The sequence below is a fragment of the Mycobacterium sp. 663a-19 genome (assembly GCF_035616495.1).
Classification (GTDB): Bacteria; Actinomycetota; Actinomycetes; order Mycobacteriales; family Mycobacteriaceae; genus Mycobacterium.
Window position 1 is genome coordinate 1 of the sequence record NZ_JAPJAV010000009.1, and the last position, 53953, is coordinate 53953.

The following is a 53953-nucleotide window of genomic DNA, read 5'->3' on the forward strand; positions in this document are numbered from 1 at the left end:
ACCCCGGCGGCGGCGAGCCCGGCGGCCGGTGCGCCGCTGGCGGCGATGGGAGCGGCGGGCCCGGCCGCAACGGGGCCGCTGGCACCCGCCGCGACGCCGGTGGCGGCGGTGCAGCCCGAAGCTCACGCCACTACGCAGGCGACGCTCGTGCACAGCACCCAGCCCGCCGCCGCACCGGAAGCCGAAACGCAGGGCATGTCTCCCGCGTCCGCGATGCCGACACCGCTGGCGGCGTCGGCGGCGGCCACCGCGGCCGTCCCGGCGAAACGCGTCATCTCCCCGGCGGCGGGGGCAGCGGGGTCCTTCACGGGGCAGCCGGCGCACAATGCGCCGGCGTGACACACCCGGACACCGGTTTGCACGTATGACGCTCGCGGGGGGACCGCGGGCGCTAATCTGACACGGGTTCCCAGCAAGGCGAGGAGAGACGGGTGTTTGCGCGCTACCTGAAGGCCCAGTTGTTGGTTTTGCTGTGTGGCGGCCTGGTTGGGCCGATCTTCTTGATCGTCTACTTCACGCTGGGGTTCAAAGACCTACTGAGCTGGATGTTTTACGTCGGTCTGCTCATCACCGTCGCCGACGTGCTGGTGGCGCTGGCGTTGGCCAACTACGGCGCCAAATCGTCGGCCAAGAACGCCGAGCTCGAGCAGAACGGGGTGTTGGCGCTCGCCCAGATCACCGGGGTCACCGAGACGGGAATGTGGGTCAACAATCAGCAGGTCGTCAAGCTGCAGCTGCACATCTCGGGGCCCGGGTTCCTGCCGTTCGACAGCGAAGACCGGGTGACCGCCAACGTCACCCGGCTCGGCAACCTGAACGCCCGCAAAGTCGTGGTGTTGGTCAACCCGACCACCCAGGAATACCGAATCGACTGGGAGCGAAGCGCTTTGGTCAACGGGCTGGTGCCCGCGCAATTCACCCTGGCCGAAGACAACAGGACCTACGACCTGAGCGGGCAGGCCGGTCCGCTGATGGAGATCCTGCAGATCCTCAAGGCCAACAACGTGCCGCTCAACCGGATGGTCGACATCCGGTCGAACCCGGTGTTGCGCCAGCAGATCCAGGCCGTGGTGCGCCGGGCGGCCGAACAGCAGCCACAGCCCGCGGGGGCGGGCGCGCCGGCTCCTCCGCCACCGCCGCACGCTTCGATCGCCGACCGGCTCTCCGAGCTCGACAAGCTGCGGGCCACCGGCGCGCTGAACGACCAGGAGTACAACACCCGGCGGGCCCAGATCATCTCCGAAATCTGAACCCCCGGCGAGTTAGAACACGTTCCAGTTTCACTGCTAGCCTGTCCTGGTGACTGAACGGGTTGGATCACTGCAAGGCCGGGTGGCGTTCGTCACCGGCGCCGCCCGCGCCCAGGGGCGGTCGCATGCGGTGCGGCTCGCCCGCGAGGGCGCCGACATCATCGCGCTCGACATCTGCGCGCCGGCGTCGGACACCCTGACCTACACGCCGGCCACCCCCGAGGACCTGACCGAGACGGTCCGCCTGGTGGAAGCCGAGGGGCGCAAGGTGCTGGCCCGCGAGGCGGACATCCGCGACGACGCCGCGCTGCGGCAGTTGGTGGCCGACGGGGTCGAACAATTCGGCCGCCTCGACATTCTGGTCGCCAACGCCGGCGTGCTGGGCTGGGGCAGGGTCTGGGAACTCACCGATGAGCAGTGGGACACGGTCATCGGGATCAACCTGACCGGGACCTGGCGCACCCTGCGCGCCGCGATCCCGGCGATGATCGAGGCCGGCAACGGCGGTTCCATCATCGTCGTCAGCAGCTCGGCGGGCATCAAGGCGACGCCCGGCAACGGCCATTACGCGGCCAGCAAGCACGGGCTGACCGCGCTGACCAACACCCTGGCGATCGAGCTCGGCGAATACCACATCCGGGTCAACTCCATCCACCCCTACTCGGTCGACACCCCGATGATCGAGCCGGAGGCGATGACCGAAATATTCGCCAAGCATCCCCGCTTCGTGCACAGCTTCCCGCCAATGCCGTTGCAGTACAAGGGTTTCATGACGTCCGACGAGGTATCCGACGTCGTGGTGTGGCTCGCCGGCGACGGCTCGGGCACCCTGTCGGGCACCCAGATCCCCGTCGACAAGGGCGCCTTGAAGTACTGACCGCCGACCGTGGTAAGAACACCACGTGACTGAAAAGGGCTCTGAAAAGGGCATCGTGATCGTCGGCGGCGGTCTCGCCGCCGCCCGGACGGCGGAGCAACTGCGTCGATCCGAGTACTCCGGTCGCATCACCATCGTCAGCGACGAGGTGCATCTGCCCTACGATCGCCCGCCGTTGTCCAAGGAAGTGCTGCGCAAGGAGGTCGACGACGTCGCACTCAAACCGCGTGACTGGTACGACGAGAACGACATCACGCTGCGACTGGGCTCGGCCGCCACCCGTCTCGACACCGCCGCGCAGACCCTGACCCTCGACGACGGGACGAAACTCGGCTACGACGAGCTCGTCATCGCCACGGGCCTGGTGCCGCGGCGCATCCCGGCCTTCCCGGATCTCGAGGGCATCCGGGTGCTGCGGTCTTTCGACGAGAGCATGGCGCTGCGCCAGCACGCGTCGCAGGCGCGGCGGGCCGTGGTGGTCGGTGCCGGCTTCATCGGCTGCGAGGTCGCGGCCAGCCTGCGCACCCTGGGCGTCGAGGTCGTGTTGGTGGAGCCGCAGCCGACGCCGCTGGCGTCCGTGCTCGGCGAGCAGATCGGCGAGCTGGTGGCGCGGCTGCACCGCGGCGAGGGCGTCGACGTCCGTCTCGGTGTCAGCGTGGCCGAGGTCCGCGGCGACGGCCACGTCGACACCGTGGTGCTCACCGACGGCACCGAACTGCCCGCCGACCTGGTGGTGGTCGGCATCGGGTCGCGACCGGCCACCGACTGGCTCGAGGGCAGCGGCGTCGAGGTCGACAACGGGGTCATCTGCGACGAGGCCGGACGCACCAGCGCGCCCAGGGTGTGGGCGCTGGGTGACGTCGCGTCGTGGCGCGATACGACGGGACACCAAGCGCGCGTGGAACATTGGAGCAACGTCGCCGACCAGGCCCGGGTGGTGGTGCCGGCGATGCTGGGCCAGGACGTGCCGTCGGCCGTGGTCGTGCCGTACTTTTGGAGCGACCAATACGACATCAAGATCCAGTGTCTGGGCGAACCCGAGGCCACCGACATCGTGCACCTGGTCGAGGACGACGGCCGCAAGTTCCTGGCCTACTACGAGCGCGCCGGGGTGATGGTCGGCGTGGTGGGCGGCGGGATGCCCGGCAAGGTGATGAAGGTCCGCCGCAAGATCGCCGACGCCACACCCATCTCGGAGATGCTGAACCCCGCCTAAAGCTGGCCCAGGTAAAAGCGCGCGCCCTGATCGTCCGCGCATTCGGCGGAGACGCCATACGGCTGGCGCGCCGGTTCGGCCAGCACGGTGCCGCCCGCCTCGGCGACCCGGGCGACGGCCGCGTCGATGTCCGCGACGGTCCACATCGGCACCGTGGCCGGGTGCCGGCTGCCCCCGGCGGCCCCGGCCATCGGGTGTGGCCCCACCACCTGCCAGCCGTCGCCGACGCGGCCGGGTTCGAACGTCCATCCCAGCACCCGGCCGTAGAAATCGCGGAAGCTCGCGGAGTCGGGCACCTGGTAGGTGACATACGACAGCTCGCCGGGCCCGGATCCGTTGAGCGCCGGGCGCTTTTGCCGGGCCGCCGGCTCGTACACCGCGAACGCCATTCCCTGCGGGTCGGTGGCGTCCAGCACGGTGCCGTAATCGGTGTGCCGGATTTCACCCGGGACTCCGCCGGCCCCGGCTATCGCCGCACGAGCAGCCCGCACGTCGTCGACGGCATAGCAGCAGAACAGGGTGGGCGGTTCGGTGCTGGCCGAAATCCCGGTCGGCAGTTCGGCATTCGTGACCCGGTGGGTCGCCGGATCGTATGCCCAACCCAGCACGTGACCGTAGAAGGCGGCCGCGCGGTCGGCGTCGGGGACCCACACCGAGACGTAGCCGATGTCGCCGTGCCGGATGACGTCGGCCGGTGCGCCCGTCGGGCCGGACAGCATCCAGCGGTGGCCGAACGGGTCGATGACGGTGGCGTTGCGCGATCCATGGCTCTCGTAGACCTCGCGCTGCACGGTGGCGCCGTGTCCGCGCGCCTTGCGCAGCGCCGCGTCGGTGTCGTCGACGTGCAGCATCAGGCTGACCGAAACCGAGCCGGGCGCAGGCGCTTTGAGCCCGAGCTCGGGATACTCGTCGGCCAGGTACAGCACGCCGTTCGCGATCGCCAGCTCGGCGTGACCGATTCGCCCGTCGTCCATCACGATCGGTTCACCGACCACCGCCGCGCCGAAAGCGTCGGTGTACCAGGCGATCGCGGCCCGCGCATTCGCCACACTCAGGTAGGGCAGCGCGGCCGGGCGTGGATCCCGCTGGGCTGCAGGCGGTTCGGTCAACTCGGAGATGGCACTGGCGGTGCCGCTCATGACGACTCCTTCCGGTAGGGACAGCGCGGATTGCAGCCGGCGGCGCAGCCGGACCGCGAACACCGGATCGGGTTGCACCGGAAGGTCATCGGCGCGCAGCACGCTCAGTGGGTCCGATTGGTCATGCCGACTCACGAGGTGCCTCCTTCCGGATAGTGCTGTTTGAAGGCGCGCCGGGCCCGGACCAGGAGCGCTTCGGTGGCGTGGACGGTGCGGCCGATCAGCTCGGCGCACTCGGGAACCGAGCAGTCGTCCATGTACCGCAGCACGAGCACCGTGCGGTGGGGCTCGGCCAACCGGGCCAGCACGGCCTCGGCGATCATGCGATCCAGCTCGGCGTCCCAGTCGTCGGCGCCGGCGGCGTCGGGTTCCGGCGGCTCGGCGACGGGCACGGTCGCCCGGCGCGCACCGCGCCGGTAGTGGTCCGCCAGCTTGTGCCGTGCCACGCCGAGCAGCCACGGGACCGAGATCGTCGGCGTATCGCCCCTGCGGGCGGCGTCCATGGCCGCCAGGAAGGTCTCCGACGTCAGGTCCTCCGCCGCGCCGGTGTCGGCGCAGCGCCGGACGAAGTACCCGTACACCACCGGCAACGCCTCGTCGTACAGCGCCAGCAGCGGATGATCGGATCGGTCGTCCGCTGCGGCGCTCACACCCCTATCGTCGTCGCGGCGGGGCGAACTCCGACGGGGGTTGGCGATAAAAATCGACAATCTTTAGACCATCGGTCTAAACTTTAGACCACTGGTCTAAAAAGGAGCCGCCCCATGAGCACACCCGTCATCGATCGCTCGCAGCGCACCCGTTCGTTCGCGCGCGTGCTCGGACCGTTCATCGCCGTCGTTCCCGCGATCGTCGCGGTCAGGGCCGGCAGCGTCGGGAATCAGCTGTCCAGCTTCTCGAAAGATCCGATGTGGCCGTGGGTGCTGGGCGCCCTGCTGTTCTTCTGCGGCCTGTTCGTCGTCGCGTTCCACCAGTATTGGCGCAGCGCCGCCGCCGTGATCATCTCGCTGTTCGGCTGGTTCCTGCTGCTGCGCGGTTTCGCGTTGCTCGCCGCGCCGCAACTGGTCACCGATGCGGCCCAATCCGCCACCCAGACATCGGGCTCCAGCGTCGGCGTCGTGCGGGCCGGATTCGGGTTGCTCGCGCTGTGCGGTCTGTATCTGACGTACGTGGGGTGGGTGAAGAAGGCGAACTGACCCGCCATCGCGATGGCACGCGTCGTCAAACGCAAGGACGTCCGGCAGGCTGAGGTGCTCGACCTGGCGCTGTCGCTGTTCCTCGAACGCGGTTACGAGAACGTCAGCCTCAACGACCTGCTCGCCGCATCGGGCACCTCGAAAGGCGCTTTCTACCACTACTTTCCGTCCAAGGAGGCACTCGTCACCGCGCTTGCCCAACGCAGCGCCGCGCAGGCATTCGAGGCGTTGCGCCCGGTCTTCGCCGCGCCCGGCAAGAACGCGCTGGAACGCCTCAACGCCGGGCTTGCGGCGAGCTACCGGGTCAAGATGGCCATGGGTGCCCCCGAACAGATCGCGGCGATGACGGCACTGCTGAAGCCCGAAAACCAGGCCCTGTTCAGAAGAATCACCACGATCTGGGAGGACCTGTTCCGGCCGGTCCTCACCGAGGTCATCACCCAGGGGGTGAACGACGGGGTGTTCGACACCTTCGATCCCGAGGGTGTCGGCGCCATGATTCAGGGTTTCGCCGCGACCATGCAGACGAAGCTCGTCAAGGTGCTCGACGCGCCCGACGCGAAATCGCGACGCAAGGCGATCGACGACGCGGTGACGCGCCTCAAGCTGCACGGCATCGCGACGGACCGGATCCTCGGTCTCCCGGACGGGTCCATCGTCGTGCTCGACCGCAAGCAGGTCGAGGCGATGGTCGCGCATCTGCGGCCGCCGCCGGATGCGCGACGATCTACTGCCAGTTCACCGGCGGGCCGTGCGGATGGCACTCGGCCAGAACCTCCAGGTCGCCGCCGGGCCAGCGGCGGGCCCGCACGAGGAACTTGACGGGCGCGCCGGGTCCCTCGCGCGCGGGTTCCAGGGTGAGGTGGGCGAACGGTGCGGAGGCCTCGGCCCGCGCGCCGAGGGCGTCGACGCCGTCGCGAACCGCGGCGCGTTCCTCGGCGGAAAGGTACTGCCAGGTGATCGAATGCCACAGCACCGTCAGCGCGCCGTCGGCCAGCGTCAGGCCGCCGACCGCGTCGCCGGCCCGCCGGCGGTGCAGCCGCGCGGGCACCCGGCGGGCGACCTCGATGGCGCCGCGCAGCCGATCCAGCCGGGCGGCCTGGTCGGGCCAGACGTAGCTCAACACGGTCAACTCCCCGTCGGTCCCAGTGACGTCGATCGGCGCGATGTCGTATCCGTGCCGCTCCGCGATCCGCACCGCGCCCTGCGGCGGCAGCCGGCCGCGCCAGGCATCGCCGATCGTCACCGGCGAATCGTCCGGCCCCCAGCCGCCGCCGGCGTGGTGGTAGCGGTAGTGGTCGGCGCGCAGGTTCAGCCCGGCGCTGCACCCGACCTCGAAAAGCATTACCGGCAAACCGAATCCGCGATCCAGCCGCAGCAGGCCGCCGATCAGCGCGGCCGACCGGCCCACCTCGTTGGTTTGCGGTGGCCGGCCCAGCGCCTCGCGCAGCGCGTCCGCGTGCTCGGCCGCGGCCCGCACGATCTCGGGCCACGCCGAGTCGGCGTCCCAGGCGCCGCCGGCGCTGGGATACCAGCGGCGCAACCCCGGCGCCCGCCCGTCGAGCACCAGCCGGTGCAGGCCGCCCAGCAGCCGAAGCGGCACGGCCTCGCGCGACGGGGCGTCTTCGCGGCCGGACAGGATGCTCGCGAAGACCCCGCGGGCTTCGACGTCGGCGGCCACCAGCCCGCACAGCTCGTCGTACATCGGCGAGCCCGACGCTCCGCAGAATGCGCCCTGCGCCCGCAGGGTGTGCACCAGGTGCGCGGCGCCACTCACCGCCGCAGTCTCTCCAGGCCTTTGCCGACGACGTCGAAGGCGTTGCCCAGCGCGGTGGGCAAGGGCAGGGACTCGTCGCCCAGCCAGTGCTCGTAGGCCGACAGCGCGACGCCCAGCATGGTCCACGCCACGGTCTGGGGCAGCAGGTCGCTCGTCTTGGCGCCCGAGCGCCGGGCCACGAATTCGGCGATCACCTCGCGCCAGCCGGCGTACATCGTCATCGAATAGGCTTGCAGTTCGGGGGTTTGCAGGATGACCCGCATGCGCTTGCGGTGCCGCGCGGTCTCGGACTCGTCAAAAGTGTTGAACGCCAACAGCGCCGAGCGCAGCGCCGCGCCCAGTGGTACCCGCGGGTCGACGTTGTCGAGCAGCTCCCGTAGGTGCGCGAGGTGGGCGTCGAACTCGCCCCACGGGATGGCGTTCTTGGACGCGTAATAGCGAAAGAGCGTGCGGCGGGAGATGCCGGCGGCATGGGCGACGTCGTCGACGCTCACCTCGGCGAAGCCGCGCGCGGCGAACAACTCGATGGCGACGTCGGTGATGTGGTGCGGTGTCGTCGAGCGGCGCCGGCCCACCCGCGACTGCGGCAGCATCAGACCCGCCCTTCCATTTCGGCACTCGATGCCATATTCTGACGACGATTGTGACAAGATCGACCATCGTTGTCGAGACCCGACGGGAGGCAATCCATATGGACCGCGAGACCGACCGCGAAACCGAAACTGACACCGAGCTCGTTACCGAGACCCTGGTCGAAGAGGTGTCCATCGACGGAATGTGCGGGGTCTACTGACGCCCGTGCTCGACCCCGACCGTGGCTGGCGGTTGCACCCACAGGTGGCGGTTCGGCCCGAACCGTTCGGCGCGCTGCTGTATCACTTCGGCACCCGCAAGCTGTCCTTCCTGAAGAACCGCACCATCCTCGAGGTGGTGCGGTCACTGGGCGACCACCCGGACGTCGCCTCGGCGTTCCGCGCTGCCGGCGTGGACGCCGCGGGGCAGCAGCCGTATCTGCACGCGCTGGGTGTGCTCGCCGAATCCAACATGCTGGTGCCTCAGGAGGCGCAATGACAGTGCCCGTTCCGGCCAAGGTTCCGCGCCTTGTCGAGCAGTTCGAGCGCGGGCTGGACGCGCCCATCTGCCTGACCTGGGAGCTGACGTACGCATGCAACCTCGCCTGTGTGCACTGCCTGTCCTCGTCGGGCAAACGGGACCCGCGCGAGCTGTCGACCCGCCAATGCATGGACATCATCGACGAGCTGGAACGCATGCAGGTGTTCTACGTCAACATCGGCGGCGGGGAACCCACTGTGCGCCCGGACTTTTGGGAACTCGTCGATTACGCCACCGCCCACCACGTCGGCGTAAAGTTCTCGACCAACGGCGTCCGGATCACGCCCGAGGTCGCCGTGCGGTTGGCGGCCAGCGACTACGTCGATGTCCAGATTTCGCTCGACGGCGCCACCGCCGAGGTCAACGACGCGGTTCGCGGTCCGGGGTCCTTCGCCATGGCGGTGCGGGCGCTGGAGAACCTGGCCGCGGCGGGCTTCTCGCAAAACGGCGGGCCGAAGATCTCCGTCGTGGCCACCCGGCACAACGTCGGTCAGCTCGACGAATTCGCCGCATTGGCGAGCCGTTACGGTGCCACCCTGCGGATCACCCGGCTGCGCCCGTCGGGGCGGGGCGCGGACGTCTGGGACGAGCTGCATCCCACCGCCGCGCAGCAGGTTGAGCTCTACGACTGGCTGGTGGCCAAGGGGGAGCGGGTGCTCACCGGTGACTCCTTCTTCCACCTGGCGCCGCTCGGCTCCTCCGGCGCGCTGGCCGGCCTCAACATGTGCGGCGCCGGCCGGGTGGTCTGCCTGATCGACCCGGTGGGCGACGTGTACGCCTGCCCGTTCGCCATTCACGACCGTTTCCTGGCGGGAAACGTGTTGTCCGACTCAGGTTTTGGGACTGGCTTCGCCAACGTCTGGAAGAACGCCCCGCTGTTTCGCGAGCTGCGCGAGCCGCAGTCGGCCGGCGCGTGCGGCAGCTGCGGGCACTACGACAGTTGCCGTGGCGGGTGCATGGCGGCCAAATTCTTCACCGGCCTGCCGCTGGACGGCCCGGATCCCGAGTGCGTCCAGGGGCACAGCGCCTCCGCGCTGGCCAACCAACGCGAGACGCCGCGGCCCCGGGCCGACCACTCGCGCGGGCAGCGGGTCCGCCGACCGGTGCCGCTGACACTGTCCGTACGCCCGCCGCAGCAACCGCCGGCGCGCCTTTGCAATGAAAGTCCGCTGTAGACAATGGCCGATGAATGGTTTGAAACGGTCGCGATCGCGCAGCAACGCGCCAAGCGGCGATTACCAAAATCCGTTTATTCCTCGCTGATTTCAGCGAGCGAAAAAGGAATTACGGTCTCCGACAATGTTGAAGCCTTCAGCGAGCTGGGCTTTGCCCCGCACGTCATCGGTGCGCAGGAGAAGCGCGATCAGTCGACCACCGTTATGGGACAAGAGATCTCGCTGCCGGTGATCATCTCGCCGACCGGCGTGCAGGCCGTCGACCCGGACGGTGAGGTCGCCGTCGCGCGGGCGGCGGCGGCGCGGGGGACCGCGATGGGGCTGTCCTCGTTCGCCAGCAAACCGATCGAGGACGTCATCGCCGCAAATCCCAAAGTCTTCTTCCAGGTGTACTGGCTGGGTGGGCGAGACGCGATCGCCGAGCGGGTGGAACGGGCGCGTCGGGCCGGCGCGGTCGGGCTGATCGTCACCACCGACTGGACGTTCTCGCACGGCCGGGACTGGGGCAGTCCGAAGATTCCCGAGGAGATGAACCTGCGGACCTTCCTGCGGCTGTCCCCGGAGGCGATCGTGCGGCCGCGCTGGCTGTGGAAGTTCGGCAAGACGCTGCGGCCTCCGGAGCTGCGGGTGCCGAACCAGGGCCGCTGCGGCGAGCCCGGCCCACCGTTCTTCGCCGCCTACGGGGAGTGGATGTCGACCCCGCCGCCGACCTGGGACGACATCGCCTGGCTGCGGGAACTGTGGGGCGGACCGTTCATGCTCAAGGGTGTGATGCGCGTCGACGACGCGAAAAGGGCTGTGGATGCCGGTGTTTCGGCGATCTCGGTGTCCAATCACGGCGGCAACAACCTCGACGGCACGCCCGCGTCGATCCGTGCCCTGCCCGCGGTGGCGGCGGCGGTCGGGGACCAGGTCGAGGTGTTGCTGGACGGGGGCGTGCGGCGCGGCGGCGACGTCGTCAAGGCGGTGGCACTGGGGGCGCGCGCGGTGATGATCGGCCGCGCGTATCTGTGGGGCCTTGCGGCGGCCGGCCAAGCCGGCGTCGAAAACGTCCTCGACATTCTGCGCGGCGGCATCGACTCGGCGCTGGCGGGTCTGGGGCGCTCCTCGGTGCACGAGCTGAGCCCGGACGACATTCTGGTGCCGGCCGGTTTCGCCCGGGCGATCGGCGTGCCCCCCGCTCCCGCCGCGGGCGAGGCCTAGCCCCATTCCGGGTCAAGTCGGGCGGCTTTCCCCGATAACGGGTCGAGCAAAAATCAACGGCCACGACAATTGGTACCGACGTGGCTTCCGTGACGGACGGGTCGGAATTTGACTATTTGATGAACGGCCGCGAAAAAATTTCCTTTGAAGGTTCAACAATTGGTGCACGCCAGGTGAATTCGTCCTACCATCAGCCAGTGCCCGTACTCGGCGAATTGGGAACTGCGACGTCGAGCCAGCTATTGAGCACCTCGCCGTCGATAATGATCCCGCTGGGATCGACCGAGCAACACGGGCCGCACCTGCCGTTGGACACCGACACGAGGATCGCGACCGCGGTCGCCCGGGGGGCCGCCACCCGTCTCGAGCAGGAATGGTTGGTGGCGCCGGCCATCGCCTACGGCGCCAGCGGCGAGCACCAGAGTTTCGCCGGAACGATCTCCATCGGCACCGAGGCCCTGACGCTGCTGCTGCTGGAGTATGGCAGGTCAGCCGCGTGCTGGGCCCGGCGATTGGTCTTCGTCAACGGTCACGGCGGCAACGTCGGCGCGGTGCGGAGCGCGGTGGCCAGGCTGCGCGCCGAGGGCCGCGATGCCGCATGGTGCCCGTGCACCGCCGCGTGCGGTGACGCCCATGCCGGCCACACCGAAACGTCGCTGTTGCTCCACATCTCGCCGACCGTCGTGCTGACCGACCGGTGGCTGCCCGGCAATCGGGCGCCGTTGCCTGAGTTGCTCGGGCCGATGCGCCGCGGGGGAGTGGCCGCGGTCAGCCGGGTGGGCGTCTTGGGGGACCCGACGACCGCGACGGCGGCCGAGGGCAAGCGCATTCTGGCCGAGATGGTCGACGGGTGTGTGCGCGGAGTGGTCCGCTGGTCGCCCGGATCCGACGGGATGCTGACGTGACCGCCGCCCGACTGCCGGACGGGTTCGCCGTTCAGGTCGATCGCCGCGTGCGGGTGCTCGGCGACGGCTCGGCCCTGCTCGGTGGCTCACCGACCCGCCTGCTGAAGCTGGCCCCCGCCGCGCAGGACATGCTCGCCGATGGCCGGCTCAAGGTTCGCGACGACGTCAGCGCCCAACTGGCGCGCACCCTGCTGGACGCCACGGTGGCCCACCCGCGACCCGCGGGCGGGCCGTCGCATCGTGACGTGACCGTGGTAATCCCGGTGCGGGACAACCTTTCCGGCGTGCGTCGCCTGGTGAGCTCGCTGCGCGGACTGCGCGTCATCGTCGTCGACGACGGCTCCTCGCCGGCCATCGAGGCGGAAGACTTCGTCGGCGCGCACTGCGACGTCGAGGTGCTGCGCCACCCGTACAGCAAGGGTCCGGCGGCGGCCCGCAACACCGGGCTGGCGGCCTGCAACACCGACTTCGTCGCGTTCCTGGACTCCGACGTCTCGCCCCGCCGGGGTTGGCTGGAGGCCCTGCTCGGTCACTTCTGCGACCCCACCGTCGCCCTGGTCGCGCCGCGCATCGTCGGCCTGTCGCACAGCGAGAACCCGGTGGCCCGCTACGAGGCGGTGCACTCGTCGTTGGACCTCGGGGAGCGCGAGGCGCCGGTGTTGCCCCACAGCACGGTGTCCTATGTGCCCAGTGCGGCGATCATCTGTCGCCGCTCGGCGATCCGCGATGTCGGCGGGTTCGACGAGACCATGCAGTCCGGCGAGGACGTCGACCTGTGCTGGCGGCTCATCGAGGCGGGCGCCCGGCTGCGCTACGAGCCGATCGCCCTGGTCGCCCACGATCATCGCACCGAACTGCGGGATTGGCTGGCGCGCAAGGCTTTTTACGGTGGCTCGGCAGCCCCGCTGTCGGTGCGCCACCCGGACAAGACGGCGCCGGTGGTGATATCCGGCTGGGCGCTGACGGCGTGGATACTCATGGCCCTGGGGACCAGCCTTTCCCGGCTGGCGTCGATCGCCGTCGCGGTCCTGACGGGCCGGCGGATCGCCCGGGCCATGCGCACCGCCGAGACCTCGCTCGACGATGTGCTGGTGATCGCCGCCCGCGGCCTGTGGGCGGCCGCCCTGCAACTGGCGTCGGCCCTGTGCCGGCACTACTGGCCCGTGGCGTTGCTGGCCGCCATCGTGTCGCGGCACTGCAGGCGGGTCGTGCTGGTCGCGGCCGTCATGGACGGCGTGGTGGACTGGCTCGGCCGCCGGGATGCCACCGGCGACGACGCCGAGCCGATCGGCCTGCTGACCTACATGCTGCTCAAGCGCGTCGACGACCTGGCCTACGGCCTGGGGCTGTGGTGGGGTGTGGTGCGCGAACGCAACCTGCGCCCGCTCAAGCCGCAGATCAGGAGTTAGCCGCCGCCTTGACGCCGCCGTGAGTAAAGCCGTCTCGCACAGCGACGTGCTGATAGTCGGCGCTGGGAGTGCTGGATCGGTTGTCGCCGAACGTCTTTCCGCCGACCCCGGCTGCGCCGTGACCGTCCTGGAGGCGGGACCCGCGCTCACCGACCCGGAGTTGCTGGCGCAGACCACCAACGGGTTGCAGCTGCCGATCGGGGTCGGCAGCCCGCTGGCGCACCGGTACCTGACCCGGCTCACCGATCGCCACGGTCTGCAGCTGCCGATCGTCCGCGGATCGACGGTCGGCGGTTCGGGGGCGATCAACGGCGGCTACTTCTGCCGCGCGGTGCCTTGCGATTTCGAGCGCGCCGCGCTGCCCGGCTGGTCGTGGTCCGATGTACTGGGGCACTTCCGCGCCATCGAGACGGACCTGGATTTCGACGGTCCCGCCCACGGCGACAGCGGTCCCATCCTGGTGCGCCGCACGCACGAAATGACCGGCACCACCGAACGTTTCATCGCCGCGGCCGAGCGTTCGGGGTTCTCCTGGATCGCCGACCTCAATGACTGTGGGCCGGAGCTCGTCTCGGGTGTGGGCGCGGTGCCGCTGAACATCGTCGACGGAATCCGGATCGGGTCGGGGGCGGGATATCTGATGCCCGCGCTGGGGCGGCCGAACCTGACATTGCTTGCGGGCACGCGGGCCGCGCGGCTTCGTTTCTCCCGCGCCCGCGTGGTGGGCGTGGAGGCGATCGGACCGGACGGCCCCGTCACCCTCGACACCGATCGAATCGTGTTGTGTGCCGGCGCGATTCAGTCCGCGCACCTGCTGATGCTGTCCGGCGTCGGCGACGAGTCGATGTTGCGCACCGTCGGCGTGCCGGTGGTGGCGCCGCTGCCGGTGGGGATGTTCTGCAGCGACCACCCGGAATGGGTGTTGCCGACCAACTGGGCCGTGGCCGCCGGCCGGCCCGTGGTCGAGGTCGTGCTGACGACCGCCGACGGCCTCGAGATCAGGCCGTACACGGGCGGTTTCGTCGCGATGACGGGCGACGGCACCGCGGGCCACCCGGATTGGCCGCACATCGGGGTCGCCCTCATGCGGCCGCGGGCCCGCGGGCGAATCACCCTGGTGTCGCCCGACCCCGACCGCCCGCCGCGGATCGAGCATCGCTACGACAGCGAGCCCGACGACGTCGCCGCGCTGCGCCGGGGCAGCGAGCTTGCCCGCGAATTGGCGGGCGCGGCAACGCATGTCGGCTCGCCGGTGTGGTCGACCTGCCAGCACCTGTGCGCCAGCGCCCCGATGGGCGTCGAGGGCGACCCGCGGGCCGTGGTCGACCATCGGTGCCGGGTCCGCAGCATCGAGAACCTGTGGGTGATCGACGGCTCCGTCCTGCCCACGGTCACCAGCCGTGGACCGCACGCAACGATTGTGATGCTCGGGCACCGGGCGGCCGGGTTCGTGTTGAGCTGATTGGGAGGGCCGTTCGTGCGGTCCACGTAGACGGCCACGACAAGTGGCGATGCGCGCGCAACAATGCGTCAGCGCGAACGATGCGTCGCAATATTTGTGGACGGCACGACGGCCTCTTGCGGTGTTGTCGTCTCGATTGCCCTCTGCGATCACCTCCTCCGGTGAATACCGTTGGCTGCGTTCACTTCCGATTCGGAGGTGAACGCTCCCGGGCCCACACCGCGCCGGGCGGCCAGCGCGGCCGCAGCCGGTCGCGGGCGATTGACGGGGAGCGGCGCGCCGGCTTGGCGGTGACCGCCGTGCGGACTCGGCGCCGATCCCGTCGGCCTGCGGGAAGCTCACAGGTGGGTGCTGAACCGGCGCGCTCGAGCGCCTCAGGCGGATCCACTCGGCCTCCACGATCGCCGCCGCCTCGATCACCGCCGGGCACACCGGTTCGACGTCTATCAACATCACATCCACCTCATCCTGCGAGATGATCTGCACGTGTCGATATACATTTCTGATACCAGAACAAGCAGATCGTTTCAAGTGTCTGCGGGACAGTTGTTGTTCTGTCGCACCGGCTTTGGGGTCTGCGGCCGGGGACGGCCCGGCGGCTAACCGCGGCGGGAAAGGAGCCGGCGCACCGGGCGCAGCTGTTGGCCGTCGCGTCCGGGAGCCCACAGCCCGATCAACACCGCGGCGACGGCGACGATCGCCGCCATCGCGATCGTGGAGGCGTGCATGGCGGCGAGGAACGCGGCCTTGCTGACCTCGGCCAGCTGGGTCCCCCGCGGCCCGAGCCGGCCGGCCACCTCGACCGCCTTGGCCAGCGAATCGGTCGCCGGCCCGCGGACCGGCGCGGGGAAGTCCGCGAGCTTCGGCGCGAGCTCATGGGAATAGCGTCCGGCCAGGATGGAGCCGGCCACCGCGATTCCCAGCGCCCCGCCCATCTCCCGCGAGGTGTCGTTCACCGCGGAGGCGACGCCCTGCTTCTCGTCGGGAACCGCCCCCATGATCGCCGAAGTCGTCGGCGCGGTGCATATTCCGATCCCCGTGGCCAGTATCAATGTCGGCCAGGCGAATTCGGCATACGTCGAATGCAGGTCCAACCAGTACATGCACCCGAAGCCGGCGGCCATCAACAGCGTGCCGACGAACAGCACCAGCCGCAGGCCCAACTTCGGCACGTACCAGAAAGACAGCGCCGAGCAGATGCCCAGCGGCACCATGAACGGACCGAAGGCGAGCGCCGTCGTCAGCGCCGAGTAGCCCATGATCTGCTGCACGTACTGCATGCCGACGAAGAAGAAGCCGAACGTCGCGCCGAACAGGATGACGATCGCCGCGACCCCGGTGGCGAAATTGGGGTCGGCGAACAGTCGAACGTCCAGAAGTGGGTGTCGCTCGTGCAGTTCGACAACGCCGAACACCACCGCGAGGACGGCACCGGTGACGAGTCCGCCCCACACCAGCGGATCGCTCCAGCCCCGGTTGGGCGCGTCCAGGATGGCGAACACCGCGACCGCCACCGCCGCACCGATGAGGACCGCGCCCGGCCAATCGACTCGGGGAGCGTCGGTTTCGCGTGACGACGACACCGTGCAGCCGAGGGCGAAGATCACCAGCCCCGCGACGCCCAGCGACCAGAAGATGGCGTGCCAGTCCCAAAAGCGAAGCAGCAGGCCCGAACCGAGCATGCCGAGCACCCCGCCGGAACCGGCCGTGCCGGCCCACCAGCCGACGGCCTTCATCCGATCCTCTTTCGGGTAGCCCACGGTGAGCAGCGACAGCGTCGCGGGCATCACCAGCGCGGCGCCGACCCCGGCCACCGCCCGCCCCGCGATGATCTGCAGCGGGTCGTGCAGAATCGCCGGCGCGGCCGAGCCGACCGCAAACGCCAGCAGGCCGGCGAGCAGCGCGCCCCGCCTGCCGTAGCGGTCGCCGATGGCCCCGGCCGGCAGCAGCAGGCAGGCCAGCGCCAGGGTGTATCCGTCCACTACCCAGGTCAGCTGCGTCTGCGTGGCCGAGGTGGCCACCGCGAGGTCTCCCAGCGCGGTGTTCAACGCCGTCATCGACGCGACGACCAGTGCCACACCCATGCACGCCACAGCCAGCGTCCAGGCTCGGGCCCGGGGGCTACCGCCGATGCTTCTCGGATCAGTACGCTGGTCGGGCCGGAAAAGGGTTTCGACCATGGGATGCGCCTCCTTGTGGCGGCGTAGCGGAATTTTGAGACTAACCGTCTCGTAGATAGACCAATAGTCTCGTTTTCAAACAGGCTCGAACAGGGAGGTGGCTCACAATTACCGAGGGGAGTACCGATCCCCGGCCGGCGCGGTCCCGGGCCCGTTTGCTCGAAGCCGCGGCGGCGCTGCTGCGCTCCGGGGGTCCCAGCGCGGTGACCGTCGATGCGGTCACGCGCAGCGCCAACGTGGCCAGGGCCACCCTGTATCGCCACTTCCCGAGCGGTAACGATTTGCTGGCGGCGGCGTTCAACAGCCTCATACCGCCGTCGCCGACGCCGCCGGCCGAGGGCTCGCTGCGGGATCGGCTGATCGCGCTCGTGCTGGCCCAGGCCGAGGCGGTGGCCCAGGCGCCGGCGGTCATGACCGCCATGTCGTGGTTGGCCCTCGGTCGCGACCTCGAGGAGATGCCGGAACCGCGCCGCAACCGGACCACCGACAGCGCCTCGATCACCACGTTGCGCGAACGTATCGCCGCGCAGTACGCGGCCCCGTTCGACGCCGTGTTCGACAGCCCGGAGGCCGCCGCCGAGCTGGGGGAGGTCGACCGATCGCGCGCCATCGCGTTGCTGATCGGCCCGCTGGTGCTGGGGCGCCTGTCCACCCTGCCGGATTTCGACTACCGCGAGTGTGCGCGCGCCGCCGTCGACGGCTTCCTGCACGTTCAGCGTGCGCAGAACAGGGCCGCCGCGGCGACCACCGAAACCGCCGGCGCCTGACCCCGCTGAGGTTTGCCGGAGATTTGGCCCCAAATTTTGAACGGGCCGCGGTCGTCAGGCATACTGTTCAGGTTGTCTTGCGCCGGGTTTAGGCCTGGCCGGGCATACGACCAGCGCCCAACCGGGCGCGTCCGGTCCCATCCTTGGAACGCGACCAATTTCGGCCCTGAAATGGGCGCGCCAAGGCTGCGTGAGGGTGACACACCCGACCGCGGGGGCCGGTGGACCACGACAGGTAAACAGCGGCGCAGTATCCGGCGCGACGCTCGATCGGCCCCGACGGGGCGGGTCGAATCCGCGCGCCGGGGGCACCAGGTCCGGACACGGACCTCGAGTGGAGTGAGGGTAGGAGAAGCGTGGCGGGACAGAAGATCCGCATCAGGCTCAAGGCCTACGACCATGAGGCTATCGACGCATCGGCGCGAAAGATCGTCGAGACCGTCGTCCGCACGGGTGCCAGCGTCGTAGGCCCGGTGCCGCTGCCGACCGAGAAGAACGTGTATTGCGTCATCCGGTCCCCGCATAAGTACAAGGACTCGCGAGAGCACTTCGAAATGCGGACCCACAAGCGGTTGATCGACATCCTCGACCCCACGCCGAAGACCGTCGACGCGCTGATGCGCATCGACCTTCCGGCCAGCGTCGACGTCAACATCCAGTAGGAGATCCAGAACTGATGGCAAGAAAAGGCATCCTGGGTACCAAGCTGGGCATGACGCAGGTGTTCGACGAGAACAACAGGGTTGTGCCGGTGACGGTGGTCAAGGCCGGCCCCAACGTGGTGACCCGCATCCGCACGCCGGAGCGCGACGGCTACAGCGCCGTGCAGCTGGCCTACGGGGAGATCAGTCCCCGCAAGGTCAACAAGCCGGTGACGGGCCAGTACGCCGCGGCGGGCGTCAACCCGCGCCGCTACCTGGCCGAGCTGCGCCTGGACAACCCGGACGCTGCGGCCGAATACGAGGTCGGTCAGGAGTTGACGGCCGAGATCTTTGCCGACGGCGCCTACGTCGACGTCACCGGCACGTCCAAGGGCAAGGGCTTCGCCGGCACCATGAAGCGGCACGGCTTTCGCGGTCAGGGCGCCAGCCACGGCGCCCAGGCGGTGCACCGCCGCCCGGGTTCCATCGGCGGATGCGCCACTCCCTCGCGGGTTTTCAAGGGCACCCGGATGGCCGGCCGGATGGGCAACGACCGGGTGACCGTGCAGAACCTGTTGGTGCACAAGGTCGATCCCGAGAACGGCGTGCTGCTGATCAAGGGTGCGATCCCCGGGCGCACCGGTGGGCTCGTGATGGTCCGCAGCGCGATCAAACGAGGTGAGAAGTGATGGCCGCCAAGAGCCTGAAGATCGATGTCAAGACGCCGGACGGCAAGGTCGAGGGTTCCGTCGAGCTGCCCGCCGAATTGTTCGATGCGCCGGCCAATATCGCGCTGATGCACCAGGTGGTCACCGCGCAGCGGGCGGCGGCGCGCCAGGGCACGCACTCGACCAAGACGCGCGGCGACGTCCGCGGCGGGGGCCGCAAGCCCTACCGGCAGAAGGGAACCGGGCGAGCCCGGCAGGGCTCGACGCGGGCCCCGCAGTTCACCGGTGGTGGCGTCGTGCACGGCCCCAAGCCGCGCGACTACAGCCAGCGCACGCCCAAGAAGATGATCGCCGCGGCGCTGCGCGGCGCGCTGTCCGACCGGGCGCGCAACGGGCGCATCCACGCGGTCACCGAGCTGGTGTCGGGTCAGGCCCCGTCGACCAAGAAGGCCAAGGCGTTTCTGGGCACCCTGACCGAGCGCAAGCAGGTGCTCGTCGTCATCGGCCGCAGCGACGAGGCCGGCGCCAAGAGCGTGCGCAACCTGCCCGGTGTGCACGTCCTGGCGCCCGACCAGCTCAACACCTACGACGTGTTGCGCTCCGACGACGTGGTGTTCAGCGTCGAGGCGCTCAACGCCTACATAGCCGCCAGTACTGCCACCAATACGGCCAGCACCGAGGAGGTTTCGGCCTGATGGCGACCGTCACCGATCCCCGCGACATCATCCTGGCCCCGGTCATCTCCGAGAAGTCCTACGGGCTGCTTGACGACAACGTGTACACCTTTGTGGTGCACCCCGATTCGAACAAGACGCAGATCAAGATCGCCGTCGAGAAGATCTTCTCGGTCAAGGTCGCATCGGTGAACACCGCCAACAGGCAGGGCAAGCGCAAGCGCACCCGGACCGGTTACGGGAAGCGCAAGAACACCAAGCGCGCCATCGTCACGCTGGCGCCGGGCAGCAAGCCGATCGACCTGTTCGGTGCACCGAGCTAGGCGCGCGAGAGAAAGACCTGATTAGACATGGCAATTCGCAAGTACAAGCCGACGACCCCGGGCCGTCGCGGCGCCAGCGTGTCCGACTTCGCCGAGATCACCCGGTCGGAGCCGGAGAAGTCGTTGGTGCGCCCGCTGCACGGCCACGGCGGGCGTAACGCGCACGGCCGGATCACCACCCGTCACCGCGGCGGTGGGCACAAGCGCGCCTACCGGGTGATCGACTTCCGCCGCAACGACAAGGACGGCGTCAACGCCAAGGTCGCCCACATCGAGTACGACCCGAACCGCACCGCCAACATTGCGCTGCTTCACTACCTGGACGGCGAGAAGCGCTACATCATTGCCCCGCTGGGACTCTCGCAGGGTGACGTGGTGGAGTCGGGCGCCAACGCCGACATCAAGCCGGGCAACAACCTGCCGTTGCGCAACATCCCGGCCGGTACCCTGGTGCACGCCGTGGAGCTGCGCCCGGGCGGTGGCGCGAAGCTCGCGCGGTCGGCCGGGTCGAGCATTCAGCTGCTCGGCAAGGAGGGCAGCTACGCGTCGCTGCGCATGCCCAGCGGCGAGATCCGCCGGGTCGACGTGCGTTGCCGTGCGACGGTCGGCGAGGTGGGCAACGCCGAGCAGGCAAACATCAACTGGGGCAAGGCCGGTCGCATGCGGTGGAAGGGCAAGCGTCCCTCCGTGCGCGGCGTGGTCATGAACCCGGTGGACCACCCGCACGGCGGCGGCGAGGGCAAGACCTCCGGTGGCCGTCACCCGGTCAGCCCGTGGGGTCAGCCCGAGGGCCGCACCCGTCATCCGAACAAACAGAGCAACAAGCTCATCGTCCGCCGCCGGCGCACCGGCAAGAAGCACTCGCGGTAAGAGGAGTAGCCAGCCATGCCACGCAGCCTGAAGAAGGGCCCGTTCGTCGACGGCCACCTGCTCAAGAAGGTGGACGCGCAGAACGAGAAGAACACCAAGCAGGTCATCAAGACCTGGTCCCGGCGTTCCACGATCATCCCGGACTTCATCGGCCACACGTTCGCCGTGCACGACGGGCGCAAGCACGTCCCGGTGTTCGTCACCGAGGCGATGGTCGGCCACAAGCTGGGTGAGTTCGCGCCGACGCGAACCTTCAAGGGGCACATCAAGGACGACCGAAAGGCCAAGCGCCGATGAGCACCACCACGGAATTTCCTTCGGCGGTCGCCAAGGCACGGTTTGTGCGGGTGTCGCCGAGAAAGGCGCGCCGGGTCATCGACCTGGTGCGCGGCCGGTCGGTGGCCGATGCGCTGGACATCTTGCGCTGGGCGCCGCAGGCGGCCAGCGAGCCGGTCGCCAAGGTGATCGCCAGCGCCGCGGCCAACGCGCAGAACAACAACGGGCTGGACCCGGCGACCCTGGTGGTCGCCACCGTCTACGCCGACGAGGGCCCGACGGCCAAGCGCATCCGTCCGCGCGCGCAGGGCCGCGCGTTCCGCATCCGCAGGCGCACCAGCCACATCACCGTCGTGGTGGAAAGCCGGCCGGCAAAGGACCAGCGGTCGGCCAAGTCGAGCAGGGCGCGTCGCGCCGAGGCCAGCAAGGCCGCCGCCAAGGCCCCGGCCAAGAAGGCGCCGGCCAAGAAGGCGCCGGCCAGCAAGGCGGCCGCGAAGAAGGCGCCCGCCAAATCGGCGGCCAAGAAGGCACCGGCAAAGAAAGCACCCGCGAAGGCGTCTGAGGCTTCTGAAGCGAAGGGAGGCTCAGACTAGTGGGCCAGAAGATCAATCCGCACGGCTTCCGGCTGGGCATCACCACCGACTGGAAGTCGCGCTGGTACGCCGACAAGCAGTACGCCGAGTACGTCAAGGAGGACGTCGCGATCCGTCGGCTGCTGTCCACCGGCCTGGAGCGCGCCGGCATCGCCGACGTGGAGATCGAGCGCACCCGCGACCGGGTCCGGGTGGACATCCACACCGCCCGCCCGGGCATCGTGATCGGCCGCCGCGGCACCGAGGCCGACCGGATCCGCGCCGACCTGGAGAAGCTGACCGGCAAGCAGGTGCAGCTCAACATCCTCGAGGTGAAAAGCCCTGAGTCCCAAGCGCAGTTGGTGGCCCAGGGCGTCGCCGAGCAGCTGAGCAACCGGGTGGCGTTCCGCCGCGCGATGCGCAAGGCCATTCAGTCGGCGATGCGCCAGCCGAACGTCAAGGGCATCCGGGTGCAGTGCTCGGGCCGCCTCGGCGGCGCGGAGATGAGCCGTTCGGAGTTCTACCGCGAGGGCCGCGTGCCCCTGCACACCCTGCGCGCCGACATCGACTACGGCCTTTACGAAGCCAAGACCACCTTCGGCCGGATCGGCGTGAAGGTGTGGATCTACAAGGGCGACGTCGTCGGCGGCAAGCGCGAATTGCCCGCCGCCGCACCGGCGGGCGCCGAGCGTCCGCGCCGCGAGCGGCCGTCGGGCACCCGTCCGCGGCGCAGTGGCGCGTCGGGCACCACGGCGACCAGCACCGAGGCCGGCCGCGCGGCGGGCGGCGAGGAGCAGGCCGCCGCGCCGGAAGCCGCGGCGCCCGTTGAAGCGCAGAGCACGGAGAGCTGAATCATGTTGATTCCCCGCAAGGTCAAGCACCGCAAGCAGCACCATCCCCGCCAGCGCGGCATCGCCAGCGGCGGCACGCAGGTGAACTTCGGCGACTACGGCATCCAGGCCCTCGAGCACGCCTACGTCACCAACCGGCAGATCGAGTCCGCCCGTATCGCCATCAACCGGCACATCAAGCGTGGCGGAAAGGTGTGGATCAACATCTTCCCGGACCGCCCGCTGACCAAGAAGCCCGCGGAAACCCGAATGGGTTCGGGTAAGGGCTCGCCGGAGTGGTGGGTGGTCAACGTCAAGCCCGGTCGGGTGCTGTTCGAGCTCAGCTACCCCAACGAATCGGTCGCCCGGGCGGCGCTCACCCGCGCAATCCACAAGCTGCCGATCAAGGCACGCATCGTCACCCGAGAGGATCAGTTCTGATGGCAGTGGGCATTTCGCCTGGCGAACTGCGTGAGCTCACCGACGAGGAGCTGACCGAGCGCCTGCGCGAATCCAAGGAGGAGCTGTTCAACCTGCGCTTCCAGATGGCGACGGGACAGCTCAACAACAACCGCCGGCTGCGCACGGTGCGCCAGGAAATCGCGCGCGTCTACACCGTGCTGCGGGAACGAGAACTGGGCCTGGCTTCCGGGCCCGACGGTAAGGATTCGTGATGGCAGAAGCTAAGAAGGCCGCCGCCAAGGCCGCGAAGGCGGCCAAGGCGCCCGAGAAGGCCGCCCCCAAGAAGGCCGCCGCGAAGGAAACCGCGGCGAAAGACAAGGGCCCCCAGCACACCCCGCGCGCCCCGAGGACGCGTGGCCGGCGCAAGACCCGCATCGGTTACGTGGTGAGCGACAAGATGCAGAAGACCATCGTGGTCGAGCTCGAAGACCGGATGCGACACCCGCTGTACGGCAAGATCATCCGGACCACCAAGAAGGTCAAGGCGCACGACGAGAACAGCACCGCCGGCATCGGGGACCGGGTGGCGCTGATGGAGACGCGTCCGCTGTCGGCGACCAAACGCTGGCGGCTCGTCGAGATCCTCGAGAAGGCCAAGTAGCGCCGGACTCACCCTCGGCGAGCAGTCGCAAAAGCCCCATTTTGGACCGAAAATGGGGGCTTTTGCGTCTTCTCACGAATACTCAGCTGATTGCTACCCGGCGCGTGTAATGTCCACGGACGTTCGGTAAGGCCACCCTGGGAGTGAGGCTGTCCAATGACGTCGACCGGCTTCAACGGCAAGATCGCGCTGGACATCCGTGACTCGGAGCCGGACTGGGGACCGTACGCGGCGCCGACCGCGCCGCCGAACTCGCCGAATGTCCTCTATCTGGTCTGGGACGACACCGGCATCGCGACCTGGGACTGCTTCGGCGGCTTGGTCGAGATGCCCGCGATGACGCGGATCGCCGAGCGCGGGGTGCGGCTGTCGCAATTCCACACCACCGCGCTGTGCTCGCCGACGAGGGCGTCATTGCTGACCGGTCGCAACGCCACCACCGTCGGGATGGCCACCATCGAGGAATTCACCGACGGCTTCCCGAACTGCAACGGCCGCATTCCGGCCGACACCGCGCTGCTCTCCGAAGTGCTAGCCGAACGTGGCTACAACACCTACTGCACCGGCAAGTGGCATCTGACGCCGCTGGAGGAGTCCAGCATGGCGTCGACCAAGCGGCACTGGCCGACCTCGCGCGGTTTCGAACGGTTCTACGGGTTCCTGGGCGGCGAGACCGACCAGTGGTATCCCGACCTGGTCTACGACAACCACCCGGTGAATCCGCCGGGCACGCCGGAGGACGGCTATCACCTGTCCAAGGACATCGCCGACAAGACCATCGAATTCATCCGCGACGCCAAGGTGATTGCGCCCGACAAACCGTGGTTCAGCTACGTGTGCCCCGGGGCGGGCCACGCGCCACACCACGTCTTCAAGGAATGGGCCGACAAGTACGCCGGCCGGTTCGACATGGGCTATGAGCGCTACCGCGAGATCGTGCTTGAAAAGCAGAAGTCGATGGGCATCGTGCCGCCGGACACCGAACTGTCGCCCGTCAACCCGTATTTGGATGTGACGGGACCGCAAGGCCAGCCGTGGCCCATGCAGGACACGGTGCGGCCGTGGGACTCGCTGGGCGACGAAGAGAAGAAGCTGTTCAACCGGATGGCCGAGGTGTTCGCCGGCTTCCTGAGCTACACCGATGCCCAAATCGGCCGAATACTGGACTATCTCGAGGAATCCGGCCAACTGGACAACACCATCATCGTGGTGATCTCCGACAACGGCGCCAGCGGCGAGGGCGGCCCGAACGGATCGGTCAACGAAGGCAAGTTCTTCAACGGCTACATCGACACCGTCGAAGAGAGCATGAAGCTGTTCGACCACCTCGGTGGACCGAAGACCTACAACCACTACCCGATCGGGTGGGCGATGGCCTTCAACACGCCCTACAAGCTCTACAAGCGCTACGCCTCGCACGAGGGCGGCATCGCCGACACCGCGATCATCTCCTGGCCCAAGGGGATTGCCGCGCACGGCGAGGTGCGCGACAACTACGTCAACGTGTGCGACATCACGCCGACGGTCTACGACCTGCTGGGCATGACACCGCCGGATACCGTCAAGGGCATCCCGCAGAAGCCGCTCGACGGGGTGAGTTTCAAAGCGGCCCTTGCCGATCCGAACGCCGACACCGGAAAGGAAACCCAGTTCTACACCATGCTGGGCACCCGGGGGATCTGGCACCAGGGCTGGTTCGCCAACACCATTCATGCGGCGACGCCCGCGGGGTGGTCGCATTTCGACGACGACCGCTGGGAGCTGTTCCACATCGAGGCCGATCGTAGCCAATGTCACGACCTGGCCGCCGAGCAACCCGAGAAGCTGGAAGAGCTCAAGGCGCTGTGGTTTTCCGAGGCCGCCAAGTACAACGGTCTGCCACTGTCGGACTTGGACCTGATGGAGACGCTGACACGTTTCCGCCCCTACCTGGTCGACGAACGGGCCAGCTACACCTACTACCCCCACTGCGCGGACGTCGGCATCGGGGCCGCCGCCGAGATCCGCGGCCGGTCGTTTGCGGTGCTGGCCGACGTGACCGTGGACACCACCGGCGCCGAAGGCGTGCTCTTCAAGCAGGGCGGCGCGCACGGCGGGCACGTGCTGTTCATCCAGGACGGGCGGTTGCACTACGTCTACAACTTCCTCGGCGAGCGGCAGCAGGTGGTTTCGTCGTCGGATCCGGTGCCGTTGGGCAGGCACGTGTTCGGCGTCAGCTATTCGCGGACCGGAACCGTGCCCAACAGCCACACTCCGCTCGGTGACCTCACGCTGTTCGTCGACGACAAGGAGGTCGGCAGGCTCGCCGACGTGAGCACCCATCCGGGGACGTTCGGGCTGGCCGGTGCGGGCATCACGGTCGGGCGCAACGGCGGTTCGGGGGTGTGCAGTCGCTACAAGGCGCCGTTCGAGTTCACCGGCGGCACCATCGCCCAGGTCAATATCGACCTGTCGGGCCGGCCGTACGTGGACGTGGAAGCCGAAGTTGCGCTTGCGTTTTCGCGCGACTGAAGTCTTGGCGCTGTGCTTGCTGGCAGTCCCGGCGGCGGGGTGCGAGAAGACCACTGCGGGCAGGGCCATCGGTGGGACCGGCTCGTCGTCGACAACCACAACGATCTCGCGACCGTCCGATCCGGCGGAGCCGGTGCCGGGCGTGGAAGTCACACTGCCCGACCACATCCCGCCCGATGCCATCGTGTGCATGCCGCCACCCCCGGCCAGCGGCAGCATGGCAAGGGCTTTCGTGGCGGACCCACGGGCGCCCCTCATCGTCCTCCCGCTGCCGGACGGCTGGAATCCGGTTCCCGGCACCGGCGACGTGGCGCTCACGTCGACCGGGCCCGACGGCATGTCGGTGAAGGTGACCATCACCCCGACGGACCTCGATCCCGGCGGCGCGTTCCTGCGCTACGCCACCGATCTGCGCACCGCCAAGCCGGGCGTCAAGGTCAACGTCGCACCGGCCCAGTTCTGCGGCTACAGCAGCCAGCTGCTGAGCGGCACCGTCCCCGGCGCCGTCGACTTCGCCGACCGCATCACCCACATCTGGACCAACACCAAGGCGTACCTGGTGGTCATCCATCTGCAGGGCCCCGCCGGAACGCCGGGCTTCGAGGCGGCGAAATCTACGGTGATGCAACAATTCGCGGTCGTAATCCCCTGAAAACCGTGTGCCGGACGCCTCCGCTGGCTAGCATCTGAGCCCATCTTCGACGGCTTCCAACTGCTCAGGGAGGACCACCAATGACCGCTGGACCGATGCCGCCGCCCGCGCCGCCCGGAGGGCGCGCACGCCGAATCGCGATCGCATTCGCGATTCTGGTGGCCGTCATCGTCGTCTACGTCCTGTCCCTGATCGCCGTGCACCTGTTGGCCAAATCGGCGCCTCCGCTGCCAGCGGTGGACCTGAGCAAGGTCGAGGCCGAGGACAGCGTTGTGCAGGTGCGCCTGGAGAAGCTGGACACCGTGGCGAATCGCTTGACGGTGAATGTCCTTGTCTATCCGAAGGATTCGCTGTACGACAAGAACTTCGGCGTGCTCACCACCGACGCGGCGGTGCGGCTGTATCCGGAGAACGACCTGGGCGACCTGCAGTACCCGGTCGGAAAGGCGCCGGCGCAAGTCAGCACCACGATCGCGGCGCAGGGCGACCCGGGCAACTGGCCGTTCGACTCGTACCGGACGGAGGTGATCGCGGCCGACGTGTTCACCGGTTCCGGCCCGAACCGCGAAAAGGCCCCGGCCCGTGTCGAAGTCATCGGGCATCTGGACGGCTGGGACGCCACCGTCACCCGTGTACACGACCCCGACGATCCCAACCCCGACGTGCAGGACAACGTGACGATCACGCTGCAGAGGGCCAAGGGCCCGCTGATCTTCGATGTCGGCATCTGCCTGGTCCTCATCGCCCTGCCCGTGTTGGCCTTGTGGGTGGCCATACCCGTCGCGCTGGGCCGGACGTCGTTCCTGCCGCCGATGACAACGTGGTACGGCGCGATGCTGTTCGCCATCGTCCCGCTGCGCAACATCCTGCCGGGCAGCCCCCCGTACGGATCGTGGATCGACCAAGCCATCGTGCTGTGGGTGCTGATCGGGTTGGTCGCCGCGATGGCACTGTTCCTGCTCGGCTGGTGGCGCCAGCGGGATCGAAAGCAGTCGACCAAGACCTGATCGCCGCGGATCCGGCGCGCGCCCCGGATTTCGCTGGCTGGTGAACAACGGCTGCGTAGGCCGACGCAAATCACCTATTGAGGGGGGAAGTTTCGATGTCTCGCGGGGACGGCGCCGGTTCGCTACGATCTAATCCTTGTGCGCTCGCCCCGCCGAGCGCCACAACCCCTCGGAGGTGTTGACGATGACCCAGGCTCCCCCCGCACCGCCGCCCTCGACACCTCCCACGCCGGAACAGCCGCCGGCGGCGCCGTCAGAGGCGGCCCCCACCCGGCGCAAGCGCCGCAAGGCAGTCGCTTTCGGCCTCCTCGCGGCCTTCGTCGTCTACGGCCTGTCGCTGTTCGGCGTCCACCTGCTTTTCAACGCGGCGGGACCGATCAAGCCACCGGACCTCAATGCGACCGACGACACCGTCGTGCTGGTGCGCATGGAGAAGCTGGATACGGTTGCGAATCGCCTCTCGGTGAAAGTGCTTGTCATTCCCCAGGACAAGATGTTCGACAAGCGCCTCGATGTGCTGACCACCGACACCGCCGTGCGCATGGATCCGCCAAACGATCTGGGAGACCTGGTCTACCCGGCGGGTAAGTCGCCGGCACAGGTCGCCACCACGATCGAGGCACATGGCAATCCCAACAACTGGCCGTTCGACTCCTACAGCACCGACACCCTTTCCGCCGAAGTGCTCGTCGGCCAGGGTGATGCCCGCCAATACGTACCGGCCCGGGTGGAAGTCACCGGGCAGCTGGAAGGCTGGGAGGTCAGCGTCCGCCGCGTCGGCGAAGCGAGCCAGGAATCGGACCGCGGCGACAACGTGATCATCACGTTGCACAGGTCCAAGGGCACGCTGATCTTCGACGCGGGAATCTGCCTGGTGCTCTTCACCCTGCCCGCCTTGGCGGTGACGATCGCCACCCTGATGCTGATGGGGAAGCGGAAATTCGCGCCGCCGTTCGGGTCGTGGTTCGCCGCGGTACTGTTCGCCGTCATCCCCATCCGCAACTTCCTGCCGGGCTCGCCGCCCGCGGGCGCCTGGGTCGACCAGGCCCTGGTGCTCTGGGTGCTGATAGCGCTGGTGGTGGCGATGATCCTGTTCTTTGTCACCTGGTATCGACGAACCGATTAGCGCGGTCGGTGGGCGCCCTACCCTGAAGGGGTGCTCACCGAACTGGTCGAATTACCCGGCGGATCGTTCCGCATGGGCTCGACGAGCTTTTATCCCGAGGAAGCGCCGATCCACACCGTGACCGTCGCCCCGTTCGCGGTGGAGCGGCACCCGGTGACCAACGCGCAATTCGCCGAATTCGTCAGTGCCACAGGCTATCTGACGGTCGCCGAGCAACCGATCGACCCGGCGCTGTATCCGGGCGCGAATCCCGACGACCTGTGTCCGGGCGCGATGGTTTTTCGCCCGACGCCCGGCCCGGTCGACCTGCGTGACTGGCGGCAGTGGTGGGACTGGGCGCCCGGTGCGAACTGGCGTCATCCGTTCGGCCCGGACGGCCCCGACAGCGCCGCGCCGGACCGAGCCGATCACCCCGTTGTCCAGGTGGCCTATCCGGACGCCGCGGCCTACGCGCGCTGGGCCGGGCGGCGGCTGCCGACCGAGGCCGAGTGGGAGTACGCCGCCCGCGCCGGCACCACCACGACCTATTCGTGGGGGGACGAGGAGCGGCCCGGCGGCCGGCTGATGGCCAACACCTGGCAGGGCAGGTTCCCGTACCGCAACGACGGCGCGCTCGGCTGGGTGGGCACGTCGCCGGTGGGGACGTTTCCGTGCAACGGGTTCGGCCTGATCGACATGATCGGCAATGTCTGGGAGTGGACCGCGACCGAGTTCGCCGCGCACCACCGGCTCGATCAGCCGCCGAAGGCGTGTTGCGCGCCATCGGTGCCGGCCGATCCGGCGGTCAGCCAGACGCTGAAGGGCGGTTCGCACCTGTGCGCTCCGGAGTACTGCCATCGCTACCGGCCGGCGGCGCGGTCACCGCAATCGCAGGACACCGCGACGACCCACATCGGGTTCCGCTGCGTGTCGTAAGGCTGCGCGGCCCGGATACCCGCCGACATCCGCGAGGCGCTCGGGCTGTCGCCGGGTGATCAGGTGCACGTCCGCCTCGACGGCCCACGGATCGACCTGGAAAGACCCGCGGATGCGATCGACGAACTCCGCGGGCTGGGCCGGGGAAGGGCGCCGAATCGTTCCCTGGTGGACGAGCTCATCGCCGAGCGGCGCGCCGAGGCGCACGACAATTGACCGCTCTTGACGCGTCGGCGCTGCCGGCACTGATCCACGAGGAGCCCGGCGCCGACCTGGTCGCCGGGGCGATGACCGGTTCGGTCATCGGCACCCCGAATCTTGCCGAGGTCGTCGGCAAACTGGTCGAGGCGGATATCGACGCCTCGGGCATCCGCCAGCTTGTGGTCGCCGCCGGCGTCACCATCGAACCGTTGACCGCCGACGACGCGGAGCTCGCCGGTGCCCTGCGCGCCATCACCGGCGGAAAACGGCTCTCCCTCGGCGACCGATGCTGCCTTGCCCTGGCCATCCGCAGTTCGCCCCCGATCGTCATGACCGCCGACCGTGCCTGGGCCAGCCTCGACCTGCCGATCGAGGTTCGGGCCATCCGCTAGGCAATTATCGGCGAAATTTGGCCCTGAGCTGGTCGTCCCCTAGACTCTAGGGGTTGCCTTGGGCAGACCTCGGCCGGTGCAAATCGGCCCCGCGTGCCCTTCGGCCACACAGACCGCGCACGTCAGGTTTTGGGTTTCCCCTGCCGTGCACACGCAACCAGGTCAGGAGATCGAGTGATTCAGCAGGAATCGCGGCTGAAGGTCGCCGACAACACCGGCGCCAAGGAGATCTTGTGCATCCGGGTGCTTGGCGGTTCGTCGCGGCGCTACGCCGGCATCGGTGATGTCATCGTTGCCACCGTGAAGGACGCCATTCCGGGCGGCAACGTCAAGCGTGGCGAGGTCGTCAAGGCCGTCGTGGTGCGCACCGTCAAGGAGCGCAGGCGCCCCGACGGCAGTTACATCAAGTTCGACGAGAACGCCGCGGTGATCATCAAGCCCGACAACGACCCGCGCGGTACGCGCATCTTCGGGCCGGTCGGTCGCGAACTGCGCGAGAAGCGATTCATGAAGATCATCTCGCTGGCTCCGGAGGTGCTGTAGATGAAGGTCCACAAGGGCGACACCGTGCTGGTGATCGCGGGTAAGGACAAGGGCGCCAAAGGCAAGGTCCTGCAGGCCTACCCGGACCGCAACCGGGTTCTGGTCGAGGGCGTCAACCGGATCAAGAAGCACACCCCGATTTCCACGACGCAGCGCGGAGCCCGGTCGGGCGGAATCGTCACCCAGGAGGCGCCGATCCACGTTTCCAACGTGATGGTGGTCGACTCGGACGGCAAGCCCACCCGGGTCGGCTACCGGGTCGATGAGGAGACCGGCAAGCGGGTCCGTATTTCCAAGCGCAACGGCAAGGACATCTGATGAGTACCGCAGAAAAGGTTCAGCCGCGCCTGAAGCAGCGCTACCGCAACGAGATTCGGGATGCGTTGCACAAGCAGTTCGGCTACGGCAACGTCATGCAGATCCCGACGGTGACGAAGGTCGTCGTCAACATGGGGGTCGGCGAAGCGGCCCGGGACGCCAAGCTGATCAACGGCGCCGTCAACGATTTGGCGCTGATCACCGGGCAACGGCCGGAGATCCGCAAGGCGCGCAAGTCGATCGCGCAGTTCAAGCTGCGCGAGGGCATGCCGATCGGCGTGCGGGTCACCCTGCGCGGAGACCGGATGTGGGAGTTCCTGGACCGCCTCACATCGATTGCGCTGCCACGCATTCGTGACTTCCGCGGGTTGTCGCCCAAGCAGTTCGACGGTGTCGGCAACTACACCTTCGGCCTGGCCGAGCAGTCGGTGTTCCACGAGATCGACGTGGACAAGATCGACCGGGTCCGCGGCATGGACATCAACGTCGTCACCTCGGCGACGACCGACGACGAAGGACGAGCGCTGTTGCGGGCCCTCGGCTTTCCGTTCAAGGAGAACTGACTAGATGGCTAAGAAGGCACTGGTTAACAAGGCCGCGCGCAAGCCGAAGTTCGCGGTGCGCGGCTACACCCGCTGCAGCAAGTGCGGCCGCCCGCGCGCGGTGTTCCGCAAGTTCGGGCTGTGCAGGATCTGCCTGCGCGAGATGGCGCACGCGGGTGAGCTGCCCGGCGTGCAGAAGAGCAGCTGGTGACAGGGGACTAACGATATGACGATGACGGACCCCATCGCAGACTTCCTGACGCGTCTGCGCAACGCCAACTCGGCGTATCACGACGAGGTGAGCTTGCCGCACTCCAAGCTCAAGGCCAACATCGCCCAGATCCTCAAGAACGAGGGATATATCAGCGACTTCCGGACCGAAGACGCCCGGGTGGGCAAGGCACTGGTCATCCAGCTGAAGTACGGGCCGAGCCGCGAACGCAGCATCGCCGGCCTGCGCCGGGTGTCCAAGCCGGGCTTGCGGGTGTACGCGAAATCCACCAATCTGCCGCGGGTGCTCGGCGGCCTGGGCGTGGCGATCATCTCGACGTCCTCGGGCTTGCTGACCGACCGTCAGGCAGCCAGACAGGGCGTGGGCGGCGAAGTCCTCGCATACGTGTGGTGAGGGGTTGAGGAAAAGCCATGTCGCGCATTGGTAAGCAGCCGATTCCGGTCCCCTCCGGGGTCGACGTCACAATCGACGGCCAGAACGTCTCGGTGAAGGGGCCCAAGGGCACGCTGGACCTGAAGGTGGCCGAGCCGATCAGGGTGTCGCGCAACGACGACGGTGCCATCGTGGTCGCCCGCCCCGACGACGAGCGGCGCAACCGCTCGCTGCACGGGCTGTCGCGCACCCTGGTGTCCAATCTGGTGACAGGTGTGACGCAGGGGTACACCACCAAGATGGAGATCTTCGGTGTCGGTTACCGGGTGCAGCTGAAGGGGTCCAATCTCGAGTTCGCGCTGGGATACAGCCATCCCGTGGTGGTCGAGGCCCCCGAGGGCATCACGTTCGCGGTCCAGTCACCCACGAAGTTCACGATTTCCGGGATCGACAAGCAGAAGGTCGGCCAGATCTCGGCGAACATCCGCCGCCTGCGCCGTCCCGACCCGTACAAGGGCAAGGGCGTGCGCTACGAGGGCGAGCAGATCCGCCGCAAGGTCGGAAAGACAGGTAAGTAGTCATGGCGAAAACACAAGCTGCCGCCGCCGTGCGAAAGCCGGTGGGGCAGAGCATATCCGAAACTCGGCGGGTCTCCCGGGTGCGCCGGCACGCACGGCTGCGCAAGAAGATCTCGGGCACCGCGGCGCGCCCGCGGCTGGTGGTGCACCGATCGGCGCGGCACATTCACGTGCAACTGGTCAACGACGAGAACGGCACCACGGTGGCCGCCGCGTCGTCGATCGAGGCCGACGTGCGCGGCGTGGACGGCGACAAGAAAGCCCACAGCGTGCGGGTCGGTCAACTGATCGCCGAGCGCGCCAAGGCCGCCGGCATCGAGAGCGTCGTGTTCGACCGTGGCGGATACACCTACGGGGGACGAATCGCGGCGCTGGCCGATGCCGCGCGCGAGAACGGATTGAGTTTCTGATGACAACTGGAAGGACCGCATGATGGCGGAGCAGCCGACCGGCGCGCAAGGCGCCCCAGAGGGCCGCGACGCACGCGGCGACGGCCGCGATTCCCGCGGCAGGCGCGACAGCGGCCGCGGCGGTCGTGATCGGGACCGTGACGGCGACAAGAGCAACTACCTGGAGCGGGTCGTTGCCATCAACCGAGTCTCCAAGGTGGTCAAGGGTGGCCGGCGATTCAGCTTCACCGCCCTGGTCATCGTGGGTGACGGCAACGGCATGGTCGGTGTCGGCTACGGCAAGGCCAAGGAGGTCCCGGCCGCGATCGCCAAGGGCGTCGAGGAGGCGCGCAAGGGCTTCTTCCGGGTTCCGCTGATCGGCGGCACCATCACGCACCCGGTGCAGGGCGAGGCGGCCGCGGGCGTGGTGCTGTTGCGTCCGGCCAGCCCGGGTACCGGTGTGATCGCCGGCGGCGCCGCGCGCGCGGTGCTGGAATGCGCTGGGGTGCGCGACATCCTGGCCAAGTCGTTGGGCAGCGACAACGCGATCAACGTGGTGCACGCCACCGTCGCCGCGCTCAAGCTGCTGCAGCGTCCCGAGGAGGTGGCCGCCCGCCGCGGACTGCCGATCGAGGACGTCGCACCCGCCGGGATGCTCAAGGCGCGACGCGAAAATGAAGCGCTGGCCAGCGCGACGGCGGCGCGGGAGGCACAGCCATGAGTCAGCTGAAGATCACCCAGGTGCGCAGCACAATCGGGACGCGCTGGAAGCAGCGCGAGAGCCTGCGCACGCTGGGGCTGCGCCGGATTCGCCATTCGGTGGTCCGGGAGGACAACGCACAGACGCGCGGCCTGATCGCGGTGGTGAGCCACCTCGTCGAGGTGGAGCCGGCCGAGACGGGCGCCGGAGGTAAGAACAAATGACACTCAAGCTGCACGACCTGAAGCCCGCGCCCGGGTCGAAAACCGCTCGTACCCGCGTCGGTCGCGGCGACGGCTCCAAGGGCAAGACCGCGGGACGGGGCACCAAGGGCACCAAGGCCCGCAAGCAGGTGCCGACGACCTTCGAGGGCGGGCAGATGCCGATCCACATGCGGCTGCCCAAGCTCAAGGGGTTCCGCAACCGGTTCCGCACCGAATACGAGATCGTCAACGTCGGTGACATCAACCGGCTGTTCCCCAAGGGCGGCACCGTCGGCGTCGACGACCTGGTCGCCAAGGGCGCCGTCCGCAAGAACTCGTTGGTCAAGGTGCTCGGCGACGGCAAGCTGACCGCCAAGGTCGACCTGTCCGCACACAAGTTCAGCGCCAGCGCCCGCGAGAAGATCACCGCCGCGGGCGGCTCGGTCACCGAGCTGTAGCTCCCCTGCGCGAGCAGACGCAAAAGCCCCCGGCGCGCCGTGCGTGCGGGGCTTTTGCGTCTGCTCGCGGGACTAGCGCAGCTGCGGAATCACTTCCGCGGCAAGGCGTTCCATCTGCTCACCGTTCTCGGCGACGTCGACGCCGACGGGGTTGAGCAGCAGCATCTGCGCCCCGGCGTCGATCACCTCGCGCAGTCCGCGCGCGACGTCGTCAGCGGTGCCCGACACGGGAACCGAATCGATGCCGGACATCTGCCCGTAGATGCGGCGCAGCCCGGCGAGCACCCGCTCGCGCGCCCGCGCGGCATCGTCGTCGATCATCAGATAGACCCGTTTGCCGATGGTGAAGTGCGTCGGGTCCTTGTGCTGTTCGTCGAGTTCGCGGCGCACGATGCCGACGGCTTCGGCGAACGCCTCGGTGGTCGACGAGCCCGCGCCCAGAAACGAGTCACCGTGGCGCACCGCCCTGGCCAGCGCCCTGGGGGCAAGCCCGCCGAACCAGATCGGGGGGTGTGGCCGCTGCACCGGCTTCGGCTGGATGGGAAGGTCGTCGACGTCACGGAACCGGCCGTGGAACGTCACCCTGGGGTCGTCGGACCAGGCCGCCTTCATCAGTTCCAGGCTCTCGGTGAAATAGCTGATGTAGGTTGCCTTTTCGACGCCGAACGCGGCGAACCTGCGAAATCCGCCGCCGGGTGCGACGCCGACGTCCAGCCGCCCGTGGGACAGCCGGTCCACGGCAGTCACGGACGATGCCAGCTGCAGCGGATCATGCAACGAGGACACCAGCACGGCGACCCCGAGGCGCAGCCGCTCGGTGCAGGCCGCGCAGTAGGCCAGCAGCTCCAGCGGCGCCAGCAGCGGCGCCTCGCCGATGATCTGCTCGAGCACCCAGCCCCCCTCGAACCCGAGTTCCTCGGCGCGCGCGAGATACAAGCGCAGCCCGGCCGCGTCGAGGCCATCGAAGTCGAGTTGGGGGATGGCGATCGAGAACCTCACCCCACCACCGTACGGCCGCCGATCGGTAGGCTGCGATCATGTTCGCCTTCCTGCCTTCGCTTCCCGGCATCGCGAAATGGGGGGACGAGGTGCGCGCCCTGGCCGGTCGCGTCGACACGGCGCGGCACCACGGCGTTCCCAACGGCTGCGTGCTCGAACTCAGCCTGCGCTCGGCGCCGCCGGAGACCTCCGGCTTCGACCCGCTGGCGATCATCACCGGGGCCGGACGGCCGCTGACGCTGCGCGACGCGGTCGCCGCGATCCACCGCGCCGCCGAGGACGACCGTGTTGCCGGGCTGATCGCCCGCGTGCCGCTCTCCGCGGCGCCGCCGGCGGCGGTTCAGGAGCTGCGCGAGGCCGTCGCGGCCTTCACCGCAGTCAAGCCGTCGCTGGCGTGGGCCGAAACGTATCCGGGCACGCTGTCGTACTACCTGGCTTCGGCATTCGGCGAGGTGTGGATGCAGCCCTCGGGCGCCGTCGGCCTGGTCGGCTTCGCCAGCAACGCCACCTTCCTGCGGGATGCACTCGAGAAGGCGGGAATCGAACCCGAGTTCGTCACGCGCGGCGAATACAAGTCGGCGGTCGACCGGTTCACCGAGGACGGGTTCACCGAAGCCCACCGCGAGGCCGTCACCAGGCTGCTGGAAAGCCTGCAAGAACAGGTATGGCGGGCGGTCGCCGAATCACGCAGCATCGATCCGGGCGGGATCGACGCGCTGGCCGACCGGGCGCCGCTGTTGCGCGACGACGCCGTCGCCTCCGGCCTGGTCGACCGGATCGGCTTCCGCGACGAGGCCTATGTGCGGATCGCGGAACTGGTTGGCGTGGAAGGCATCTCACCGGAGTTCATCGACTCCGACGACAACGCCCCACCGCGGCTCTATCTGTCGCGATACGCCGGCGCGGCCCAGTCCCGGCTGGCCCCGCCGCTGCCGCCGATCCCCGGCCGGCGGCCCAAACCCACGCTGGCCCTGGTGACCGTCGCGGGCCACATCGTCGACGGCCGCGGCGGGCCCCGGTTCCTCCCGTTCGGCCCCACGGCCGTCGGCGGCGACACGATCGCGGCGGCGCTGCGGGAGGCGGCCGCCGACGACGCGGTCTCCGCGATCGTGCTGCGGGTGGACAGCCCGGGCGGCTCGCTCTGCGCCTCCGAGACCGTCTGGCGCGAGGTGACACGGGCCCGTCGGCGCGGCAAACCGGTGGTGGCGTCGCTGGGGTCCGTGGCCGCCTCGGGCGGGTATTACATCTCGATGGGCGCCGACGCGATCGTGGCCAACCCGGGCACGATCACCGGCTCGATCGGTGTGTTCACCGGAAAGTTCGTCATTCGCGATCTGAAGGAACGGCTCGGGGTGGGCTCGGATGCCGTGCGCACCAACGCCAATGCCGATGCCTGGTCGATCGACGCGCCGTTCACGCCGCAGCAGCGGGCCCACCAGGAGGCCGAGGCGGACCTGGTCTACGCCGACTTCGTCGAGCGGGTGGCGCAGGGCCGCAACCTGAGCGTCGAAGCGGTGGATGCCGTTGCCCGGGGGCGGGTTTGGACAGGCGGCGACGCCGCCGAGCGCGGCCTGGTGGACGAACTCGGCGGGCTCAGGACCGCCGTGCGCCGGGCCAAGGTCCTGGCCGGCCTGGACGAGGACACCGAGGTGCGCATCGTCAGCTATCCGGGCGCCTCGCTGCTGGACTTCGTGCGGCCCCGGGCGTCGTCGCAACCGGCCGCGGCGTCACTGCCGGACGCGCTTGGCGCGCTGCTGGGCCGCTCGGCCGCCGGGATCCTGGAGAATGTCGGGCAGGCGCTGAGCGGCACGCGCGTGCTGTGGCTGGGGGAGTCGCGCTTCTAGCCTTCAGCCGGTGAGCCCGCCGCTGATGAAGATGATCTCGCCGAGCGGGTCGTCGTGTTCCGGGTTGGGCACCTCGATGTCGTTGCGCTTGAACAGTTCCGTGCGCGTCACGCCCTCGACGTCCCACCCCTTGGCGCGCAGATAGTCGACGACGTGGTTGCGCTCGCCGGTGTAGACCAGCGACGCCATGTCGATGTCCATGCCGTGGTCGCGGAATGAACCCGACATCTCCCGCGCCCGGTCGACGTCGAAATCGATGATGCCGGGCACGAATTCGGTCGCGATCGTGCTCCCGGGCACGCTGAGCGCGGTGATGTTGTCGAACAACCGGTCCTGGGCCTCCGGCGGCAGGTAGATCAGCAGGCCCTCGGCCAGCCACGCGGTCGGTGCGGCGGTGTCCAGCCCGGCCGCTCGTAGCGCCGCCGGCCAGTCGGCGCGCAGGTCGATCGGGACGGTGCGGCGTTCGGCGGTCGGCTGCGCGCCGAGGCCCTCCAGCGTGCTGGTCTTGAACCCGATCACGCGTGGCTGGTCGATCTCGTAGACCACGGTGCCGGCCGGCCACGGCAGCCGGAAGGCGCGCGAGTCCAATCCCGACGCGAGGATCACCACCTGGCGGACGCCGGTGCGGGTCGCGTCGATGAAGTAGTCGTCGAAGTACTTGGTGCGCACCGCCATTCCGTCGATCATGGCCTGGATGCGCGTCGGCGACGCGTTCTCGATCGCGTCCAGGTCGAGCTCGCCGTCCATCATCTTGGTGAAGAAATCCACCCCCACCGCGCGCACCAGCGGGTCGGCGAACGGGTCGTTGATCAGGCCGCGCGGGTCCTTGGTCGCCATGGCGCGGCCGGCCGCGACCATCGTCGCGGTCGCGCCCACGCTGGACGCGAGATCCCAGTTGTCGTCGTGAGCGCGTGGCATGGGCCGTACCCTACTTGAGGGTGGCGGCGACGTAGCTCATCTCCCCGAAGGTGGCCGCCATCTCGTCCTCGGGGAACTCAAACCCGTTGCGCGCATACAACTCCCGGGCGGGATGGGGCGTCACCTCCCAACCGTGGGTGGTCAGGTAATCGAGGACCACGTTGCGCTCGCCCCGGTAGAACAGGTCGGCCGCGTTGAGATCGAAACCGAACCGCTGCCACCGCTCGGAGATCCGCTGCAGGCGCTCATCTGAAAAGGCGTTCGGGTCGGGCACGTGTTCGGTGGCCAGCCGGCTGCCCGGCGCGCTGAGCGCGGTGATGTTGTCGAACAATCGATCCTGCGCCTCCGGCGGCAGGTAGGGCAGCAGGCCCTCCGCGCTCCACGCCGTTGGCCGGGTGACGTCAAATCCGCCCTCGCGCAATGCGGCGGGCCAGTCGTCGCGCAAATCGACGGCGATCGCGCGGCGTTCGGCGGACGGGGCGGCGCCGAGGTCGGCCAGCGTATTGGTCTTGAACGCGATCACCTGCGGCTGGTCGATCTCGTAGACCACCATGCCGTCCGGCCAGCGCAACCGGTAGGCCCTGGTGTCCAGGCCGGAGGCCAGGATCACGGCCTGCCGCACACCATCGTCGGCCGCGCCGATGAAGAACTCGTCGAAAAACCTGGTCCGCACCGCGATCTGCTCCCTGCGTGCCTTGCGGTTGAACAGCGGATCGTCCTCGAAATCCAGCTCGCCGTCGATGATGCGGACGAAGGGGTCCAGTCCGACCGCGCGGACCAGCGGCTCGGCCAGCGGATCGTCGAGCAGCGGATCGGGCCCCTGCGACGCCACGGCGCGGGACGCGGCGACCATGGTCGCCGTCGCTCCCACGCTCGACGCCGGTCCCCAGCTGTCGCCGTCGGTGCGTCCCGACGTCATTTCAGGTAACCCTTCACGTAGCGCATGTCGCCCATGCGCGTGTCGGCGCCGTCGAGGGGTGGAAGTCCGTTGTCCGCGAACAGGTCCCGGATGCTGATTCCGTTCACGTCCCAGCCGTGGTCGGCCAGGTAGGGAGCCGCCTCGTTGCGCTCGCCGAAGTACACCAGCCCCGCCATGTCGAGGTCGAAGCCGTGCGCGCGCCACCGTTCGGAGATGCGTTGCATGCGTTCCTTCATCTTCTCCTCGTCGCCGGGCTGCGGGTTGGGCGCGCTTTCGGTGGCGAACCGGCTGCCCGGCGCGCTGAGCTCGGTGATGGTGTCCAGCAGGCGGTCCTGCGCATCCGGCGGCAGGTAGCCGAGCAGTCCCTCGGCGCTCCATGCGGCCGGCCGGGCGGGGTCGAATCCGGCGGCGCGCAGCGCGGCGGGCCAGTCGTCGCGCAAATCGACCGCGACCACGCGCCGCTCGGCGGTCGGCGCGGCGCCCAGCTCGGCCAGCGTGCGGGTCTTGAATTCGACGACCCGCGGCTGGTCCACCTCATAGACGACGGTCCCGGCCGGCCACGGCAGTCGGTACGCGCGGGAGTCGAGCCCCGAGGCCAGGATCACCACCTGCGTGATGCCCGCGCTCGTCGCCTCCAGGAAGAACTCGTCGAAGAACTTGGTGCGCACCGCCATGTTGTCGGCCATGCGCGACATGGCCCCGGCGGACCCCGCGGAGGCGCCGTCGTGCGCGTCGTTCAACTCGTCGGGGTTCACCTCGCCGGTCGCCAGCCGGGTGAGCAGGTCCACCCCGACGGCCCTGACCAGCGGCTCCGCGTAAGGATCGTCGATCAGCGGACGGTCGTCCCGGCTCGCCACCGCGCGGGCCGCCGCGACCATCGTCGCGGTCACGCCGACGCTGGAAGCCAGGTCCCAGGTGTCTCCGTCGTACCTGGTGGAAGTCATGCTCTGCCCCTATCGCATGTAATTAGCCCGTCTCGGTGAATAATTAGACAGTATAACAAGCTCCCAACCACTGTATTCCCGCGCCGATTCGCGGCAACCTTGACGGATGGCGTATGCGGCAGCGGGTAAGCGGGTGCTGATCACCGGCGCTTCGTCGGGGTTGGGGGCCGCGCTGGCCCGCCAGCTCGCCGCCCGGGAAGCGGTGGTGGGACTGGTCGCCCGCCGCCGAGACCGGCTGGGCGAGGTGCTGGCCGACTGCCGGAAGGCCTCGCTGCAATCGGCGATGTGGGTGGCCGACCTGGCCGACACCGCCGCGCTGCGGGATCTGGCGCTGGGCGCGTGGGATGCTCTCGGCGGCGTCGACGTGCTGATCAACAACGCCGCGATCCCGAAGCGACGGCCCGTCACCGACCTGGATCCCGACGAGGCGGAGAACGTCATGCGGGTCAACTTCTTCGCCCCGATGCGACTGACGCTGGCGCTGCTGCCACGGATGCTGGCCCGCGGATCGGGCCTGATCGTCAATGTGTCCAGCGTCGGCGGGCGGCTTCCGATCATCCACGAAACCGCCTATTGCGCAAGCAAGTTCGCGCTGTGCGGATGGAGCGAGGCGATGGCCGTCGACCTGCACGGCAGCGGGGTCTCGGTCAAGCTGATCGAGCCCGGCCCGGTCGACACCGAGATCTGGGACCACCCGGGCAGCGAGGAGCCCCTCTACCAGGGGCCCAAGGTGCCGCCCGACGAAGTTGCGGCCGGCATCATCGACGCCCTGGGCAGCGACACGTTCGAGCACTATGTCCCGGACATGAAGGCGGTCGTGGACGCCAAGAACGCCGACCTCGACGCCTTCATCGCCGGGGTGGCCGGGATGGCGCCGCGATGAAGGCGCTCGTCTACGGCGTGCCGCCGGAGCCGCCGCCGGGACCCGACGACGCCCTGACCCGCAGCCCGGTCGCACTGAAGCAAGTCGCGGATCCCCAACTGCTGCACGACGATTGGGTGATCACCCGGCCCCGGCTGACCGGCATCTGCGGCTCGGACTCCAAGCAGATCCTGATGGACTTCGGCGAGGACGACGTCGACAACGCCCTGGCCGCGTTCTGTTCCTTCCCGCAAGTCATGGGTCACGAGGTGGTCGCAGACGTGGTCGCGGTGGGGCCCAAGGCCCGCGGACTCGAGGTCGGGCAGCGGGTGGTGCTCAACCCGTGGCTGTCGTGCGGGCCGCGCGGCATCGAACCGCCCTGCCCCGCCTGCCGAAGCGGCGACTACAGCCTGTGCTGGAGCTTCACCGACGGCGACATCAAGCCCGGCATCCACACCGGGGTGTCCGCCGACGTCACCGGCGGCTACGCCGAACTGATGCCCGCCCACGACAGCATGCTGTTCGGGGTTCCCGATTCGATTCCCGACGAGCTCGCCGTGTTCGCCGACCCGTTCTCGGTGTCGCTGCACGCCATCACCCGCCACCCGCCGCCCCGCTCGGGCCGGGTGCTGGTGTATGGGGCCGGCTCGCTGGGGTTGTGCGCGGTCGCGATTTTGCGGGCGCTCTATCCCGACGTGGCGGTCGCGGTGGTGGCGCGGTTCGACGCCCAGGCGGCGCTGGCCCGGCGGTTCGGGGCCGCGTTGGTGGTGGGCCACGAGCCGCGCCTGGCCCTCATCGAAGAGATCGTCGCCTGGGGCGGCGGCCGGTTGCGCCAGCCGCTGCAGGGCTTGCCCATGGCCTACCCGGGTGCCGTCGACGTCGTCTACGACACCGTCGGCAAACCGGAGACGTTCGAGGTCGGGGTGCGGGTCCTGCGCTCCCGGGGGACGCTGGTGAAGGCCGGCGTCCACGCGCCCGGCCGGTGGGAGTGGAGTCCGTTGTATTTCAAGGAGATCAGCTGGGTCGGGTCCAATGCCTTCGGGGTCGAGGAGGTCGACGGGCGGCGCAAGCACGCCATCGCCCACTACCTCGACCTGGTTGTCGACGGCCGGGTGGACCTGGGGCCCATGCTGACCCACACCTTCCGGCTGGAGCAGTGGCGCGAGGCGTTCCTCGCGATCGCCGACCAGGGCGAGAGCGGCGCCGTCAAGGTCGCATTCGACCAGCGTTAGACCAGCGCGCCCGGGGATCCGGTGATGGGCAAGTCGATTGGGGTGATGACGCCCGGTCGTGCGTCGCACAGGAACGGGATGGCGTTGACGGCCGCGACGGCGGTGCTGTCCATCAGCACGGTCATGACGTCCTCTCCGGGCTTGCCGAACCGGATCGTCGCGTCGACGTATGGCTCGCCTTCGATCACCACGCTGAAACCCTTGGGGTCGGTCCATTTTGGCTCGAGCGCGTCGTCGCTCATGGTCCAGCAGATGGCCAGCTCGACGACCGGGCGGCCGCCGCGAAATCCTCGATAGGTGCGCCGCTGGCCCCCGGCGGTGCCGGCGGCGTAGCCCACCCAGCCCAGATTCAGATCCCGGGTGAGGACGGCGGGCTCGACGAACGCCTCCTTGGCGTCGAGTTCGGTACCCAGCATGGCGGCGATCATGTCCAGCGTCTCGAAGTAGCCGAGGCCGTAGCGTTGCGTCGCCGGGTCGAGGTGTGTCACCGGCTCGCGGGGCGGTTTGCCGAATCCGAGCACCTTCCACACGTCTTGCACGGGATAAGTTGTGCAGTCCAGTGTTTCGACGAGCTTGACGCTGCGTACCCGTGGGCAGGCGCCGGTGAGGAAGCCGGCGACGACGTTGATGAAGCCGGGCTCGAATCCCGTTCCCAGGAACGTCGCTTGGCCCTGTCGCGCGGCCTCCTCGAGGACCGGGAGTTCGACCGGGTGATGGGTGCCGGTCAGGAAGTCGCCCGTGGTGACGACGTTGATGCCACGGCGCAGCATCGTTTCCACCAGTTCGTAGTCGATGGCACGCGGCATGTAGTTCACGCAGTCCGGCGCGAGGTCCAGCAACGCGTCGACATCGCTCGTCGCGGTGACTCCCGTCGGGGGCCGGTCCGCGAGCACCCCCGCGTCGCACCCCACCTTGTCCGCGCCCAGGGCGTGCACGCCCACGACCTCCAAGTCGTCGCGGTCGAGCAGGATGCCGAGCGCTCGCTTGCCGATGTTGCCGGTTGACCACTGAACCACGCGGTAGGGCGCCATGGCGTCAACCGTAACGGGCGCCCTCAGGGCCGGGTCGCGCGATAGTAGGTGAGCCGTCCGACCACGCGTTGCCGATGCGTGGCGACCTCGGTGCAGTCGAAACCGGCACCGCGCAACAGGCGCGGAATCGCGTCGCCGAGGTTGCCGGCCGCGTGCGGGCTGCGCCTGATGAGCCGCGCCAGCACGCCGCCATCGGCCGCCGTGTCGCCGCCGATATCGACCAGGTGCAGCCTGCCGCCCGGGCGCAGGACCCGGAAGATCTCCTCCGCCGCAGCGGTTTTCGCGTCGTCACTCACATGGTGCAGCATCATCGATGACAGCACCCGGTCGAATTCGCCGTCGGCGTACGGCAGCCGCTCGGCGTAGCCGCGCTCGAAGCGGATCCCGTCGGTCTTTCTCCGCGCCCGGTCCAGCGCCCGCGGGTCGGGGTCGCACCCGACCGCGTCCAGGTGGGGATAGCCGCGTTTGGCCCGAATGATGAGATTGCCGGTGCCGCAGCCGATTTCCAGCACACGATGGCAGTCGGCGAGCTCCGCCTGCGCGATCAGAGACTCGTGGACCCTTTTCATGCCCAGCAGGCGAGAGATCAGGTCGTAGCAGGGCAGCAGCGCGTCGTGGCCGGCGGCGGGCAGGTAGTCATGTGGATGATGTTTCGTCACAGCATCCATGGTGAACCGGTGAACTGGCCGAGAATTGGGTGATCATCGGTGAAAGTAGGACTATCTTTGGCGACATGACACGTCCAGCTCGGATGGTTCGGCAGCGTGCGGGCGTGCCGATCTACGAGTACCGGACCGATCCGGACACGCCGCCGGTGTCGGTGGTGCGGTCGGGGCCCGAGGATTTCGTCGAGCGCGGTCGCCACATTCACGACTTTCCGGCCCTTTGGTACCTTCCCGCGGCCGGGCTGGTCCACGTGGCGGCCGCGGGTCAGGTGCTCGACCCGGAGCGGCTCGAGCATCGAGACGCCGGGGTCGCCGTGTTCTTCGACCCCGCCGCGCTCGGTGAAGACGCGCGATCGCCCTGGCCGGCGTGGCGGGCGCACCCGCTGCTGTTCCCGTTCCTGCACGGCCAGGTCGGCGGGATACTGCGCCTGGATGTGCCCGCAGCGCGGCGGGCGGCGTGGGATGCGGCGATAAGTTCGATCGAAACCGAGCTGCTTGCGCGCCAGGACGGCTATCGGCAGGCGGCGCTGGCACATCTGACCCTGTTGCTGATCGACCTCGCCCGGCTGGCCGGGCCCGTGGTGGCCGAGCTGCGGCGCAGCGGTGAACCGCTGCTGGCCGAGGTGTTCGACGTGATCGACCGGCGTCACGCCGGGCCGTTGTCGCTGCGCGACGTCGCCGGCGAACTCGGCATGACCCCGGGACACCTGACCACCGTGGTGCGCCGCCGCACCGGGCGCACGGTCGGGGAGTGGATCACCGAACGCCGCATGGCCACTGCTCGCGCGTTACTCACGGAAACCGACCTGCCGGTCGCGGAGGTTGCGAGGAGGGTCGGCATGCCCGATCCCGGTTACTTCAGCCGGTTATTCGGCCGGGCGCACGGCGCCTCGCCCCGCGAATGGCGTCACAGGGATTCGATGTCCAGCCAGTAGTCGACGTCGAAGCCGTCCTCGACGGCGCGGATCGTCGCACCGCCGCGGCCCGGGTAGTGCGCGGGTATCACGGCGGCGTTCGCCCGGGTGGCCTCGGTGAGGATCCGGCGCCGGGTGGCCGCGGCGGCGGCCCCGTCGATGTCGAAGGCGCAGGCGTCGTCCGGTCGGCGCAGCTGCAGCGGGCTATGGGTGAGGTCGCCGACGAAAACCGCGGACCGGCCGGCGTCCAGCCACAGCACCGACGAACCCGGCGTGTGGCCGGGCGCGGGCCGCAGCCGCAGCGACTCGCTGATCCGATAGTCGTCCGACCATTGCACGATCTGCGCATCGACGGGCAAGACGCTGTCGGCGAAGACGAGTTGATTGCCGGGCTCCTGGCCCGCGGGTCCGTCCGGCGAGAAGTGGTGGTAGTCGGCGGCCGGTATCAGGTATCGGGCGTTGGGAAACGTCGGCACCCAGGTGTCGTTCTCGCGCATGGTGTTCCAGCCGACGTGGTCGGAATGGACATGGGTGTTGACCACCACGTCCACCGCGCTGCGGTCGATGCCCGCCGACCGCAGCGCGGCCAGGAAGCCGGTGTTCAGATGATCCAGGGCCGGCAGATGCGGTCGGGCGCGGTCATTGCCGACGCCGGTGTCCACCATGACGGTCAGCCCGTCGACCTCGATCACCCAGCTCTGGATGGCGACGTGCCAGCTCGCGGTGTCGGGGTCGAAGAAGTCCGGCACCAGCAGGTCGGCGTTGTCGCGCCAGCCCTCGGGCGGGGTGTGGGCAAAGGCCTGGGTCGGCACGTCGAAGCGCGTTTCCAGCACCCGCGTCACGCTGGCGCGACCGAGTTGTGTCTTCAATTCGCGCGCAGATAGCTATAGACCATCCCGAAGTTGCGGTTGACTTCCTCGGGAATGTCCACCGGCCCTCCGAGAGCCTTTGCGCCCCAGACGATTTGGGCGGTGCGCTCGACCAGGGCGGTGATGTGCATGACCTTGTCCGGCCGCGGCCCGACGGCCACCAGGCCGTGGTTGGCGATCAGCGCCGCGCCCCGGCCTTCGAGCGCCTTGACCGCGTTGAGGCCGACCTCCGGCGTGCCGGACGCCGCGTACTCGCTGCATCGAACGTCGCCGCCGCAATAGACCGCGAACTCGTCGATGCAGGCCGGGATCGGCTCGTGGGCGATGGCGAACATGGTCGCCCAGATCGGGTGGCTGTGAATGACGCTGCCGATGTCGTCGAATGCCTTGTAGCACGCCAGGTGCAGCTTGGATTCCGACGACGGCGAGCGGCCCTCCGCGGCCTTCAGCACGGTGCCCTCGGGATCGACCAGGACCAGGTCGTCGAGCTGCATGTCGCGATAGTCGACCGACGACGGCGTGATGACGATGTTGCCGTCGGAGCGCCGCGCCGAGATGTTGCCGGCGGTTCCCTCGACCAGGCCCCGGCGCAGCATGTCCCTGGCGGCGTCCAGCACCGCGGTTTCCGGATTGTCGACAAACTTCATGACCCGAGCACCTCCGGGTTGACGATATGGGCGGGCGTCCTGCCGGACAACAGCGCCTCCAGGTCGTCGGCGACCATCTGCGCCTGCCGAGCCTCAGTGTTCCACGTGGCGCCCCCGATGTGCGGGGTCAGCACGACGTTGGGCATGCCCACCAACGGGTGATCGGTCGGCAGCCATTCGCCGACGAAGTGATCCAGCCCGGCGGCGGCCACCTTGCCGGACCGCAGGGCGTCGACGAGCGCGTCGGTGTCGTGCAGCTGGGCCCGGGCGGTGTTGACGAAGACCACGCCGTCGCGCATCGCCGCGAACTGGTCGGCGCCGATCATCCCGATGGTGTCGTCGGTGACCGGCGCGTGCAACGAGATGACGTCGGCGTCGCCGAGTAGCTCGTCGAGGGAATGCCGGGCTTCGTCGTTGTACGGGTCGTAGGCGATGACCCGCATGCCCAGCCCGGTCAGCCGCCAGCGCAGCGCGCGGCCGACGGCGCCGAGGCCCACCAACCCGGCGGTGAGCCCGGCGATCTCCCAGCCGCGGAACCGCTGATACGGGATGATGCCGTCGCGAAACATGTTGCCGCTGCGGACATCCGCGTCGGCGGTCAGCACGTGGCGGGTGGCGGCGAGCAGCAGCGCCACCGCCATCTCCGCGACCGCGTCGGCGTTGCGGGCGGGCGTGTTCAGCACCGGGATGCCCGCCGCGGTGGCGCCGGCGATGTCGACGTTGTTGGGGTCGCCCCGGGTGGACGCTATGGCAATCAGGGCGCGCCGCCCCTGGCCGAACACCGGTCCGCGGACCGAGTCGCTTTCCACCACAACCACATCGGCGCCCTCGGCGGTGATGCGTTCGGCCAGCTGTTCCGGACTGTAGATGCGCAGCGGGTTCTGCTCGATCCACGGGTCGTACACCACGTCGGCCAGCTGCTGTAGCTTGGCGAACCCCGGTCCGCGCAGCGGGGCGGTCACCAAGGCACGCGGTCTTGACGTCACGAACCCTAATGCTGGCGTACGGTGACGCCCGTGTCACGTGAAGGCGTCACGATCGGCATCGACGTGGGCAGCACGGCCGTCAAGGCGGTGGCCGCCGACGCCGACGGCCGGGTGACGGCGCGGGCGCGGATCCCGCACGGGTTGCGGGTACCGACGCCCAATCGGCTGGAGCACGACGCCGACGAGGCGTGGCGACGGGGCCCGCTCGCGGCCCTCGGCGAGCTGCGTCCCGGGCCCGAGGTCCGGGCGGTCGCGGTCGCGGCGATGGTGCCCTCGATGACCGCCGTCGACGCCGGGGGAACGCCGCTGACGCCCGGCCTGCTGTACGGCGACGAGCGCGGCCGGGTGCCGGGAGAACAGGCTCCGCCGCTGCCCGCGCTGGGGGAGGCCGCCGAGTTCCTGCGCTGGACGGCCGCCGAGGCGCCCGGCGCGGCCGGTTACTGGCCGGCGCCGGCGGTGGCCAACCACGCCCTCGCGGGTGAGGCGCTCATCGACGTCGCCACGGCGGCCACGGCGTTCCCGCTGTTCGACGGGACGGGCTGGAACCCGACCGCATGCGCCGAGCGTGGCGCGACCTTCGAGCAGATGCCGCGGGTGGAGACGATCGGGACGGCGGCCGGGCAGGTGCGCGGGACCGGCGCTGTGTTGGGGGTCGGGGCCATCGACGCGCTGTGCGAGCAGATCGTGGCCGGCGCCGATCGCGACGGCGACGTGCTGGTGATGTGCGGCACCACGCTGATAGTGTGGGCGATCCTGCCCGAGGCGCGGCAGGTGCCGGGCCTGTGGACCATTCCGCACACCACCGCCGGGAAGAGCCTGATCGGCGGCGCCAGCAACGCCGGCGGCCTGTTCCTCGGTTGGGTGGATCGCCTTGTCGCACCGGGCGACCCGGAGTCGGCGGGCCCGCATCGGGTGCCGGTGTGGTCGCCCTACATCCGCGGGGAGCGCACGCCGTTCCACGACCCGGACCGCCGCGCCGTGCTCGACGCCCTGGACCTCACCCACGACGCCGCCTCACTGCGCCGGGCCGCCTACGAGGCGTCGGGCTTCGTCGTTCGTCAGCTCATCGAGCTGAGCGGGGCGCCGGCGGCGCGCATCGTCGCGACCGGCGGCGGCACCCGGCTGCAGCCCTGGATGCAGGCCATCGCCGACGCCACCGGCCGGCCGGTGGAGGTGTCCGCGGTGGCCGAGGGCGCGGCGCTGGGAGCGGCGTTCCTCGCGCGCATCGCGGCCGGGCTGGAGACGACGATCGCCGACGCCGCCCGCTGGGCGTCCACCGACCGCGTCGTCGAGCCCGATCGGGGTTGGGCCGCGGCGATCGAGGAGCGCTACCAGCGTTTCCTGGAGCTGGGAAATCGACCATCCGAGGCGATACCTCCGGCCGCGATCTAGTCTGGTGCAATGATCGCCGACCACGACCGCAAAGCCGTCCGCCGAGAGATCGCCGACGCCCTGTTGAACGCCCTGGAACGCCGGCACGAAATCGCCGACGTCGTCGTCGAGTCCGAGAACAACGCGGCCGCGGTCGAGGCGATCGTCAACTTGCTCGACACGTCGCATGCCGCCGCCGAAGCGGTGATGGGCATGTCGTTTGCTCAGCTGACCCGCGACTCGCGCGGCAAGATCCTTGCCGAGCTCGAGGACCTGAACAAACAGCTGAGCTTCACGCTGGGCGAGCGGCCGGCCAGCTCCGGCGAGACGTTGGAGCTGCGGCCCTTTTCCGCCGAGCACGACCGCGACATCTTCGCCGCGCGCACCGAGGACGTCGGCGCCGCCGGCGACGGCTCCGGCGGCCCCGCGGGCAACCTCGACGACGAGATCCGCGCGGCGCTGCGACGCGTCGACGACGAGGAGGCTGCCTGGTTCGTGGCCGTCGACTCGGGGCAGAAGGTCGGGATGGTGTTCGGCGAGCTGGTCGGCGGCGAGGTGAACGTGCGGATCTGGATTCACCCCGAGCACCGCAAGAGGGGTTACGGCACCGCCGCGCTGCGCAAGTCACGGTCGGAGATGGCGTATTGCTTCCCTGCCGTGCCGTTGGTGGTTCGGGCGCCGGCGGCCAAACCCTAAGCTAGCACCGCCGAGACGTATCGAATGTCGCCGAACGCGACTATCGACGCTTCGCTGGGGAAGTCAAAACCGTTGGCGGCGTACAGTTCTGGAGTGCCGTGCACCGTCGGCCGCCAGCCCCGCTCGCGTAGGTAGGCCACCGCGTCGTTGCGCTCGCCGGGGTAGACCAGGTCGGCCCAGTTGAGGTTCAGCCCCAGCCGGCGCCAGCGCTCGCTGATCTCGCGGCCCCGCTTTTCGATGCGGTCGCGGATGTTCGGCACGTAGCCGGTGCCCAGCCTGCTGCCGGCGGCGGACAGCGCGGTGATGTTGTCGAACAGGCGGTCCTGCGCGTCCGGCGGCAGGTAGCCCAGCAACCCCTCGGCGATCCAGGCCGCGGGCCGCGTGGTGTCGAATCCGCTGGCGCGCAAGGCGTTCGGCCAGTCGTCGCGCAGGTCGATGCCCACCGCCCGGCGGTCGGCGGTCGGGGTTGCGCCGAGGCCGGCCAGGGTGCGGGTCTTGAACTCGATCACCTTCGGCTGGTCGATCTCGTAGACGACGGTGCCGGCCGGCCATGCCAGCCGGTAGGCGCGGGTGTCGAGGCCGGAGGCCAGGATGACCGCCTGGCGGATGCCGGCGTCGGCGGCGTCGGTGAAGAACGAGTCGAAGAACCGGGTGCGGACCGCCATCCCCTCGCTGAGCCGCCGCGGGGTGAACGCGGGATCGTCCTCGGCGCCTTCGATTTCGCCGTTCATCATCCGGATGAAGGCGTCCACGCCCACCGCGTTCACCTGGGGTTCCGCGAATGGGTCGTCGATGAGCGGGTTCGGGCCCTTCGAGGCCATCGCCCGCCGGGCGGCCACCGCGGTGGCGGTGGCGCCCACGCTGGACGCCAGATCCCAACTGTCGCCTTCGAAACGGCGGGTATCGCTGTCGGTATCGGCCACGGCGGGCTCCTAACCCAGCGTCGCGGTGACGGCGACGATGTTGCGTAGCTGGGACGTCTCGTCGTCCGGGAAGACCAGACCGTAGTCGGCGAAGTACTCGCGCCGCTCCCGCGTGCTGACCTGCCAGCCCAGCCCGGTCAGGTATTCGACGACGTTGCTGCGCTCGCCGTCGAAGAAGAGCCCCGACAGGTCGATGTCGCACCCCAAATTGGCCCAACGCTGGTTGAATTGCTGCGCGCGTTCGGTCATCGTCCGGTCGGAGTCGCCGTGGTATTCGGTGGCCAGCTTGCTTCCCGGCGCGGACAGCGAGGTGATGTTGTCGAAGAGCCGGTCCTGAGCCTCGGGCGGCAGGTACATCAGCAGGCCCTCGGCGCTCCACGCGGTCGGTTGGGTCACGTCGAACCCGCTGCTGCGCAACGCCGCCGGCCAGTCGTCGCGCAGGTCGACGCTGACCGTTCGCCGGTCGGTGGACGGCGCGGCGCCCAGGGCCGCCAGCGTGGCGTTCTTGAAGTCGACGACCCTGGGCTGGTCGACCTCGTAGACCACGCTGCCGGGCGGCCAGGACAGCCGGTAGGCGCGCGCGTCGAGGCCGGCGGCCAGGATCACCGACTGACGAACCCCGTCGCGGGCCGCGTTGAGGAAGAAGTCGTCGAAGAAGCGGGTGCGCACCGCGATCGAATCGGTCTCCAGCGCCAGGTCCCGTGCGCCGCCGTCGGGCGTTTCGGTGGCTGCGATCTCACCGATCTCGCCGTCGACGAGGCGGCGGAAGAAATCGAGCCCGACCGCGCGCACCAGCGGCGCGGCGAACGGGTCGTTGATGATCGGTTCGGTTCCCGCACTGGCCAGCGCGCGGGCCGCCGCGACCATCGTGGCGGTGGCCCCGACGCTGGAGGCCAGGTCCCAGCTGTCTTGATCGGTCCGTGTCATCGCGCTCCTGTAGATACTTAGCAAATGCAATGAGACATCAGCACTCTACGCCTGGCCGCTGAGCGCCGGCTGTGTCCTGAACGGCCCTTGACAGGTCCTACTCACATCAGCTGTTAGTCTCGTACACGATTTGACGCGTGACGCCGTACGTCCTGGCCTGCGGGTGTTGAGCGCGCGTAACGCAGGATGACCCCCCGGCTGCGCAGGAGGAAGAGTGCTTTCGGCTTTCATCTCATCGCTGCGGACAGTCGACCTGAGACGGAAGATCCTCTTCACGCTTGGCATCGTCGTCCTGTACCGGGTGGGCGCCGCGCTGCCGTCGCCCGGCGTCAACTTCCCGAACGTGCAGCAGTGCATCAAGGAGGCCAGCGGCGGCGAGGCCGGGCAGATCTACTCGCTGATCAACCTGTTCTCCGGCGGCGCGCTGCTGAAGCTGACGGTGTTCGCGGTGGGGGTGATGCCCTACATCACCGCCAGCATCATCGTGCAGCTGCTCACCGTCGTCATCCCGCGGTTCGAGGAACTGCGCAAGGAAGGCCAGTCCGGCCAGGCCAAGATGACGCAGTACACCCGCTACCTGGCCATCGCGCTGGCCATCCTGCAGGCCACCAGCATCGTGGCGCTGGCGGCCAACGGCGGGCTGCTGCAGGGCTGCTCGCTGGACATCATCGCCGATCAGAGCATTTTCACGCTGGTGGTGATCGTGCTGGTGATGACGGGCGGCGCGGCGCTGGTGATGTGGATGGGCGAGCTGATCACCGAACGCGGCATCGGCAACGGCATGTCTTTGCTGATCTTCGTCGGCATCGCCGCCCGCATCCCCGCCGAGGGCAAGCAGATCCTGGACAGCCGCGGTGGGGTCATCTTCGCCGCCGTCTGCGTGGCCGCGCTGATCATCATCGTCGGCGTGGTCTTCGTCGAGCAGGGCCAGCGCCGCATCCCGGTGCAGTACGCCAAGCGCATGGTGGGCCGGCGCATGTATGGCGGGACGTCTACCTATCTGCCGCTCAAGGTCAACCAGGCCGGCGTTATCCCGGTGATCTTCGCGTCGTCGCTCATCTACATCCCGCACCTGATCACGCAGCTGGTCCGCAGCGGCAGCGGCGGCATGGGCAACAGCTGGTGGGACAAGTTCGTCGGCAGCTACCTGTCCGACCCCAGCGACCCGGTCTACATCGGCATCTATTTCGGGCTGATCATCTTCTTCACGTACTTCTACGTGTCGGTCACCTTCAATCCCGACGAGCGTGCCGACGAGATGAAGAAATTCGGCGGCTTCATTCCGGGCATCCGGCCGGGAAAGCCGACCGCCGACTATCTGCGTTACGTGCTGAGCCGGATCACGCTGCCCGGCTCGATCTACCTGGGCGCTATCTCCGTGCTGCCGAACCTGTTCCTCCAGATCGGCAATGGCGGAGCGGTCCAGAACTTGCCCTTCGGCGGTACCGCGGTTCTGATCATGATCGGCGTCGGTTTGGATACGGTCAAACAAATCGAGAGCCAACTCATGCAGCGCAACTACGAAGGGTTCCTCAAGTGAGAGTCGTTTTGCTGGGGCCGCCAGGGGCGGGCAAGGGCACGCAGGCGGAACGGCTCGCCGAGAAGCTCGGGATCCCGCAAATCTCCACCGGCGAGCTGTTCCGCAGCAACATCAACAACGGCACCAAACTCGGGTGCGAGGCCAAGCGTTACCTGGACGCCGGCGACCTGGTGCCCTCCGAGCTGACCAACCAGCTCGTCGACGACCGGCTCAGCGCCGCGGATGCGGCCAAGGGTTTCATCCTCGACGGCTACCCGCGCTCGCTGGAGCAGGCCAAGGCGCTGCACGAGATGCTCGAACGCCGGGGCACCGACATCGACGCGGTGCTGGAGTTCCGGGTGTCGCAGGAGGAGCTGTTCGCCCGGCTCAAGGGGCGCGGCCGCGCCGACGACACCGACGAGGTCATCCTCAACCGGATGAAGGTCTACCGCGACGAGACCGCCCCGCTGCTGGAGTACTACAGCGACCAGCTGAAGACGGTTGACGCCGTGGGCACGGTGGACGAGGTGTTCGCCCGGGCGCTGCGAGCGCTGGGCAAGTAACGATGAGCCCGCTGGCGCGGCTGCGCAGTCGCAGGGTCGTGCCGCAGCGCAGCGCGGCGGAGCTCGATGCGATGGCCGCGGCGGGCGCCGTGGTCGCCGCCGCGCTGGACGCCGTGCGCGCGGCCGCGGTCGCCGGGGCGTCGACGTTGAGCCTGGACCAGATCGCGGAGTCGGTGATCCGCGAGGCCGGGGCGATCCCGTCGTTCCTCGGCTATCACGGCTACCCGGCGTCGATCTGCGCGTCGGTCAACGACCGGGTGGTGCACGGCATCCCGTCCGCCGCGGAAACGCTGGCGCCCGGCGACCTGGTGTCCATCGACTGCGGCGCCGTGCTGGACGGCTGGCACGGGGATGCCGCGATCACCTTCGGGGTCGGCCCGCTGGACGCGGCCGACGAGG

General features: G+C 69.0%; 65 protein-coding genes and 2 pseudogenes (1 of these 67 cut by a window edge). 51 read left to right on the forward strand and 16 right to left on the reverse strand.

What is annotated here, in order from left to right; all coding sequences use genetic code 11:
* The 4 genes and pseudogenes from OQ968_RS16710 to OQ968_RS16725 form a co-directional block, all read left to right on the forward strand.
* A pseudogene (locus tag OQ968_RS16710) lies at window positions 1–339 on the forward strand (hypothetical protein); the annotation flags it as partial.
* A gap of 92 nt (window positions 340–431) precedes the next feature.
* Entirely contained in the window at window positions 432–1250 is an 819-nt protein-coding gene (locus tag OQ968_RS16715) for an SHOCT domain-containing protein (RefSeq protein ID WP_324679806.1), read from the forward strand.
* A 49-nt stretch (window positions 1251–1299) separates the two neighbouring features.
* Window positions 1300–2127 carry a mycofactocin-coupled SDR family oxidoreductase gene (locus OQ968_RS16720; RefSeq protein ID WP_324679808.1) on the forward strand — a complete coding sequence of 276 codons (828 nt, stop codon included), beginning with the start codon at window positions 1300–1302 and terminating at the stop codon, window positions 2125–2127.
* A 25-nt stretch (window positions 2128–2152) separates the two neighbouring features.
* Window positions 2153–3343 carry an FAD-dependent oxidoreductase gene (locus tag OQ968_RS16725; RefSeq protein WP_324679810.1) on the forward strand — a complete coding sequence of 397 codons (1191 nt, stop codon included), beginning with the start codon at window positions 2153–2155 and terminating at the stop codon, window positions 3341–3343.
* On the opposite strand, the gene OQ968_RS16730 is transcribed toward OQ968_RS16725, so the two are convergent.
* Complete coding sequence (locus OQ968_RS16730) at window positions 3340–4617, reverse strand: VOC family protein (RefSeq protein ID WP_324679812.1); 1278 nt, start codon at window positions 4615–4617, stop codon at window positions 3340–3342. The two genes, OQ968_RS16725 and OQ968_RS16730, sit on opposite strands and share 4 nt — an antisense overlap.
* Window positions 4614–5132, reverse strand: a complete 519-nt coding sequence (locus OQ968_RS16735) for a sigma-70 family RNA polymerase sigma factor (protein WP_324679814.1) — start codon at window positions 5130–5132, stop codon at window positions 4614–4616. The genes OQ968_RS16730 and OQ968_RS16735 overlap by 4 nt, the downstream gene beginning before the upstream one ends.
* Before the next feature lie 114 nt (window positions 5133–5246).
* Here OQ968_RS16735 and OQ968_RS16740 point away from each other — a divergent pair, with 114 nt between their 5' ends.
* A complete protein-coding gene (locus OQ968_RS16740) occupies window positions 5247–5678 on the forward strand; it encodes a hypothetical protein (RefSeq protein ID WP_324679816.1) in 432 nt (143 codons plus the stop codon).
* Between the two features lie 12 nt (window positions 5679–5690).
* Window positions 5691–6380 (forward strand): annotated as a pseudogene (locus OQ968_RS16745) (TetR/AcrR family transcriptional regulator); the annotation flags it as partial.
* 25 nt (window positions 6381–6405) lie between these two features.
* On the opposite strand, the gene OQ968_RS16750 reads toward OQ968_RS16745, so the two are convergent.
* Together OQ968_RS16750 and mftR are read right to left on the reverse strand one after the other, a co-directional pair.
* Window positions 6406–7455, reverse strand: a complete 1050-nt coding sequence (locus OQ968_RS16750; RefSeq protein ID WP_324679819.1) for a DUF2332 domain-containing protein — start codon at window positions 7453–7455, stop codon at window positions 6406–6408.
* Window positions 7452–8048 carry a mycofactocin system transcriptional regulator gene (gene mftR / locus OQ968_RS16755; RefSeq protein WP_324679820.1) on the reverse strand — a complete coding sequence of 199 codons (597 nt, stop codon included), beginning with the start codon at window positions 8046–8048 and terminating at the stop codon, window positions 7452–7454. Before mftR ends, OQ968_RS16750 begins: the two co-directional genes overlap by 4 nt.
* A gap of 98 nt (window positions 8049–8146) precedes the next feature.
* On the opposite strand from mftR, the gene mftA reads away from it, so the two are divergent.
* From mftA to mftG, 7 genes are all read left to right on the forward strand, one after another.
* Window positions 8147–8248 carry a mycofactocin precursor MftA gene (mftA, locus tag OQ968_RS16760; protein ID WP_324679822.1) on the forward strand — a complete coding sequence of 34 codons (102 nt, stop codon included), beginning with the start codon at window positions 8147–8149 and terminating at the stop codon, window positions 8246–8248.
* 5 nt (window positions 8249–8253) lie between these two features.
* Window positions 8254–8526, forward strand: a complete 273-nt coding sequence (gene mftB, locus OQ968_RS16765) for a mycofactocin biosynthesis chaperone MftB (RefSeq protein ID WP_324679824.1) — start codon at window positions 8254–8256, stop codon at window positions 8524–8526.
* On the forward strand, window positions 8523–9743 hold the full coding sequence (mftC, locus tag OQ968_RS16770) for a mycofactocin radical SAM maturase (protein ID WP_324679826.1): 1221 nt from the start codon (window positions 8523–8525) through the stop codon (window positions 9741–9743). Before mftB ends, mftC begins: the two co-directional genes overlap by 4 nt.
* A 3-nt stretch (window positions 9744–9746) precedes the next feature.
* Window positions 9747–10946 (forward strand): pre-mycofactocin synthase MftD, encoded by a 1200-nt coding sequence (gene mftD / locus OQ968_RS16775; protein WP_324679829.1) that lies wholly within the window; start codon window positions 9747–9749, stop codon window positions 10944–10946.
* Window positions 10947–11119: 173 nt separating this feature from the next.
* On the forward strand, window positions 11120–11851 hold the full coding sequence (mftE, locus tag OQ968_RS16780; RefSeq protein ID WP_324679830.1) for a mycofactocin biosynthesis peptidyl-dipeptidase MftE: 732 nt from the start codon (window positions 11120–11122) through the stop codon (window positions 11849–11851).
* Window positions 11848–13260 (forward strand): mycofactocin biosynthesis glycosyltransferase MftF, encoded by a 1413-nt coding sequence (gene mftF / locus OQ968_RS16785; RefSeq protein WP_324679832.1) that lies wholly within the window; start codon window positions 11848–11850, stop codon window positions 13258–13260. Before mftE ends, mftF begins: the two co-directional genes overlap by 4 nt.
* 19 nt (window positions 13261–13279) lie before the next feature.
* On the forward strand, window positions 13280–14722 hold the full coding sequence (gene mftG, locus OQ968_RS16790; RefSeq protein WP_324679835.1) for a mycofactocin system GMC family oxidoreductase MftG: 1443 nt from the start codon (window positions 13280–13282) through the stop codon (window positions 14720–14722).
* A 599-nt stretch (window positions 14723–15321) separates the two neighbouring features.
* On the opposite strand, the gene OQ968_RS16795 is transcribed toward mftG, so the two are convergent.
* Window positions 15322–16902: an MFS transporter gene (locus tag OQ968_RS16795; RefSeq protein WP_420715937.1), complete on the reverse strand. Its 1581-nt coding sequence runs from the start codon at window positions 16900–16902 to the stop codon at window positions 15322–15324.
* 155 nt (window positions 16903–17057) lie between these two features.
* Between OQ968_RS16795 and OQ968_RS16800 the strand changes: the two genes are divergently transcribed.
* The 29 genes from OQ968_RS16800 (at window position 17058) to rplO (ending at window position 34725) form a co-directional block, all read left to right on the forward strand.
* On the forward strand, window positions 17058–17669 hold the full coding sequence (locus OQ968_RS16800) for a helix-turn-helix domain-containing protein (protein ID WP_324679839.1): 612 nt from the start codon (window positions 17058–17060) through the stop codon (window positions 17667–17669).
* A gap of 356 nt (window positions 17670–18025) precedes the next feature.
* Entirely contained in the window at window positions 18026–18331 is a 306-nt protein-coding gene (gene rpsJ, locus OQ968_RS16805; protein WP_003873519.1) for a 30S ribosomal protein S10, read from the forward strand.
* A 14-nt stretch (window positions 18332–18345) separates the two neighbouring features.
* Window positions 18346–18999, forward strand: coding sequence for a 50S ribosomal protein L3 (gene rplC / locus OQ968_RS16810; protein ID WP_324679850.1), 654 nt, complete (start codon window positions 18346–18348; stop codon window positions 18997–18999).
* Window positions 18999–19673, forward strand: coding sequence for a 50S ribosomal protein L4 (gene rplD, locus OQ968_RS16815; protein WP_324679851.1), 675 nt, complete (start codon window positions 18999–19001; stop codon window positions 19671–19673). Before rplC ends, rplD begins: the two co-directional genes overlap by 1 nt.
* Window positions 19673–19975 carry a 50S ribosomal protein L23 gene (gene rplW / locus OQ968_RS16820; protein WP_324679852.1) on the forward strand — a complete coding sequence of 101 codons (303 nt, stop codon included), beginning with the start codon at window positions 19673–19675 and terminating at the stop codon, window positions 19973–19975. Before rplD ends, rplW begins: the two co-directional genes overlap by 1 nt.
* A gap of 27 nt (window positions 19976–20002) precedes the next feature.
* Window positions 20003–20845 carry a 50S ribosomal protein L2 gene (gene rplB / locus OQ968_RS16825; protein WP_324679853.1) on the forward strand — a complete coding sequence of 281 codons (843 nt, stop codon included), beginning with the start codon at window positions 20003–20005 and terminating at the stop codon, window positions 20843–20845.
* Between the two features lie 15 nt (window positions 20846–20860).
* Entirely contained in the window at window positions 20861–21142 is a 282-nt protein-coding gene (gene rpsS / locus OQ968_RS16830) for a 30S ribosomal protein S19 (RefSeq protein WP_003873514.1), read from the forward strand.
* Window positions 21139–21714, forward strand: coding sequence for a 50S ribosomal protein L22 (rplV, locus tag OQ968_RS16835; protein ID WP_324679857.1), 576 nt, complete (start codon window positions 21139–21141; stop codon window positions 21712–21714). The genes rpsS and rplV overlap by 4 nt, the downstream gene beginning before the upstream one ends.
* On the forward strand, window positions 21714–22544 hold the full coding sequence (gene rpsC, locus OQ968_RS16840; RefSeq protein ID WP_324679859.1) for a 30S ribosomal protein S3: 831 nt from the start codon (window positions 21714–21716) through the stop codon (window positions 22542–22544). The genes rplV and rpsC overlap by 1 nt, the downstream gene beginning before the upstream one ends.
* 3 nt (window positions 22545–22547) lie before the next feature.
* Window positions 22548–22964 (forward strand): 50S ribosomal protein L16, encoded by a 417-nt coding sequence (gene rplP, locus OQ968_RS16845; protein ID WP_324679862.1) that lies wholly within the window; start codon window positions 22548–22550, stop codon window positions 22962–22964.
* Window positions 22964–23197 (forward strand): 50S ribosomal protein L29, encoded by a 234-nt coding sequence (rpmC, locus tag OQ968_RS16850; protein WP_324679864.1) that lies wholly within the window; start codon window positions 22964–22966, stop codon window positions 23195–23197. The genes rplP and rpmC overlap by 1 nt, the downstream gene beginning before the upstream one ends.
* Window positions 23194–23586 carry a 30S ribosomal protein S17 gene (gene rpsQ / locus OQ968_RS16855; RefSeq protein WP_324679866.1) on the forward strand — a complete coding sequence of 131 codons (393 nt, stop codon included), beginning with the start codon at window positions 23194–23196 and terminating at the stop codon, window positions 23584–23586. Before rpmC ends, rpsQ begins: the two co-directional genes overlap by 4 nt.
* 156 nt (window positions 23587–23742) lie before the next feature.
* Window positions 23743–26097 (forward strand): arylsulfatase, encoded by a 2355-nt coding sequence (locus tag OQ968_RS16860; RefSeq protein ID WP_324679868.1) that lies wholly within the window; start codon window positions 23743–23745, stop codon window positions 26095–26097.
* A gap of 142 nt (window positions 26098–26239) precedes the next feature.
* Window positions 26240–26749 carry a hypothetical protein gene (locus OQ968_RS16865; protein WP_324679869.1) on the forward strand — a complete coding sequence of 170 codons (510 nt, stop codon included), beginning with the start codon at window positions 26240–26242 and terminating at the stop codon, window positions 26747–26749.
* An 80-nt stretch (window positions 26750–26829) separates the two neighbouring features.
* Complete coding sequence (locus OQ968_RS16870; RefSeq protein WP_324679871.1) at window positions 26830–27756, forward strand: DUF4436 domain-containing protein; 927 nt, start codon at window positions 26830–26832, stop codon at window positions 27754–27756.
* 184 nt (window positions 27757–27940) lie between these two features.
* The gene (locus OQ968_RS16875; RefSeq protein WP_324679873.1) at window positions 27941–28882 is read left to right on the forward strand and encodes a DUF4436 domain-containing protein; all 942 of its coding nucleotides are present in this window, start codon (window positions 27941–27943) and stop codon (window positions 28880–28882) included.
* 30 nt (window positions 28883–28912) lie between these two features.
* Window positions 28913–29797, forward strand: coding sequence for a formylglycine-generating enzyme family protein (locus tag OQ968_RS16880; RefSeq protein ID WP_324679875.1), 885 nt, complete (start codon window positions 28913–28915; stop codon window positions 29795–29797).
* A gap of 15 nt (window positions 29798–29812) precedes the next feature.
* A complete protein-coding gene (locus tag OQ968_RS16885) occupies window positions 29813–30013 on the forward strand; it encodes an AbrB/MazE/SpoVT family DNA-binding domain-containing protein (protein WP_324680202.1) in 201 nt (66 codons plus the stop codon).
* Entirely contained in the window at window positions 30010–30390 is a 381-nt protein-coding gene (locus OQ968_RS16890) for a type II toxin-antitoxin system VapC family toxin (RefSeq protein ID WP_324679877.1), read from the forward strand. The genes OQ968_RS16885 and OQ968_RS16890 overlap by 4 nt, the downstream gene beginning before the upstream one ends.
* Before the next feature lie 174 nt (window positions 30391–30564).
* A complete protein-coding gene (gene rplN / locus OQ968_RS16895; RefSeq protein WP_076061527.1) occupies window positions 30565–30933 on the forward strand; it encodes a 50S ribosomal protein L14 in 369 nt (122 codons plus the stop codon).
* A complete protein-coding gene (rplX, locus tag OQ968_RS16900) occupies window positions 30934–31251 on the forward strand; it encodes a 50S ribosomal protein L24 (RefSeq protein WP_324679881.1) in 318 nt (105 codons plus the stop codon). It abuts the gene before it with no gap.
* Window positions 31251–31814 (forward strand): 50S ribosomal protein L5, encoded by a 564-nt coding sequence (gene rplE / locus OQ968_RS16905; protein ID WP_324679883.1) that lies wholly within the window; start codon window positions 31251–31253, stop codon window positions 31812–31814. The genes rplX and rplE overlap by 1 nt, the downstream gene beginning before the upstream one ends.
* Window positions 31815–31818: 4 nt before the next feature.
* Window positions 31819–32004 carry a type Z 30S ribosomal protein S14 gene (locus OQ968_RS16910; RefSeq protein WP_011739072.1) on the forward strand — a complete coding sequence of 62 codons (186 nt, stop codon included), beginning with the start codon at window positions 31819–31821 and terminating at the stop codon, window positions 32002–32004.
* Window positions 32005–32019: 15 nt separating this feature from the next.
* The gene (gene rpsH, locus OQ968_RS16915) at window positions 32020–32418 is read left to right on the forward strand and encodes a 30S ribosomal protein S8 (RefSeq protein ID WP_324679894.1); all 399 of its coding nucleotides are present in this window, start codon (window positions 32020–32022) and stop codon (window positions 32416–32418) included.
* A gap of 17 nt (window positions 32419–32435) precedes the next feature.
* Window positions 32436–32975, forward strand: coding sequence for a 50S ribosomal protein L6 (gene rplF, locus OQ968_RS16920; protein ID WP_324679896.1), 540 nt, complete (start codon window positions 32436–32438; stop codon window positions 32973–32975).
* A 41-nt stretch (window positions 32976–33016) separates the two neighbouring features.
* A complete protein-coding gene (gene rplR / locus OQ968_RS16925; protein WP_324680204.1) occupies window positions 33017–33385 on the forward strand; it encodes a 50S ribosomal protein L18 in 369 nt (122 codons plus the stop codon).
* A 22-nt stretch (window positions 33386–33407) separates the two neighbouring features.
* Window positions 33408–34085, forward strand: coding sequence for a 30S ribosomal protein S5 (gene rpsE, locus OQ968_RS16930; protein WP_324679898.1), 678 nt, complete (start codon window positions 33408–33410; stop codon window positions 34083–34085).
* Window positions 34082–34288 carry a 50S ribosomal protein L30 gene (rpmD, locus tag OQ968_RS16935; RefSeq protein ID WP_324679900.1) on the forward strand — a complete coding sequence of 69 codons (207 nt, stop codon included), beginning with the start codon at window positions 34082–34084 and terminating at the stop codon, window positions 34286–34288. Before rpsE ends, rpmD begins: the two co-directional genes overlap by 4 nt.
* A complete protein-coding gene (rplO, locus tag OQ968_RS16940; protein WP_324679902.1) occupies window positions 34285–34725 on the forward strand; it encodes a 50S ribosomal protein L15 in 441 nt (146 codons plus the stop codon). The genes rpmD and rplO overlap by 4 nt, the downstream gene beginning before the upstream one ends.
* A 72-nt stretch (window positions 34726–34797) precedes the next feature.
* Here the strand turns inward: rplO and OQ968_RS16945 are convergent, their stop codons facing one another.
* Window positions 34798–35724 (reverse strand): LLM class flavin-dependent oxidoreductase, encoded by a 927-nt coding sequence (locus OQ968_RS16945; RefSeq protein WP_324679904.1) that lies wholly within the window; start codon window positions 35722–35724, stop codon window positions 34798–34800.
* A gap of 38 nt (window positions 35725–35762) precedes the next feature.
* On the opposite strand from OQ968_RS16945, the gene sppA reads away from it, so the two are divergent.
* Complete coding sequence (gene sppA / locus OQ968_RS16950; protein WP_324679906.1) at window positions 35763–37568, forward strand: signal peptide peptidase SppA; 1806 nt, start codon at window positions 35763–35765, stop codon at window positions 37566–37568.
* 3 nt (window positions 37569–37571) lie between these two features.
* Here the strand turns inward: sppA and OQ968_RS16955 are convergent, their stop codons facing one another.
* Genes OQ968_RS16955 through OQ968_RS16965 form a run of 3 tightly spaced genes read right to left on the reverse strand, consistent with a single transcriptional unit; the run spans window position 37572 to window position 40349 of the window.
* Window positions 37572–38486 (reverse strand): class I SAM-dependent methyltransferase, encoded by a 915-nt coding sequence (locus OQ968_RS16955; RefSeq protein WP_324679908.1) that lies wholly within the window; start codon window positions 38484–38486, stop codon window positions 37572–37574.
* Window positions 38487–38496: 10 nt separating this feature from the next.
* The gene (locus tag OQ968_RS16960) at window positions 38497–39405 is read right to left on the reverse strand and encodes a class I SAM-dependent methyltransferase (RefSeq protein ID WP_324679910.1); all 909 of its coding nucleotides are present in this window, start codon (window positions 39403–39405) and stop codon (window positions 38497–38499) included.
* Window positions 39402–40349 (reverse strand): class I SAM-dependent methyltransferase, encoded by a 948-nt coding sequence (locus OQ968_RS16965; protein ID WP_324679912.1) that lies wholly within the window; start codon window positions 40347–40349, stop codon window positions 39402–39404. Before OQ968_RS16965 ends, OQ968_RS16960 begins: the two co-directional genes overlap by 4 nt.
* 106 nt (window positions 40350–40455) lie before the next feature.
* Between OQ968_RS16965 and OQ968_RS16970 the strand changes: the two genes are divergently transcribed.
* Both OQ968_RS16970 and OQ968_RS16975 read left to right on the forward strand, forming a co-directional pair.
* Complete coding sequence (locus OQ968_RS16970) at window positions 40456–41232, forward strand: SDR family NAD(P)-dependent oxidoreductase (protein ID WP_324679914.1); 777 nt, start codon at window positions 40456–40458, stop codon at window positions 41230–41232.
* Entirely contained in the window at window positions 41229–42443 is a 1215-nt protein-coding gene (locus OQ968_RS16975; protein ID WP_324679916.1) for a zinc-binding dehydrogenase, read from the forward strand. Before OQ968_RS16970 ends, OQ968_RS16975 begins: the two co-directional genes overlap by 4 nt.
* Here the strand turns inward: OQ968_RS16975 and OQ968_RS16980 are convergent.
* The gene (locus tag OQ968_RS16980) at window positions 42440–43474 is read right to left on the reverse strand and encodes a dihydrodipicolinate reductase (protein ID WP_324679918.1); all 1035 of its coding nucleotides are present in this window, start codon (window positions 43472–43474) and stop codon (window positions 42440–42442) included. The genes OQ968_RS16975 and OQ968_RS16980 overlap by 4 nt on opposite strands.
* Window positions 43475–43497: 23 nt before the next feature.
* Window positions 43498–44133 carry a class I SAM-dependent methyltransferase gene (locus OQ968_RS16985; RefSeq protein ID WP_420715938.1) on the reverse strand — a complete coding sequence of 212 codons (636 nt, stop codon included), beginning with the start codon at window positions 44131–44133 and terminating at the stop codon, window positions 43498–43500.
* Window positions 44134–44207: 74 nt separating this feature from the next.
* Here OQ968_RS16985 and OQ968_RS16990 point away from each other — a divergent pair, with 74 nt between their 5' ends.
* Window positions 44208–45074, forward strand: a complete 867-nt coding sequence (locus OQ968_RS16990; protein WP_324679923.1) for an AraC family transcriptional regulator — start codon at window positions 44208–44210, stop codon at window positions 45072–45074.
* Here OQ968_RS16990 and OQ968_RS16995 read toward each other — a convergent pair.
* Genes OQ968_RS16995 through OQ968_RS17005 form a run of 3 tightly spaced genes read right to left on the reverse strand, consistent with a single transcriptional unit; the run spans window position 45047 to window position 47555 of the window.
* Window positions 45047–45922, reverse strand: a complete 876-nt coding sequence (locus OQ968_RS16995; RefSeq protein ID WP_420715939.1) for an MBL fold metallo-hydrolase — start codon at window positions 45920–45922, stop codon at window positions 45047–45049. The genes OQ968_RS16990 and OQ968_RS16995 overlap by 28 nt on opposite strands.
* Window positions 45919–46569, reverse strand: coding sequence for an L-fuculose-phosphate aldolase (locus OQ968_RS17000; protein ID WP_324679927.1), 651 nt, complete (start codon window positions 46567–46569; stop codon window positions 45919–45921). Before OQ968_RS17000 ends, OQ968_RS16995 begins: the two co-directional genes overlap by 4 nt.
* A complete protein-coding gene (locus tag OQ968_RS17005; protein WP_324679928.1) occupies window positions 46566–47555 on the reverse strand; it encodes an NAD(P)-dependent oxidoreductase in 990 nt (329 codons plus the stop codon). Before OQ968_RS17005 ends, OQ968_RS17000 begins: the two co-directional genes overlap by 4 nt.
* Window positions 47556–47585: 30 nt before the next feature.
* On the opposite strand from OQ968_RS17005, the gene OQ968_RS17010 reads away from it, so the two are divergent.
* Both OQ968_RS17010 and OQ968_RS17015 read left to right on the forward strand, forming a co-directional pair.
* A complete protein-coding gene (locus OQ968_RS17010) occupies window positions 47586–48947 on the forward strand; it encodes a xylulokinase (RefSeq protein ID WP_324679929.1) in 1362 nt (453 codons plus the stop codon).
* Window positions 48948–48959: 12 nt separating this feature from the next.
* Complete coding sequence (locus tag OQ968_RS17015; RefSeq protein WP_324680206.1) at window positions 48960–49622, forward strand: GNAT family N-acetyltransferase; 663 nt, start codon at window positions 48960–48962, stop codon at window positions 49620–49622.
* On the opposite strand, the gene OQ968_RS17020 is transcribed toward OQ968_RS17015, so the two are convergent.
* Window positions 49619–50545 (reverse strand): class I SAM-dependent methyltransferase, encoded by a 927-nt coding sequence (locus OQ968_RS17020; RefSeq protein WP_324679932.1) that lies wholly within the window; start codon window positions 50543–50545, stop codon window positions 49619–49621. The two genes, OQ968_RS17015 and OQ968_RS17020, sit on opposite strands and share 4 nt — an antisense overlap.
* Window positions 50546–50554: 9 nt before the next feature.
* Window positions 50555–51472, reverse strand: a complete 918-nt coding sequence (locus OQ968_RS17025) for a class I SAM-dependent methyltransferase (RefSeq protein WP_324679934.1) — start codon at window positions 51470–51472, stop codon at window positions 50555–50557.
* A gap of 214 nt (window positions 51473–51686) precedes the next feature.
* Here OQ968_RS17025 and secY point away from each other — a divergent pair, with 214 nt between their 5' ends.
* The 3 genes in view from secY to map are tightly spaced (at most 2 nt apart) and all read left to right on the forward strand, a layout consistent with a single transcriptional unit that may run on beyond the window.
* The gene (secY, locus tag OQ968_RS17030) at window positions 51687–53012 is read left to right on the forward strand and encodes a preprotein translocase subunit SecY (protein ID WP_324679936.1); all 1326 of its coding nucleotides are present in this window, start codon (window positions 51687–51689) and stop codon (window positions 53010–53012) included.
* Entirely contained in the window at window positions 53009–53554 is a 546-nt protein-coding gene (locus tag OQ968_RS17035; RefSeq protein ID WP_324679938.1) for an adenylate kinase, read from the forward strand. The genes secY and OQ968_RS17035 overlap by 4 nt, the downstream gene beginning before the upstream one ends.
* Before the next feature lie 2 nt (window positions 53555–53556).
* Window positions 53557–53953 carry the 5' portion of a type I methionyl aminopeptidase gene (gene map / locus OQ968_RS17040; protein ID WP_324679940.1) on the forward strand. Its footprint extends 404 nt past the window's final position, so 397 of the gene's 801 nt are visible here — the first part of the coding sequence; its start codon is at window positions 53557–53559; the stop codon falls past the right edge of the window.

What these genes read in the sequence shown, in the direction of transcription:
- OQ968_RS16870 (WP_324679871.1), top strand. Translation starts at nt 26,830, where the DNA reads ATGACCGCTGGACCGATGCCGCCGCCCGCGCCGCCCGGAGGGCGCGCA.
- mftC (WP_324679826.1), top strand. Translation starts at nt 8,523, where the DNA reads ATGACAGTGCCCGTTCCGGCCAAGGTTCCGCGCCTTGTCGAGCAGTTC.
- rplC (WP_324679850.1), top strand. Translation starts at nt 18,346, where the DNA reads ATGGCAAGAAAAGGCATCCTGGGTACCAAGCTGGGCATGACGCAGGTG.
- rplB (WP_324679853.1), top strand. Translation starts at nt 20,003, where the DNA reads ATGGCAATTCGCAAGTACAAGCCGACGACCCCGGGCCGTCGCGGCGCC.
- rpsH (WP_324679894.1), top strand. Translation starts at nt 32,020, where the DNA reads ATGACGATGACGGACCCCATCGCAGACTTCCTGACGCGTCTGCGCAAC.
- mftD (WP_324679829.1), top strand. Translation starts at nt 9,747, where the DNA reads ATGGCCGATGAATGGTTTGAAACGGTCGCGATCGCGCAGCAACGCGCC.
- rplX (WP_324679881.1), top strand. Translation starts at nt 30,934, where the DNA reads ATGAAGGTCCACAAGGGCGACACCGTGCTGGTGATCGCGGGTAAGGAC.
- OQ968_RS16960 (WP_324679910.1), bottom strand. Translation starts at nt 39,405, where the DNA reads ATGACGTCGGGACGCACCGACGGCGACAGCTGGGGACCGGCGTCGAGC.
- OQ968_RS16990 (WP_324679923.1), top strand. Translation starts at nt 44,208, where the DNA reads ATGACACGTCCAGCTCGGATGGTTCGGCAGCGTGCGGGCGTGCCGATC.
- OQ968_RS16975 (WP_324679916.1), top strand. Translation starts at nt 41,229, where the DNA reads ATGAAGGCGCTCGTCTACGGCGTGCCGCCGGAGCCGCCGCCGGGACCC.
- OQ968_RS16875 (WP_324679873.1), top strand. Translation starts at nt 27,941, where the DNA reads ATGACCCAGGCTCCCCCCGCACCGCCGCCCTCGACACCTCCCACGCCG.
- mftR (WP_324679820.1), bottom strand. Translation starts at nt 8,048, where the DNA reads ATGCTGCCGCAGTCGCGGGTGGGCCGGCGCCGCTCGACGACACCGCAC.
- rplF (WP_324679896.1), top strand. Translation starts at nt 32,436, where the DNA reads ATGTCGCGCATTGGTAAGCAGCCGATTCCGGTCCCCTCCGGGGTCGAC.
- OQ968_RS16910 (WP_011739072.1), top strand. Translation starts at nt 31,819, where the DNA reads ATGGCTAAGAAGGCACTGGTTAACAAGGCCGCGCGCAAGCCGAAGTTC.
- OQ968_RS16980 (WP_324679918.1), bottom strand. Translation starts at nt 43,474, where the DNA reads ATGGCGCCCTACCGCGTGGTTCAGTGGTCAACCGGCAACATCGGCAAG.
- OQ968_RS16970 (WP_324679914.1), top strand. Translation starts at nt 40,456, where the DNA reads ATGGCGTATGCGGCAGCGGGTAAGCGGGTGCTGATCACCGGCGCTTCG.
- rpsE (WP_324679898.1), top strand. Translation starts at nt 33,408, where the DNA reads ATGGCGGAGCAGCCGACCGGCGCGCAAGGCGCCCCAGAGGGCCGCGAC.
- rplV (WP_324679857.1), top strand. Translation starts at nt 21,139, where the DNA reads ATGAGCACCACCACGGAATTTCCTTCGGCGGTCGCCAAGGCACGGTTT.
- rplD (WP_324679851.1), top strand. Translation starts at nt 18,999, where the DNA reads ATGGCCGCCAAGAGCCTGAAGATCGATGTCAAGACGCCGGACGGCAAG.
- rplE (WP_324679883.1), top strand. Translation starts at nt 31,251, where the DNA reads ATGAGTACCGCAGAAAAGGTTCAGCCGCGCCTGAAGCAGCGCTACCGC.
- rplW (WP_324679852.1), top strand. Translation starts at nt 19,673, where the DNA reads ATGGCGACCGTCACCGATCCCCGCGACATCATCCTGGCCCCGGTCATC.
- sppA (WP_324679906.1), top strand. Translation starts at nt 35,763, where the DNA reads ATGTTCGCCTTCCTGCCTTCGCTTCCCGGCATCGCGAAATGGGGGGAC.
- rplP (WP_324679862.1), top strand. Translation starts at nt 22,548, where the DNA reads ATGTTGATTCCCCGCAAGGTCAAGCACCGCAAGCAGCACCATCCCCGC.
- rpmD (WP_324679900.1), top strand. Translation starts at nt 34,082, where the DNA reads ATGAGTCAGCTGAAGATCACCCAGGTGCGCAGCACAATCGGGACGCGC.
- rpsS (WP_003873514.1), top strand. Translation starts at nt 20,861, where the DNA reads ATGCCACGCAGCCTGAAGAAGGGCCCGTTCGTCGACGGCCACCTGCTC.
- OQ968_RS16955 (WP_324679908.1), bottom strand. Translation starts at nt 38,486, where the DNA reads ATGCCACGCGCTCACGACGACAACTGGGATCTCGCGTCCAGCGTGGGC.
- OQ968_RS16860 (WP_324679868.1), top strand. Translation starts at nt 23,743, where the DNA reads ATGACGTCGACCGGCTTCAACGGCAAGATCGCGCTGGACATCCGTGAC.
- OQ968_RS17000 (WP_324679927.1), bottom strand. Translation starts at nt 46,569, where the DNA reads ATGAAGTTTGTCGACAATCCGGAAACCGCGGTGCTGGACGCCGCCAGG.
- OQ968_RS17025 (WP_324679934.1), bottom strand. Translation starts at nt 51,472, where the DNA reads ATGACACGGACCGATCAAGACAGCTGGGACCTGGCCTCCAGCGTCGGG.
- mftA (WP_324679822.1), top strand. Translation starts at nt 8,147, where the DNA reads ATGGACCGCGAGACCGACCGCGAAACCGAAACTGACACCGAGCTCGTT.
- rplO (WP_324679902.1), top strand. Translation starts at nt 34,285, where the DNA reads ATGACACTCAAGCTGCACGACCTGAAGCCCGCGCCCGGGTCGAAAACC.
- OQ968_RS16965 (WP_324679912.1), bottom strand. Translation starts at nt 40,349, where the DNA reads ATGACTTCCACCAGGTACGACGGAGACACCTGGGACCTGGCTTCCAGC.
- OQ968_RS16795 (WP_420715937.1), bottom strand. Translation starts at nt 16,902, where the DNA reads ATGGTCGAAACCCTTTTCCGGCCCGACCAGCGTACTGATCCGAGAAGC.
- OQ968_RS16740 (WP_324679816.1), top strand. Translation starts at nt 5,247, where the DNA reads ATGAGCACACCCGTCATCGATCGCTCGCAGCGCACCCGTTCGTTCGCG.
- rpmC (WP_324679864.1), top strand. Translation starts at nt 22,964, where the DNA reads ATGGCAGTGGGCATTTCGCCTGGCGAACTGCGTGAGCTCACCGACGAG.